Annotated in this window: 57 protein-coding genes and 4 pseudogenes (2 of these 61 cut by a window edge); 33 read left to right on the plus strand and 28 right to left on the minus strand. The window is 68.0% G+C overall.

Going from position 1 to position 55,305, the window contains the following annotated elements:
- The 5 genes and pseudogenes from fxlM to QSK17_RS11530 all read right to left on the minus strand — a co-directional run.
- Positions 1–389 carry the 5' portion of a methyltransferase, FxLD system gene (gene fxlM, locus QSK17_RS11510; RefSeq protein ID WP_285704636.1) on the minus strand. Its footprint begins 823 nt before the window's first position, so only the first 389 of its 1,212 coding nucleotides appear in the window; it begins with the start codon at positions 387–389; its stop codon lies off the left edge, out of view.
- A 55-nt stretch (positions 390–444) separates the two neighbouring features.
- Complete coding sequence (locus tag QSK17_RS11515) at positions 445–1,023, minus strand: helix-turn-helix domain-containing protein (protein WP_285704638.1); 579 nt, start codon at positions 1,021–1,023, stop codon at positions 445–447.
- 204 nt (positions 1,024–1,227) lie between these two features.
- A complete protein-coding gene (locus QSK17_RS11520; protein ID WP_285704639.1) occupies positions 1,228–1,512 on the minus strand; it encodes a hypothetical protein in 285 nt (94 codons plus the stop codon).
- Positions 1,513–1,567: 55 nt separating this feature from the next.
- Entirely contained in the window at positions 1,568–1,906 is a 339-nt protein-coding gene (locus QSK17_RS11525; RefSeq protein WP_352231787.1) for an SAM-dependent methyltransferase, read from the minus strand.
- A gap of 67 nt (positions 1,907–1,973) precedes the next feature.
- Positions 1,974–2,474 (minus strand): annotated as a pseudogene (locus QSK17_RS11530) (SAM-dependent methyltransferase); the annotation flags it as partial.
- A 718-nt stretch (positions 2,475–3,192) separates the two neighbouring features.
- Between QSK17_RS11530 and QSK17_RS11535 the strand changes: the two are divergent.
- Positions 3,193–3,443, plus strand: a pseudogene (locus QSK17_RS11535) (IS481 family transposase); the annotation flags it as partial.
- Between the two features lie 16 nt (positions 3,444–3,459).
- Here the strand turns inward: QSK17_RS11535 and QSK17_RS11540 are convergent.
- Positions 3,460–4,218 (minus strand): TetR/AcrR family transcriptional regulator, encoded by a 759-nt coding sequence (locus QSK17_RS11540; RefSeq protein WP_285704641.1) that lies wholly within the window; start codon positions 4,216–4,218, stop codon positions 3,460–3,462.
- A 110-nt stretch (positions 4,219–4,328) separates the two neighbouring features.
- Between QSK17_RS11540 and QSK17_RS11545 the strand changes: the two genes are divergently transcribed.
- The 19 genes from QSK17_RS11545 (at position 4,329) to QSK17_RS11635 (ending at position 22,133) form a co-directional block, all read left to right on the plus strand.
- Positions 4,329–5,393, plus strand: coding sequence for an ABC transporter substrate-binding protein (locus tag QSK17_RS11545; protein WP_285704642.1), 1,065 nt, complete (start codon positions 4,329–4,331; stop codon positions 5,391–5,393).
- Positions 5,394–5,490: 97 nt separating this feature from the next.
- The gene (locus tag QSK17_RS11550; protein ID WP_285704643.1) at positions 5,491–6,285 is read left to right on the plus strand and encodes an ABC transporter permease; all 795 of its coding nucleotides are present in this window, start codon (positions 5,491–5,493) and stop codon (positions 6,283–6,285) included.
- Positions 6,285–7,085 (plus strand): ABC transporter permease, encoded by an 801-nt coding sequence (locus QSK17_RS11555; protein ID WP_285704644.1) that lies wholly within the window; start codon positions 6,285–6,287, stop codon positions 7,083–7,085. Before QSK17_RS11550 ends, QSK17_RS11555 begins: the two co-directional genes overlap by 1 nt.
- Positions 7,082–8,191 (plus strand): ABC transporter ATP-binding protein, encoded by a 1,110-nt coding sequence (locus QSK17_RS11560; RefSeq protein ID WP_285704645.1) that lies wholly within the window; start codon positions 7,082–7,084, stop codon positions 8,189–8,191. Before QSK17_RS11555 ends, QSK17_RS11560 begins: the two co-directional genes overlap by 4 nt.
- Positions 8,192–8,387: 196 nt before the next feature.
- Positions 8,388–8,807 (plus strand): cupin domain-containing protein, encoded by a 420-nt coding sequence (locus QSK17_RS11565; protein WP_285704646.1) that lies wholly within the window; start codon positions 8,388–8,390, stop codon positions 8,805–8,807.
- 2 nt (positions 8,808–8,809) lie between these two features.
- Positions 8,810–9,913 carry a class II histone deacetylase gene (locus QSK17_RS11570; RefSeq protein WP_285704647.1) on the plus strand — a complete coding sequence of 368 codons (1,104 nt, stop codon included), beginning with the start codon at positions 8,810–8,812 and terminating at the stop codon, positions 9,911–9,913.
- Positions 9,914–9,929: 16 nt separating this feature from the next.
- Positions 9,930–11,081 carry a M24 family metallopeptidase gene (locus QSK17_RS11575; RefSeq protein WP_285704648.1) on the plus strand — a complete coding sequence of 384 codons (1,152 nt, stop codon included), beginning with the start codon at positions 9,930–9,932 and terminating at the stop codon, positions 11,079–11,081.
- Between the two features lie 2 nt (positions 11,082–11,083).
- Positions 11,084–12,493 (plus strand): NAD(P)/FAD-dependent oxidoreductase, encoded by a 1,410-nt coding sequence (locus tag QSK17_RS11580; RefSeq protein ID WP_285704649.1) that lies wholly within the window; start codon positions 11,084–11,086, stop codon positions 12,491–12,493.
- 1,089 nt (positions 12,494–13,582) lie between these two features.
- Entirely contained in the window at positions 13,583–14,317 is a 735-nt protein-coding gene (locus tag QSK17_RS11585) for a hypothetical protein (protein WP_285704650.1), read from the plus strand.
- A 578-nt stretch (positions 14,318–14,895) separates the two neighbouring features.
- Positions 14,896–15,237 (plus strand): hypothetical protein, encoded by a 342-nt coding sequence (locus tag QSK17_RS11590; RefSeq protein ID WP_285704651.1) that lies wholly within the window; start codon positions 14,896–14,898, stop codon positions 15,235–15,237.
- A 122-nt stretch (positions 15,238–15,359) separates the two neighbouring features.
- Entirely contained in the window at positions 15,360–15,758 is a 399-nt protein-coding gene (locus QSK17_RS11595; protein ID WP_285704652.1) for a hypothetical protein, read from the plus strand.
- 29 nt (positions 15,759–15,787) lie between these two features.
- Positions 15,788–16,213 (plus strand): hypothetical protein, encoded by a 426-nt coding sequence (locus tag QSK17_RS11600; protein ID WP_285704653.1) that lies wholly within the window; start codon positions 15,788–15,790, stop codon positions 16,211–16,213.
- Positions 16,214–16,313: 100 nt separating this feature from the next.
- Entirely contained in the window at positions 16,314–16,613 is a 300-nt protein-coding gene (locus QSK17_RS11605; RefSeq protein ID WP_285704654.1) for a hypothetical protein, read from the plus strand.
- A 67-nt stretch (positions 16,614–16,680) separates the two neighbouring features.
- The gene (locus QSK17_RS11610; protein WP_285704655.1) at positions 16,681–17,733 is read left to right on the plus strand and encodes a DUF4192 domain-containing protein; all 1,053 of its coding nucleotides are present in this window, start codon (positions 16,681–16,683) and stop codon (positions 17,731–17,733) included.
- A gap of 6 nt (positions 17,734–17,739) precedes the next feature.
- Positions 17,740–19,230, plus strand: coding sequence for an ATP-binding protein (locus tag QSK17_RS11615; protein ID WP_285704656.1), 1,491 nt, complete (start codon positions 17,740–17,742; stop codon positions 19,228–19,230).
- Positions 19,214–19,519 (plus strand): tudor domain-containing protein, encoded by a 306-nt coding sequence (locus tag QSK17_RS11620; protein ID WP_285704657.1) that lies wholly within the window; start codon positions 19,214–19,216, stop codon positions 19,517–19,519. Before QSK17_RS11615 ends, QSK17_RS11620 begins: the two co-directional genes overlap by 17 nt.
- 29 nt (positions 19,520–19,548) lie before the next feature.
- Positions 19,549–20,112, plus strand: a complete 564-nt coding sequence (locus QSK17_RS11625) for a hypothetical protein (RefSeq protein ID WP_285704658.1) — start codon at positions 19,549–19,551, stop codon at positions 20,110–20,112.
- A 204-nt stretch (positions 20,113–20,316) separates the two neighbouring features.
- Positions 20,317–20,868 (plus strand): hypothetical protein, encoded by a 552-nt coding sequence (locus QSK17_RS11630; protein WP_285704659.1) that lies wholly within the window; start codon positions 20,317–20,319, stop codon positions 20,866–20,868.
- 239 nt (positions 20,869–21,107) lie between these two features.
- On the plus strand, positions 21,108–22,133 hold the full coding sequence (locus tag QSK17_RS11635; protein ID WP_285704660.1) for a DUF932 domain-containing protein: 1,026 nt from the start codon (positions 21,108–21,110) through the stop codon (positions 22,131–22,133).
- 209 nt (positions 22,134–22,342) lie between these two features.
- On the opposite strand, the gene QSK17_RS11640 is transcribed toward QSK17_RS11635, so the two are convergent.
- Positions 22,343–22,801 carry a transposase gene (locus tag QSK17_RS11640; RefSeq protein ID WP_285704661.1) on the minus strand — a complete coding sequence of 153 codons (459 nt, stop codon included), beginning with the start codon at positions 22,799–22,801 and terminating at the stop codon, positions 22,343–22,345.
- A gap of 150 nt (positions 22,802–22,951) precedes the next feature.
- Complete coding sequence (locus tag QSK17_RS11645) at positions 22,952–24,727, minus strand: hypothetical protein (protein ID WP_285704662.1); 1,776 nt, start codon at positions 24,725–24,727, stop codon at positions 22,952–22,954.
- Positions 24,728–24,941: 214 nt separating this feature from the next.
- On the opposite strand from QSK17_RS11645, the gene QSK17_RS11650 reads away from it, so the two are divergent.
- The 3 genes and pseudogenes from QSK17_RS11650 (at position 24,942) to QSK17_RS11660 (ending at position 27,153) form a co-directional block, all read left to right on the plus strand.
- Complete coding sequence (locus tag QSK17_RS11650; RefSeq protein ID WP_285704663.1) at positions 24,942–25,541, plus strand: hypothetical protein; 600 nt, start codon at positions 24,942–24,944, stop codon at positions 25,539–25,541.
- A 116-nt stretch (positions 25,542–25,657) separates the two neighbouring features.
- Positions 25,658–25,834, plus strand: a pseudogene (locus tag QSK17_RS11655) (helix-turn-helix domain-containing protein); the annotation flags it as partial.
- A 173-nt stretch (positions 25,835–26,007) separates the two neighbouring features.
- Positions 26,008–27,153 carry an NsdA family TPR-like regulatory protein gene (locus tag QSK17_RS11660; RefSeq protein ID WP_285704664.1) on the plus strand — a complete coding sequence of 382 codons (1,146 nt, stop codon included), beginning with the start codon at positions 26,008–26,010 and terminating at the stop codon, positions 27,151–27,153.
- Here QSK17_RS11660 and QSK17_RS11665 read toward each other — a convergent pair.
- Positions 27,147–27,863, minus strand: a complete 717-nt coding sequence (locus QSK17_RS11665) for an HAD family hydrolase (RefSeq protein WP_285704665.1) — start codon at positions 27,861–27,863, stop codon at positions 27,147–27,149. The genes QSK17_RS11660 and QSK17_RS11665 overlap by 7 nt on opposite strands.
- Positions 27,864–28,018: 155 nt before the next feature.
- Here QSK17_RS11665 and QSK17_RS11670 point away from each other — a divergent pair, with 155 nt between their 5' ends.
- On the plus strand, positions 28,019–28,504 hold the full coding sequence (locus tag QSK17_RS11670; protein WP_285704666.1) for a hypothetical protein: 486 nt from the start codon (positions 28,019–28,021) through the stop codon (positions 28,502–28,504).
- A 166-nt stretch (positions 28,505–28,670) separates the two neighbouring features.
- Here the strand turns inward: QSK17_RS11670 and QSK17_RS11675 are convergent, their stop codons facing one another.
- The 8 genes from QSK17_RS11675 to QSK17_RS11710 form a co-directional block, all read right to left on the minus strand.
- Positions 28,671–29,021 (minus strand): hypothetical protein, encoded by a 351-nt coding sequence (locus tag QSK17_RS11675; protein WP_285704667.1) that lies wholly within the window; start codon positions 29,019–29,021, stop codon positions 28,671–28,673.
- Positions 29,022–29,171: 150 nt separating this feature from the next.
- Positions 29,172–30,029, minus strand: a complete 858-nt coding sequence (locus tag QSK17_RS11680; protein WP_285704668.1) for a C40 family peptidase — start codon at positions 30,027–30,029, stop codon at positions 29,172–29,174.
- Complete coding sequence (locus tag QSK17_RS11685) at positions 30,020–30,871, minus strand: replication-relaxation family protein (protein ID WP_285704669.1); 852 nt, start codon at positions 30,869–30,871, stop codon at positions 30,020–30,022. Before QSK17_RS11685 ends, QSK17_RS11680 begins: the two co-directional genes overlap by 10 nt.
- Positions 30,868–33,237, minus strand: a complete 2,370-nt coding sequence (locus QSK17_RS11690; protein ID WP_285704670.1) for a type IV secretory system conjugative DNA transfer family protein — start codon at positions 33,235–33,237, stop codon at positions 30,868–30,870. Before QSK17_RS11690 ends, QSK17_RS11685 begins: the two co-directional genes overlap by 4 nt.
- Positions 33,237–34,985 (minus strand): VirB4 family type IV secretion system protein, encoded by a 1,749-nt coding sequence (locus QSK17_RS11695; RefSeq protein ID WP_285704671.1) that lies wholly within the window; start codon positions 34,983–34,985, stop codon positions 33,237–33,239. Before QSK17_RS11695 ends, QSK17_RS11690 begins: the two co-directional genes overlap by 1 nt.
- Entirely contained in the window at positions 34,982–35,920 is a 939-nt protein-coding gene (locus QSK17_RS11700) for a PrgI family protein (RefSeq protein ID WP_285704672.1), read from the minus strand. The genes QSK17_RS11695 and QSK17_RS11700 overlap by 4 nt, the downstream gene beginning before the upstream one ends.
- The gene (locus tag QSK17_RS11705) at positions 35,917–37,464 is read right to left on the minus strand and encodes a conjugal transfer protein TrbL family protein (RefSeq protein WP_285704673.1); all 1,548 of its coding nucleotides are present in this window, start codon (positions 37,462–37,464) and stop codon (positions 35,917–35,919) included. Before QSK17_RS11705 ends, QSK17_RS11700 begins: the two co-directional genes overlap by 4 nt.
- Positions 37,465–37,712: 248 nt before the next feature.
- The gene (locus QSK17_RS11710) at positions 37,713–39,005 is read right to left on the minus strand and encodes a hypothetical protein (protein WP_285704674.1); all 1,293 of its coding nucleotides are present in this window, start codon (positions 39,003–39,005) and stop codon (positions 37,713–37,715) included.
- Between the two features lie 281 nt (positions 39,006–39,286).
- Here QSK17_RS11710 and QSK17_RS11715 point away from each other — a divergent pair, with 281 nt between their 5' ends.
- The 6 genes and pseudogenes from QSK17_RS11715 to QSK17_RS11740 all read left to right on the plus strand — a co-directional run bounded on the left by QSK17_RS11715 (position 39,287) and on the right by QSK17_RS11740 (position 42,559).
- Complete coding sequence (locus tag QSK17_RS11715; RefSeq protein WP_285704675.1) at positions 39,287–39,808, plus strand: XF1762 family protein; 522 nt, start codon at positions 39,287–39,289, stop codon at positions 39,806–39,808.
- On the plus strand, positions 39,805–40,335 hold the full coding sequence (locus QSK17_RS11720; RefSeq protein ID WP_285704676.1) for a DNA-methyltransferase: 531 nt from the start codon (positions 39,805–39,807) through the stop codon (positions 40,333–40,335). Before QSK17_RS11715 ends, QSK17_RS11720 begins: the two co-directional genes overlap by 4 nt.
- Positions 40,332–40,541 (plus strand): helix-turn-helix domain-containing protein, encoded by a 210-nt coding sequence (locus tag QSK17_RS11725; RefSeq protein ID WP_285704677.1) that lies wholly within the window; start codon positions 40,332–40,334, stop codon positions 40,539–40,541. Before QSK17_RS11720 ends, QSK17_RS11725 begins: the two co-directional genes overlap by 4 nt.
- Positions 40,542–40,620: 79 nt before the next feature.
- Positions 40,621–40,992, plus strand: a complete 372-nt coding sequence (locus QSK17_RS11730) for a hypothetical protein (RefSeq protein WP_352231788.1) — start codon at positions 40,621–40,623, stop codon at positions 40,990–40,992.
- Positions 40,976–41,471: pseudogene (locus tag QSK17_RS11735) on the plus strand (TetR/AcrR family transcriptional regulator); the annotation flags it as partial. The gene QSK17_RS11730 and the pseudogene QSK17_RS11735, both read left to right, overlap by 17 nt.
- 671 nt (positions 41,472–42,142) lie before the next feature.
- On the plus strand, positions 42,143–42,559 hold the full coding sequence (locus QSK17_RS11740) for a DUF5753 domain-containing protein (protein WP_285704678.1): 417 nt from the start codon (positions 42,143–42,145) through the stop codon (positions 42,557–42,559).
- A gap of 554 nt (positions 42,560–43,113) precedes the next feature.
- On the opposite strand, the gene QSK17_RS11745 is transcribed toward QSK17_RS11740, so the two are convergent.
- Genes QSK17_RS11745 through QSK17_RS11760 form a run of 4 tightly spaced genes read right to left on the minus strand, consistent with a single transcriptional unit; the run spans position 43,114 to position 47,138 of the window.
- Positions 43,114–43,914, minus strand: a complete 801-nt coding sequence (locus QSK17_RS11745) for an SDR family NAD(P)-dependent oxidoreductase (RefSeq protein ID WP_285704679.1) — start codon at positions 43,912–43,914, stop codon at positions 43,114–43,116.
- A gap of 19 nt (positions 43,915–43,933) precedes the next feature.
- Positions 43,934–44,773, minus strand: coding sequence for a 5-deoxy-glucuronate isomerase (iolB, locus tag QSK17_RS11750; protein WP_285704680.1), 840 nt, complete (start codon positions 44,771–44,773; stop codon positions 43,934–43,936).
- Complete coding sequence (locus QSK17_RS11755; RefSeq protein ID WP_285704681.1) at positions 44,770–46,275, minus strand: flavin-containing monooxygenase; 1,506 nt, start codon at positions 46,273–46,275, stop codon at positions 44,770–44,772. Before QSK17_RS11755 ends, iolB begins: the two co-directional genes overlap by 4 nt.
- 20 nt (positions 46,276–46,295) lie before the next feature.
- On the minus strand, positions 46,296–47,138 hold the full coding sequence (locus QSK17_RS11760; protein WP_285704682.1) for an alpha/beta fold hydrolase: 843 nt from the start codon (positions 47,136–47,138) through the stop codon (positions 46,296–46,298).
- Here QSK17_RS11760 and QSK17_RS11765 point away from each other — a divergent pair.
- Positions 47,025–48,353 (plus strand): alcohol dehydrogenase catalytic domain-containing protein, encoded by a 1,329-nt coding sequence (locus tag QSK17_RS11765; protein ID WP_285704683.1) that lies wholly within the window; start codon positions 47,025–47,027, stop codon positions 48,351–48,353. The two genes, QSK17_RS11760 and QSK17_RS11765, sit on opposite strands and share 114 nt — an antisense overlap.
- Positions 48,354–48,370: 17 nt before the next feature.
- Here the strand turns inward: QSK17_RS11765 and QSK17_RS11770 are convergent, their stop codons facing one another.
- Complete coding sequence (locus QSK17_RS11770; RefSeq protein ID WP_285704808.1) at positions 48,371–48,934, minus strand: IS110 family transposase; 564 nt, start codon at positions 48,932–48,934, stop codon at positions 48,371–48,373.
- A gap of 194 nt (positions 48,935–49,128) precedes the next feature.
- On the opposite strand from QSK17_RS11770, the gene QSK17_RS11775 reads away from it, so the two are divergent.
- A complete protein-coding gene (locus tag QSK17_RS11775) occupies positions 49,129–49,668 on the plus strand; it encodes a GNAT family N-acetyltransferase (protein WP_285704684.1) in 540 nt (179 codons plus the stop codon).
- A 276-nt stretch (positions 49,669–49,944) separates the two neighbouring features.
- Here QSK17_RS11775 and QSK17_RS11780 read toward each other — a convergent pair whose 3' ends face one another.
- The 6 genes from QSK17_RS11780 to QSK17_RS11805 all read right to left on the minus strand — a co-directional run bounded on the left by QSK17_RS11780 (position 49,945) and on the right by QSK17_RS11805 (position 54,776).
- Positions 49,945–50,637, minus strand: coding sequence for a TetR/AcrR family transcriptional regulator (locus tag QSK17_RS11780; protein WP_285704685.1), 693 nt, complete (start codon positions 50,635–50,637; stop codon positions 49,945–49,947).
- A 78-nt stretch (positions 50,638–50,715) separates the two neighbouring features.
- Positions 50,716–51,270, minus strand: a complete 555-nt coding sequence (locus QSK17_RS11785; RefSeq protein WP_285704686.1) for a carboxymuconolactone decarboxylase family protein — start codon at positions 51,268–51,270, stop codon at positions 50,716–50,718.
- Position 51,271: 1 nt separating this feature from the next.
- Entirely contained in the window at positions 51,272–52,258 is a 987-nt protein-coding gene (locus QSK17_RS11790; RefSeq protein ID WP_285704687.1) for a DUF6282 family protein, read from the minus strand.
- The gene (locus QSK17_RS11795) at positions 52,255–53,046 is read right to left on the minus strand and encodes an SDR family NAD(P)-dependent oxidoreductase (RefSeq protein ID WP_285704688.1); all 792 of its coding nucleotides are present in this window, start codon (positions 53,044–53,046) and stop codon (positions 52,255–52,257) included. Before QSK17_RS11795 ends, QSK17_RS11790 begins: the two co-directional genes overlap by 4 nt.
- 62 nt (positions 53,047–53,108) lie before the next feature.
- Positions 53,109–53,918, minus strand: a complete 810-nt coding sequence (locus QSK17_RS11800) for an SDR family NAD(P)-dependent oxidoreductase (protein ID WP_285704689.1) — start codon at positions 53,916–53,918, stop codon at positions 53,109–53,111.
- A gap of 54 nt (positions 53,919–53,972) precedes the next feature.
- Positions 53,973–54,776, minus strand: a complete 804-nt coding sequence (locus tag QSK17_RS11805; protein ID WP_352231789.1) for an IclR family transcriptional regulator — start codon at positions 54,774–54,776, stop codon at positions 53,973–53,975.
- A gap of 60 nt (positions 54,777–54,836) precedes the next feature.
- Here QSK17_RS11805 and QSK17_RS11810 point away from each other — a divergent pair, with 60 nt between their 5' ends.
- Positions 54,837–55,305, plus strand: the 5' portion of a protein-coding gene (locus tag QSK17_RS11810) for an IclR family transcriptional regulator (protein ID WP_285704690.1). 341 nt of this gene lie beyond the right edge of the window; 469 of the gene's 810 nt are visible here — the first part of the coding sequence; the start codon lies at positions 54,837–54,839; its stop codon lies off the right edge, out of view.

Here is a 55,305-nt window from a genome sequence, read left to right on the forward strand (position 1 = left end):
GCTGCCTCCCGCGCGACCTGCGCGTCGATGTCGATGCTGGTCACCGTCCCCGCCGGCCCGGTCATCTCGGCGAGCAGTGCGGCGTTGTATCCGGTTCCTGCGCCGATCTCCAGGATGCGGTGGCCTGGCTGGACGTCCAGCTGTTGCAGCATGACCGCGACGATGCCTGCCTCTGACACGGAGCTGGTGGCTACTCCTTGCTCGTCCCGATGGGTGACGACTGACTCGCCGGTGTAGGCCCGCTGAAAATGGGCCTGCGGAATGAATAGATGCCGAGGAACGCGACGCATCGCGTCCTCAACTCGCGTGTCCGTGATGATCCCGGACTCACGCAGCCGATCGACCATCGCGTTGCGGAGTTCAAGGGTATTAGTCGTATCGATGTTCATATCCGCAGACTACGCCTTAATGGCACGGCTAACTGGAAGAATAATTGAAATCGGTCTACTTGTTTGGTGGTTCAGATCTGAAATCTATACTTCGCCTCCCCGCATGCTTTCTGCCCGTAAAGTGGCACGGAAACGAATGTTCATTTCGGGGCTGGAGTGCTTGGTCTGGCAGACCTCCGGGACCAACCTCGGGTGGGATGGTCGGTTCGGGGGCCTCAACCGGAGGCCTGCCAGAGATCAGGAGGGCCAGCCGGTAACCAAGGGCGCTCAGTTGGCGATCAATAGTTCCAAGGAACGGCGAGTGGGCAGCCCGCTCGTGGTAGGCGACGACGTGGACCGACATACCGGAACGCTCAGCCACCTCACCCTTGACCAGCCCAGCCCGTTCTCGCAGCGCGCGAAGCTGTCCAGGGATCTTCTCACCTTCCGCGACGACGTCGCCGGCCTCATCGACTGCGGCCAAGCGCCGCTCGATGTACGCCGCCCAGGCGAGGGCGTTGCTGTAGGACAGCCCGACAGAGCCGCATCTCCACCTGGAGACGGTCCCTGGGTGGACACCTACCGCCCCGGCCAACGTGACGTCCTTGATCCCGAGCTGCTTGGTGACAGTGATGAGCTCGGCGACGATGGACATGGTGGGCCTCATTGTTCTCCAGGGTGCTCATGGGATGGCCGACCAGGTCTGGGTCGAGGAAGCTGCGCATCCGCGTAGGCGTCTCGTAACCATCCATCAGGCGGATGGACCGTCGATGAGCCCCTGCCCTTGGTCCCACCAGCGTGGGATGAGCAGTTGGCGTGGAATGCCCGACAACGTGTCCGCCGGTGGGCCTGCTCGAGACTAACGGTCCACTTCGGCGAGGACACGTTCGATCCGGTCGGCGGCGGCGCGGATGTCGTGGACGGGGGCAATGAGCTGGGGCCAGGGGAAGTGGAAGGCCCAGGTTCCGTCGGAGTCGGGAGCAGCGAGAACCTTCTCCGTCAGTACAGGGGCGGCGGTGTTGATCACGTTCAGGTGGGGCGCGCGGTCTCGGGGAGCATGCATCCGTACGGCGAAGCGACGGTTCTCCAGCTCCATCGCGAGCTTCTCAAGGTGCTCGACGGCCCGCTCGAGGTTGATCGTCATCAGATGAGAACTCCAGGGTTCAGGGGTCCATTCACGGGACGTGGTGCTGGTCTTTTCACACCACGAAAGGCTGCTGTGTCAGATATGTGAAACCTGAGCAAGGGCCATGGCCTGCGGCGGGCATGATCAGGTGTGCACAAGCTTCACTGGTCATGAGCCGGGCGACTCCGCCGGTGAAGTGCCCGCCGTGCGGAGGCGCTTCTCGGTAGTCGTTCTCCGGCCGCCACTCGGAGACGGGTACGACCCCGTCCGGGGAGAGTTGGAATCCCTCGAATAGGCTCGTGATCTGCTCCACAGAGCGCATGGTGATCTGCATGTTCGCCCGCTCGTAGACCGCGAGCCCTTCCCGCTGAGCTTCCTGGTTCATGTCGCCGGGGGCGGCGTGACTGATCACCAGGAAGCTCCCCCGAAGGAAACCAGTCGCGGATCGTGCCCACGATCCGGCGCGCCTCGTCACCGGGGAGGAAGTGCAGCAGCGCGATCATGACGACCGTGATGGGGTGTCCGTGGTCGAACAGGCCGACGATGTCAGGATGGCTCAGCAGCGCTGCAGTGTCGCGTATGTCCGCATGCACCATGCGTACCGGGCCGTCGGCGGGGCCGGCCATGAGCGCGCGGCCGTGTACGACGGCGATCTCGTCGCTGTCCACGTAGGCGACTCGGCCGTCCGGTGTGAAGCGGTTGACGATCTGGTGGACGTTGTCTGGGGTGGGGAGCCCGGAGCCGATATCGAGGAACTGGCGCACGCCTTCCTCGGTGGCCAGGTGACGTACGGTGCGGGCGAGGAACTCCCGATTCTCGCGGGCTCGCTCGCGGAGCCCCGGCACGATCCGGACCAGGGCCTCGGCCGCCTCGCGGTCGGCGGCGAAGGTGTCCTTACCGCCGATCAGGTAGTCGTAGATGCGGGCGGCGTTGGGAACCCGCGGATCGATCCCCTGAGCTGGTGCATCGTTCGTTGACACGGTTGCGGCCTCTGTCGGCTTAGGTCGGGGACTGGGCCCGACGGGGCATCGTGATCAGAAATCGGTCACGCTGGACAGAACCCTCACAAGACCAGGTGCCAGCCGGCCCTCGGTACGTGCTTGGGATTGCACACCCCTATTTGACTGATCACGAGCAGGCAGTGAACAGATGACAGATAAGGACACGAACGGACACGAACGGATAGCCTCGCCTGCCCGGAGGTGTGTCGATGGTCGCCGAGCGTGCCCCCGCATGGGCTGAACGACTGCGTACTGAGCGGCGTAACCGGATGTGGAGCCAACCCGATCTGGCTCGGAGAATCGTCGAAGCGGCGGACGAGCACATAGTCGCCGCGATCACCAACGCCAAGGCTGGGGCGTGGGCAGCCTACTTCGGGCGATTCAGCCCGGCAGCGGCAGCCAACGTGCTCTTCCATATCGACCGGTATCCGCCAGGCGCAAGTACAAGCATCTACGCCAGGCCTCTGGACAGGCATACCGGACTCTGGCCGGGATCAAGGAGTCCCACCCGGGGCTCCTTGCCCACTGGAGATGGGACACCCAGCGGAGATCAGCAACGGCCCGGGCCGGATGACAGGAGCCGGATAAGCCGAGAGGTTTACGTCCGGATCTGTGGGAGCCGGAGGGTGAGACTCCCTCCGGCCACCCGACACCATTGTGTGATCACCTGTGGTAGCCCGTCCCACCGGGCGTGTGGGTGTGCCTGGTCTTCGCCCAAGCGCTGCGGACATTCGGGGCGCCGGATGGGGGGCTCACCCACAACGGCAAGCAGCTCACTGAGCGGTTCGGAAAGGGCGGGGAGGTACGGCTCGATCGCACCTGCCGCGACAACGGCATCACCCACCGGCTGACCGAACCACGATCTCCGACCGCGACCGGGAAGGTGAGCGGTTCCACCAGATGCTGCGCCGCGAACAGTTGGACGACGCGGTGCTGTTCGAGAACATCTACGGCCGATCACGTGTCAGATCAGGCCGATCAGAGGGGACCAGTCGATGTCTTCGGACTCGATGGGCTCGTTGGGGTAGTTGTGGCTTATCACCTGCGGCAGGGCGGCCAGCGCGGTATCCCGCACCGGCTCCTCAATCCGCAGCAGCGCGCAGGCGGTCTCCACGAGCAGCGCATACATGCCCTCCTCGTCGAGCGACTCCGGCTCGTACAGCACGCGGACCGCGGTGCCGTCGGCCAGTGACATGAGCAGGACGACCAGGCGGTCGATCGGGAACACCGGACGGAAAGCGCCCAGCTTCGCGCCCTCGTCGATCGTGGAGCGGAACGGCTCGCCCCATCGCTGGTAGACGTCGCGGGCGTGGCCTCCGAGTTTGGCGTCGCGGTGCGCGACGGCCCAGAACTCCATCCAGAATGCCCAGCGTTTCTCGAACGGCGCCCACCCGGCGACCTGGAAGCGCAGCAGCGCGAACAGCCTGCGCACGGGGTCGGGCTCGTGACTTTGCACCGAGCGCCAGGTGGCGAGGGTGAGTTCGAGCATCGCGCTGATCGTCTCGTCGATCAGCGCCTCGCGGTGCCGGAAGTAGTGCTGGAGCATCCCGAGCGAGACTCCGGCCTCGTCCGCGATGTCCTTCAACCGCGCCCCGTCGACGCCGCGCCGGCAGATGACCTCGCTCGCCGCAGAGATGATCTGGAGTCTGCGCCGCGCGGCGAGTGTGTCGACTCCCTCGCCTGACCTGCGGTTACCGCTGGTGTCCGACGAGTTTTCGGGCATGCCTGTCCTGCCTTAGGTGCTGGAGGGCCAAGTGGGTAGAGGCTATTGCGTTCTACGCCTACGTTCCCATAATAAGACCTTATTGTTGAGTCCAGTGGACGGAGATCCCCATGCTCGTGACGTCTCGTGGACGGTTGTTGGCGGCGGCTGGCGCAGCCCTCACTCTGCTCACAGCGGCTTGCGGCGGTTCTGACGGGTCGGAGGGGTCCGGCGCCTCCGCAGACAAGAAGCTGACCTTCACCTCCTACGGAAGCGGCTACCAGCAGGCCCAGGCCGACAGCTGGCTGACCCCGTGGGCCAAGCGGGAAGGCGTCACCACCGTCCAGGACCAGCCGACCGACTACGCAAAGATCAAGACGATGGTCGACGCCGGCCGGGTGACCTGGGATGTCGTCGACACCGAGCCGTACTTCCCGGTCGGCGTCTGCGGCACGTACGCGGAGAAGCTCGACTTCACCAAGATCGACAAGTCGAAGTTCCCGCCTGGTACGGTCAGCGACTGCGCTGTCCCCGACGCGATGTACTCGCTTGTCCTCGTCTACAACAAGGACAAATACGGTGCGAACCCTCCGACCTCTACAGCCGACTTCTTCGACACCGCCAAGTTTCCCGGCAAGCGCCTGGCCCCCGGATTCGCCTCCGGCGGCGCGATCGAGGCGGCACTGATCGGTGACGGCGTGGCCAAGGACCAGCTCTACCCACTGGACTACGACCGGGCGTTCCGCAAGCTCGACTCCATCAAGAAAGACCTCACCTTCTGGGATACCTCGGCGCAGAGCCAGCAGGCACTGGAGTCCAAGCAGGCCGACATGGCGCTCATCTGGTCCGGCCGCGCGTACATGGCCGCCAAGAACGGCGCACCCTACAAGGCCGCATGGAAGGACAACATGCTGGCCTACGCCGTGCTAATGGTGCCCAAGGGGGCGCCGCACAAGGACCTAGCCATGAGTTTCATCGCCTACGCGACCGGCGCCGAGCCGCAGGCCACGTTCGCCGAGAAGCAACCGTACGCGCCGATCAACATCGACGCCAAGCCGCAGTTGGACGACCTCGCGGAGGAGTGGAACACCGCCCGCGACGACATCCAGCAGGCCGGCTACTTCCAGGACGCGGCTTGGTGGGGTGCCAACATGGACGAGGCCACCAAGCGCTGGACCGCCTGGACCACGGGCTGATCGCGGCGCCATGACCACCACTACGCCACTCACCCCAGTAGCCGGCACCATCGTGGCGGCAACGCGCCGAGGGCGTCGCCCCCGCGGCCTGCTCCTGTTGGCCCCCGCACTGGTGATGCTGCTCGTGTTCTTCGCATACCCGGTGGCCGACATCGTGTGGCGGGCGTTCAGCGAGCCGCACCTCGGTCTGCAGAACCTGCGCGACGTGTTCGCCGACCCGGTGACGCTGCGTGTGCTGACCCGGACGGTGGTCACAGCGTTCGGCGTCGCGACTTTGACCCTGGTTCTCGCTTATCCGTACGCGCATCTGATGACGGTCGTGTCGCTCCGCTGGAGGGCGGTGCTGATGGCGCTGGTGCTGCTTCCGTTCTGGACCAGTCTGATGGCCCGGAACTTCGCGTGGATCGTCCTGCTGCAGGACGGCGGTCCACTGGCGAAGCTGACCGGCCTGGGGGAGAAGCCGCTGCTGGGCACGGCCGTCGGAGTCGCGCTCGGCATGGTGCAGGTGCTGCTGCCGTACATGGTGCTGCCGCTCTACAGCGCGATGAGCGGTATCGACCGCAGGCTGCTGTCCGCGGCGGCGAGCCTCGGCGCTCCGCGGCGCACCGTGTTCGGCCGGATCTATCTGCCGCTGTCCATGCCGGGCGTGGTGGCGGGTTACACGCTGGTGTTCGTCCTCGCGCTCGGCTTCTACATCACGCCGCGCCTGTTGGGCTCACCGCAGCAGTCCCTGATCGCCCAGGTCATCGGGACCAAGGTGGAGAAGCTGCTCGACTTCGGCGGCGCCGGCGCGCTGTCCCTGGTACTGCTCGCGCTGACCGGACTACTGCTGCTCGCCGTGTCCCGGGTGGCCCGCCCCACCTCGATGCTCGGCCTGAAGGAAGAGGACTGATGGGCGAGAACGAACTGCGGGGTGGCGTCGGCCTCCGAATGTGGGGCGCCCTGGTCGGCGCGGTGCTGATCGCGCCCACCCTGATCGTGATCCCCCTGTCCTTCACCGGCAAGGCGAGCTTCACATTCCCGCCGGAGAGCTGGTCGCTGCGTTGGTACCAGAACTTCTTCACCGACCCCGGATGGCGGGACGCGCTGCTCACCTCAGTGCGCATCGCGCTGCTGGTGGCTGTGCTGGCGTCCGCCCTCGGCACCGCCGCGGCGCTCGCCCTGGACTCGGGACGGGTCCCCGGCAAGGGACTGATCAACGGGCTGCTGCTGTCCCCGATGATCGTGCCGCAGATCGTCGCCGCGATCGGCGTGTACGCGGTGTTCCTGAAATGGGGACTGGCCGGCACCACGCTCGGCTTCGTGCTCGCGCACACCGCGCTGGCGATCCCGTTCGTGATCGTCGCGGTGTCGGCCGTGCTGCGCGGGTACGACCGGCGGCTGGAGCAAGCGGCCGCCTCGCTCGGGGCGGGCCCGCTCACCACGTTCTTCCAGGTCACGCTGCCGCTGATCCTGCCGGGAGTGCTGTCGGGCGCGGTCTTCGCCTTCGTCACCTCGCTGGACGAGGTCGTGATCGCGCTGTACCTGCAGAGCCCAGAGCTGCACACCCTGCCGGTGCAGATGTTCTCCAGCGTGACGGTAGAGACCGACCCGACGATCGCGGCCGCGTCCACGCTCGTGCTAGTCGTCACGACCATGCTTATCCTGCTGCCGCAGTTGCTGCGGCGGCGCTCCCCGGAGGAGACCCGATGACCAGGACCGCGAACGATAAGGGCGGTGCCGCCGTCCACCTGACCGAGCTGACCAAACGCTACGGCAACGCGCCCGCGGCCGTCGATGCGGTCAACCTGGAGATCGCGGCCGGAGAGTTCATGACGCTGCTCGGCCCGTCCGGATCCGGCAAGACCACCACGCTCAGCATGATCGCCGGATTCACCCGGGCCACCTCAGGCAGGATCGAGGTCGGCGGGCACGACGTGGCCGGGCTCCCGCCGTACAAGCGGGACCTTGGCGTGGTCTTCCAGCACTACGCCTTGTTTCCCCACATGACGGCGGCGCAGAACATCGCGTTCCCGCTCAAGCAGCGCAAGGTCGGCAAGGCGGAGATCGCCACTCGGGTCGCTGATGCGCTGGACCTGGTCCATCTCGGCGGGATGGGGGACCGGCTGCCCCGGCAGTTGTCCGGCGGGCAGCAGCAGCGGGTGGCGCTGGCCCGGGCCGTGGTGTTCAGCCCGCGGGTGCTGCTGATGGACGAACCGCTGGGCGCCCTGGACAAGAAGCTCCGCGAGCAACTGCAGGGCGAGATCGCCAGGATGCACCGGGACCTCGGCATCACGTTCGTCTTCGTCACGCATGACCAGGAGGAGGCGCTGGCACTGTCCGACCGGATCGCGGTGTTCAACGAGGGCCGGATCGAGCAGGTCGGCACCGCCGCGGACCTCTACGAGCGGCCCGAGACGCTGTTCGTCGCGCGCTTCCTCGGCGAGTCGAATGTGTTGACCGGCACGATGACCGACCCGTCCACACTGGAGGGCCGCGGGTTCCGCGTCGCCGTGCCGCGCGCCGGTGTCTCCGGCGGGCCGTCCGGCCCGACGTCCCGCACCGCTTCCGTAGTGATCAGGCCCGAGCGGCTCACCGTGCTGCCCGGGGACGCGCAGGTCCCGGCCGGTCACAACGCGCTCCGCGGCACCGTGTCCGGTCTGACCTACCTGGGTGCGCACAGCACCGTCACGGTCGAGTTGGACTGCGGCGAGCTGGCCACGGTACGCGAGCCCGCCGCGGCGCGGAGCGAGATCTCCGCCGGCGCACCAGTCCAGCTCACCTGGCCCATCGAGCACGGCGTACTCGTGTCAAGTTGACGCCTCCCCGTCCGAAGTGCCTCATCCCCTGGGGAGCCACTGCTTCTCCTCCCGAGTCACCCCCTTCATCCACCAGATCCGCGGTCACCTGCTCCGCCCCCGCGTCTCTTCCGCTGACCGCGGTTTCCGCTCGAACCGACGTCTTTCCCCGGTCGCCCGGATCCCCGGGCGTACCCCTTCCCATTGGAGGTCTCCGTTGTCCACTGACATGTCGCCTGATGTACGGCCCGTGCCGCGGGTGATCCCGCTCGCGGACATCCCGGTCACCCCCGCCGCGGAGGCCGTCACCAAGGTCCGCATCTCTCGTGTGATCACCAAAGAACGCTGCGGCTCCAACCTGCTGCTCGGTGCCTCCTGGATGGACCCGGGCGAACAGACCAACACCTGGTCCTCCCGCGCCGCGAACGACATGGCCGAAGGCGACCACTGGTACGGCGCGGTCGACGAGACGTACTTCATCATCACCGGGCATCTGCGTCTGACCTGGGACGAGGGGGTGCTGGAGCTGAATCCGAACGACTGCGTCTACCTCGCCCCGGGCTGGACGTACCACCTGGAGAACGTCGGCACCGAATCCGCGTTCTTCGTCTACTCGATGACCCCCTCGCCGGAGTGATCATGGCTGACGTGCATGTGTTCTGGGACGCGCGCGTCCTCGACCACGACACCGGGTCGGGGTTCTGGGAGGCCGCGCCGTCCGGCCTGCTCGCCGAGCAGGAACTCCACCCGGAGAGCGCGCCGCGGATCCGGAATATGAAGGCTGTGCTGGAGCGGGGCCCGGTCGCCTCGCTCCTCACCTGGCGGCCCGGGCGCCTCGCGACCGAGGAGGAGCTGCGCACCGTCCACGACGCGGACTACATCGCCGGGATCAAGGAGGTGTGCGCGGCGGGCGGTGGACATCTCACCTCCACCACTCTGCTCTCCGCAGGTTCCTGGGAGCCGACCCTGGCGGCGGCCGGGACCTGCTTGGCCGCCACCGACGCGGTGCTCGCCGGCGAGTGCGACATCGCGTACGCGTTGGTCCGGCCGCCCGGGCACCACGCCCAGCCGGATCGGGCCGACGGCTATTGTGTCTTCTCCCACGCCGCCCTGGCCGCACAGCGCGCCCGTGACGCCGGACTTCGCCGGGTGGCGATCGTCGACTGGGATGTGCACCACGGCAACGGCACCCAGGAGTGCTTCTACTCCCGCGACGACGTGCTGACGTTCTCCATCCACATGAAGCACGGCGCCTGGGGACCGTCCCACCCGCAGACCGGGGCACCGGACGAGCTGGGCATCGGCGACGGCGCCGGCTTCAACGTGAACATCGAACTGCCGGTCGGCGCGGGCGACCGCGCGTACGCCGATGCGATCGAACGGATCGTGGCGCCGGTGATGCGACGGTACCGGCCGGAGCTGATCATCGCCGCGTCCGGCCAGGACGCAGCGACGTTCGACGCCAACGGGCTGCACAACGTGACGATGGCCGGATTCCACCGCATCGGCACGCTACTTGGTGAGCTCGCCAGGGAATTGACCGGCGGCCGGCTCGTCTGCACCCAGGAGGGTGGCTACGCGCGCAGCTACGCCGCGTACTGCCTGCACTCGACGATCGAGGGCCTGCTCGGGCGCGAGCAGAGCCTTCCCGACCCGATCGCCTACGTCCCCGACGACGTGACCCGGGGCGACACCGCGCTCGATGCCGTGACCGCCGCGCTCGCCCCTTACTGGAACCTCTGATCCCCGAAAGGACACCATGGAGCTCCCCTTCCCCATCTCGACCTACCACGAGCGGATGTCCCGGGTGCGCGCCCGGATGACCGAGCAGGGACTCGACGGCCTGATGCTGTCCATGCCCGACGTCGTGCACTGGCTGACCGGCGTCAACTCGGTCGGCTACCTCTGGCCGCAGGCGCTCATCGTCGACAGCTCGGCGGGCGAGCCCACCTACATCACCCGGACGACCGAGGCGCCGGGCGTCGCCTTCTGCTCCTGGCTGACCACGCCCCGGGTCTACGACATCGCGGTGGAGAACTCGGTCGAGGTGATCGCCGAGGTGATCAGAACACGCGGCCTCGACCAGGCGCGGGTCGGCGTCGAGCTGGACGCCTTCACGCTTTTGCCGGGCAACTGGGACCGGCTGCGCGCGGCGCTGCCCGGGGTTACCTGGGTGGACGCCTCCAACCTGGTGCCCGAGGAGCGCCTGGTGAAGTCGATGGCCGAGATCGCCTACCAGCGGCAGGCGGCGGAGATGGCCGACTACGCGATGGAGCGGGTGTTCGAGGCGATCCGGCCGGGCATGGCCGAGACCGAGGTGGCGGGGATCGCGGCCAAGGCGCTCGGCGAGGCGGGCAGCGAGTTCGCCGCGATCCCGCCGATGGTCGTGTCCGGTGAGCGCAGCGCGCTGGTGCACGCCCTGGCCTCCCGCCGCACGTTGTCGCGCGGCGACGTGGTCTGCGTCGAGATCGCCGGTGTGGTGCACCGCTACCACGCGGTGCTGATGCGTACCGCGGTGATCGGCGAGCCGTCGGCCCGTGTCCGCGAGGTCGCCGACTGCGCGGGACGCGCCACCGAGGCCGCCATCGCCGCGGCGAAGCCGGGCGCCCCCGCGGCGGCGCCCGAGGAGGCGTGCAACGCCGTGCTGAACGAGCTTGGCCTGTTGCCCAACCGGTGCCACCGGGTCGGCTACAGCCTCGGCGTCGCCTTTCCGCCCGGCTGGCTGGAGCCGATGACGCTGGTCAAGGGAGACCCGCACGTGCTCGGCCCGGACATGTCGTTCACGATCGAACCGAACCTCAGCCTGGCCGACGAGGGGTTTGGGATCAAGATGGGCGACACCGCGCTGTGCACACCGGACGGGTCGGTCAGCCTGTCCAGGCTCGACCACTCGCTGCGCGTGGTCGGCTGACCATGAGGGACTCGATCGCCCGCGCGGTCGCGGCGGCGGCACCCCGGCCCCTCTGGCTCGACCTCGCCGCCACGACCGGGCGGGCACCCGAGAGCTCGCCCGCCCTGGCCGGGGACACCACCTGCGACCTGGCGGTCGTCGGGGGCGGCTTCTCCGGCCTGTGGACGGCGCTGCTGGCCAAGGAACGCGACCCCGGACGCGACGTCGTGCTGATCGAGGCGAAAGCCGTCGGCTGGGCCGCGTCTGGCCGCAACGGCGGCTTCGTCTCCTCCAGCCTTACCCACGGCCTGGCCAATGGAGCCGACCGCTGGCCGAGCGAGATCGCCACGCTGGAACGGCTCGGCCTGGCCAACCTGGACGAGCTGGAGCAGACGATCGCCCGCTACGGCATCGACTGCTCCTTCCAACGCAAGGGCAAGATGTGGGCGGCCACCCGCCCGCACGAGACCCGCGCGCTGGAGCACATGTGCGAACTGGCCGCCAGGCACGGCAGGGAGATCACGCCGCTCTCCGGTGACCAGGCCCGCGCCCGGGTGGGCTCCCCCACCTACCTGTCCGGCGCACTGGACACCGAGGGGTACGCGCTGGTCGACCCGGCCGCCCTCGCGTACGGACTGCGCGCCGTGTGCGAGCGGCTCGGCGTGCGCGTCTTCGAGCGCACCCAGGTGACGGGTCTGACCGCCACGCCGAAGGGGATCGTGCTGGCCACACCGTACGGACGGGTCGGGGCCGACCGGGTGGCGCTGGCCACGAACGTGTTCCCTTCACTGCTGCGGCGGCTACGCCTGTTCACCGTCCCGGTGTACGACTACGTGCTGGCCACCGAGCCGCTCTCGGCCGGGCAACTCGCGTCGATCGGCTGGGACGGCGGTGAGGGCGTCAGTGACTGCGGCAACCAGTTCCACTACTACCGCCGCACTCCAGACGACCGGATCCTGTGGGGTGGCTACGACGCGGTCTACCACTACGGCAGCGGTCTTCGGCCGGAGCTGGACCAGCGGCCGGAGACGTTCCTGAAGCTGGCCGAGCATTTCTACCGGACGTTCCCGCAGCTGGAGGGGGTGCGCTTCAGCCACTGCTGGGGCGGCGCGATCGACACCTGCACCCGCTTCACCGCGTTCTACGGAACGGCGAAGGCGAACCGGGTCGCCTACGCGCTGGGCTTCACCGGCCTCGGCGTCGCGTCGACCCGGTTCGGCGCCAACGTGATGCTCGACCTGCTCTCCGGCACGCCGACGGAGCGGACGGAACTGGAGATGGTCCGTTCCCGGCCGATCCCCTTCCCCCCGGAGCCGCTGCGCTACACCGGCGTGGAGCTGACCCGCCGCTCGATGGCGGCCGCCGACGACATCGGCAGGCGCAACCTATGGCTGCGCACACTGGACCGATTCGGCGTTGGCTTCGACTCCTGACATCCGGGCTCCGGCCAGCCTGATCGGCCAACGCGAACGCGGTCCTGCCGTCGGGACCGCGTTCGTCCTTTCATTGGAACACGTACCTAATGGGGGCGGCGCAGGCTGTGGTGGCTACCTGGGTGGCCGAAACTCGCGGATCCTTCGGGGGGTACGGCGGCACTGACGTGTCCGCGTGTGACCGTCATTGTCGCCCTGCGCCGCTCTGTACGCATGTCTTCTACTGAAAGTGACTCTCGGTTTGTGACCTGCGCTTTCAGGAGTTGTACGTGGCCCTCCCCGAGCCGTTCCATGGCCCGCATGTCGAGCCGCTCGCCGCGGAGCGTCTTGCTATCGAGTGGAGGAGGCCGACGCCCAGGTGTGCCCGGATCCGGGTGAAGGAGCACACCTGCGAGTGTCAGGGGACGCTCTATGAGCTGTGCCAGGCGGGTGGTCTGCGGTTCATCCGCCGGTCGATCCGAAAGGGGCGGCGCGCGATGGTGAGCGAGACGATCTGGATGCCATCCGCCAAGACAGAGCGCCTGTGGAGGCTCCTTCTCGCCGGCGGGGTGGCTGACAGCGGGCTCCGGCGAGAGAACTCTGGCCGATCGGATGACCGGCCGTCAGCCGATAGGTGGCCGGTTGAGAGTGGCCGAGGCGATAGTTCGAAGGTCGCAGGTCAGCCCACGGTATCCCCGGCCGGTCGCCGACCCGACTGACAGGCGGACGCCGCGTGATCACGGGACGGGAGGCTTGGTTTGTGTGCGTTTCCCGGCCCCTCAATTAGTTAAATCCATCAAGTTTCATTGTTTCAGATAATCCGACGTTTGTCTTTGGCGTTTACGGGCTGCCTATTGTCGTGTTGGGTGCTTTTTGGCATGGCGTCAATCTGGTCATTTGACCTGGGGAAACACTGTAAAGGCATGCCGAATATCGTTGATTCGATCGCCGTCCTGATGTTCAATTGAAGTGACCAAAGAAAGGCGCGGCACGCATAGTGCGCCGTGTGGGATCGGATCAGGGAGAGCGATCGTGTCGAATGGAATTCCTGGAAAGTGTGTTCCCGCGAATGTTCCGGGAGAGAAGCTCACGCCGGAGGACATGGCGCGCGTGACTTCGGACGACTGGGCGGAGATTCGGAAACTGGCGCGCGGCTACTGCCGCACGGTCGACGCCACGCGGTCCCGTAAGCGCATGGACGGAAGCGCAACCGTCGTCAAGCAGGGACACGCACCGTACGGCACCGACGACGTGTCGGACGACGTCACGCAGGATGCCGTTCTTCTGTTCGCGCAGCGACTGCGGGACATCACCACGTCATGCCGGGCGGCATCCGAGAGTACGGCCACCGAACCCGCGTGGGTCTATGTCCGGCGCGATGGTGGCGAGATGACGATTACGCGTACGACGCTACGGCGGTGGGCGGTGCGGGACGCCGCCGCGCGGAACGGCTACCGGATCGACATTCCGCCGGGAGAGATCGACGCCACGCCCGGCGCTCAGCTCATGCGCGGCCTGCCGCACGCTGAGAACGTCACGCGCGCGGCTGTGGCGTTCTGCGTGGCGCAGAACAGCGCGGCCATCTTCCGTCAGGCGTTCGGTGACGGTCGGGACTTCCCGGTCATCGCTCAGGCCATGGACATGGCGTCTCAGGCGGACGACTTGGGACGCGCGGGGATCCTTAGCCGGATCGCTCAGACGCGGTACGGGGGCGCGTACGGTTCACGCCGTAACGTGATCCGGGTGCGCGACGCCGCCCGGGCGGAGTGGCGGGAACTGTCGGAGCGCCTCGACGACGCCAGAAGCGCGGTGGCTCACAGCGGTAACGAAACCATGGGCGACTGACGAAAGGTCGCGAGAAAGGGCCTCAGAGACCGCTCTGGGGCCCTTTCTCTATGGCCCATTCCTGTGGGGCGTTGCGCACTCTCGTGAGAAATCAAGCGGTGAAGAATCTTGGAAGTCGCCGGACGGTTGGGCGGTCGTGCGGCCCGTATTTATATGAGAGTGAAATTCGCCGGTACGCGCGCGACGCGGACGGCGCTGCAACGCTCCAAAATGCTGTTATCCGGCCTCACTCACTTACGCCGTGAACAGCTATGGTGGCCGGAACGGCGACCGTTCGCCCGGGTGCTCGAAACGAAAGGAAATCTCACCGAGCGCGGACGGTCGGGCCGTTCCGGTCACCGTATTTAAATGAGAGCGGTTCGCGTCGCTGAAGCGCCGCGAACGCTTCAACCCGCCGTGCGCGGAAGCTTTCGCGGATTTCCACGCGCGGAAGCGCGTACGCGCATATCGATACCGGTCGCCGATCGCGCAGCCGCGTTCGGTGCCGGTGCCTGCTCCTGTGGACGGCGCAAGAGGACACGCGCCATGGATGTGGCCCGGGCATCAGGCCGGGGCCGTGCCGCACACAGGGAGTCCGGATGGACATCAGCCAGGCATTGACCAACATGATCAAGCTGGAGATCGCTCGTAAGGAGTTCTCCACAGGATCCAGGGGATTCCACGGCACCGGCAAGATCATCGTTGATGGGGTCAGGTACCAGGCTCAGGCTCAGGCCGTACTGCTCGGCTCGAAGGACGACCCGCATCTGAAGGTGGACGCGTCGACCGATGAGATGGCTGCCGCGCTCACGGCTCTGGTCGCGGACGGCCTTCAGGCCCGCACGTTCAGGACGGGCCGGACCGGCTTCCGGGCTGACGGGAAGGTCGAGGCACGCGGCCAGCGATTCCAGGCCAGCGTTCAGGCCGTCCGGCTGACCTGACTGACCCCAGCATCCCAGCGCGCCGGGATCTCGCGTGTCCCCCGGCGCACGTCCGCGATCCCGTCCGGGGCGGTACGGCAGGCCGCCCGGGACGGACCACCCACTGTGAGAGGAGCGTTTCTATGGAGGTGAATCCTGCCGCCGATCCGGGATGGGCCGTGGGGGACCTGACCGTGTTCACCGGCGGCCGGGTGATGCGGGTGACCGCGATCGGCGCGGTGCGGGCGGACAGCGCCACGCTGGTTCCCGCCGCCGACCCGTCCGGAGAACCCGAGTACGGGGTGACGGCCACGCTCACGCCGATGCCCAAGGATGCCGAGACGATTACCTGTCTCGGCTGCCTGTGGAACACCCATCTCTGGATCGACGCCACGCACACCAACCGGTCATCCGGGGCGCGCATGCGGTTGATCCGCTGTTCCCGCTGCTTCGTTGACGCCCTGTATGTCCGGGACTGCGAGATCCACGCGACCAGTACCACCGTACGGCCGCATCATCTGGAGCGCCGTCGCGACTGGTGACGGGCTCCGATCACACCTTTGGAGTCGCCATGGCGATGACGCATGCCCTCGCCCTGCCCGCCGGGTGGATCATCAGCTCCCGGTTGATGCCCGCCTGGCTGATCGACGCCGATCACGTGCTGGAACTGGAAGCCGTCGGACGGACCGATGAGGGCCGGATCCGCTGGCGGTACCGGCTGTCACGATGCGGCCGAACGATCTTCGCCGCGTCCGACATCTGCTCGGCTGTCGGAGCGGACCTGACCACTCAGGAACTGGTCAGCGCGGCCCGCACAGTGCTGTGCTTCCTCACCGCACGCGAGGGCGACACCGACGCCGAATACTTCGCTGTCTACACCCGCGCGCAACGCGCGTGGCGCGATCGGTACGCCGAGGAACTGTCGGTGTACGCCATGGACGGCTGGTGCGGCTACTGCGGTGGAAACCACCTGTCGCCCGGCTGCTCCTCCCTTTGACGCTCCTTCTGCCACGGGCCGGTCAGGGAGCGCGCCGTACGGCTCTGCTCCCGGCGTGTACGGCGCGCTCCCTGACCGGCTCATCGAAGGGAGAAAGATCATGGGGGTCTGGTTCGGGTTCTGGCACGGCGGTACCGGATACAGCCCGCCGGAGCCCGTTGATCTGGAGGAGTTCTCCTCCCTGGCCTATGCCCAGGCCAAGCTGTCCGATCGGCACCGGCACGGCTACTGGCGCCGTTCCCGCTTCGCGTTCATCGCCCGGGAGCCTGCCGAGGTGCTCACGCCCTGCGTGGGCGACGACTGCGAGATCACCCTGTACGGCTCTCGCGACGCGCTCGACTGCCCCGACCGGCGGATCTTCCTGGGCCCGCGCGGCGGTGTGCGGGTCGAGCGCTGCTGAACCCCTGTCCTCTCCTTACCGGCCCTCGGCGTCCCGCCGAGGGCTTCGTCATGTCTGGAGGTTTCCCATGACCACTGTCCCGACCGTACGGCTGGCCTCACCGGCCGATCTCATCGCCGTGGTGCCCTACCTTCTCGGCTTCCACCCGGAATCGAGCCTGGTGGTGACCGTGCTCGACACCGAAAACCGCACCGTCGGCGGAGTGGTCCGCTACGACCTGCCCTCCGACCCGACCGATGCGCCGGGCCTGGTCGGGCACCTGACCAGCGTCCTCACCGGCAACGCGGCACGGCAGGTGATGTTGCTTGGATACGGCACCGGTGCCCAGGTCACGCCCGTCATCGACGCCGCCACCGAGGCACTCAACACGGCTGGAATCGAGATCATGGACGCGTTGCGCGCTGATGAGGGCCGGTACTGGTCCTACACGTGCACCGTGGCGGGATGCTGCCCGCCGGAGGGCGTCCCGTACGAGCCGACCGCCAGTGCAGCCGCCGCGACCGCCGTGTTCGCAGGATTCGTCGCACGCCCAGACCGCGCGGCGCTGGCCGCCACGCTGGCCCCGGCCGAGGGGCCGGACCGGGAGCGGGCGGACGCCGCGACCCGCGCCGCCTGCGCCCATGTCCGAACACTGGCCGGGACCGATCACGACTGGTACCGCGAGGGAACCGACCAGATCGCCGCGGCTCTGGAGCACGCGCAGGCGGAGGAGGAGTTGGACGCCGATGAGGTCGCCTGGCTCGGCGTCCGCCTGACCGGGATCTTCGTCCGTGACGCCGCGATGACCTTCATCGGGCGGTACGACGAGGAGACGCATGTCCGGCTGTGGAGCGAGGTCGCCCGCAGGGTGCCGCCGGAATTCGCCGCCGCCCCGCTCTCGCTGCTGGCGTTCGTCGCCCTCGGCACTGGGGATGGTTCGCTGGCGCGTGTCGCGATCGAACGGGCGTTGTCGATCGATCCGGGCTACCGGCTCGCGCATCTGATCGGCATGGCCCTGGATCATGGGCTTCCCCCGTCGATCACCTCCGCAGTGAACTGCGCTGACATGGCCGGGGAGATCGAGGCTCAGGCCCGGCGCCACCCGCAGGGCGCGCGCCCGGTCCTCCCCGAGGGGTGGTGAGGCTGGATGGGACGCGCGTTCACGCGCTCGGCCGCCCTGATCGGCGTCACCGGACACATCCTGGACATCGAAGCCGATGCCGGAGCGGGACCGCCGGAACTTCACCTCATCGGCCTTCCGGAACGCTCGGTGTGGCCGGCCCGCGACCGGATCCGCGCCGCGATCCTCAACAGCGGCATCGCCTGGCCGGACGCTCGGGTCACGCTGAGCGTCTGCCCCGACGCCATGCCGGTCTACGACAGCGCCGCCGATCTCGCGCTGGCGGTCGCGTTCCTGGCCGCCACCGGGCACGTCCCACCGGAGCGTCTCGCCGGGACGGTGTTCCTCGGTGAGCTGGGGCTGAACGGCGGGATCCGGCCGGTCCGAGGCGTCCTGCTCGCCATCCGCGCCGCCGCAGCGGCCAGGCTCAACACAGTCGTGGTCCCGGCCTTCTTCACGGAGATCACCGCCCAGGTCCCCGACGCTGCGGTGATCCCTGCTGCCCGCCTCTCGGATGTGATCGCCTGGCTGAGGGACGGCACAACCCACGGAGATGCCGTCGAGGCGGAACCTGTCGTGGTGACGCCTCCTGCGGTGGACCTGGCGGACGTTCCGGGGAACCGCACCGCCCGCCGCGCGCTGGAGGTGTGCGCGGCTGGAGGGCACCACCTGCTCCTGCGAGGGGAGGGCCCGGGCACCATGCTGGCCGAACGCCTCCCCGGGCTCCTCCCGCTCCTGGACGGCACCGCAGCCCAGGAAGTGGCCGACATCTACTCGCTGGCCGGGCGGCATGACAGGATGCCGGGTTCGATGCCGCCGCTGTGCGCGCCGCACCACACCTCCACCCCTGCGGCGATCTTCGGCAGCGTGGCCGCCAACCGGCCCGGTGCCGTCTCACTCGCACATCGAGGCGTGCTGCATCTCGCAGACGCACCCGAGTTCCCGGGCGTGATCCTGGACGGGCTGTGCCGCCCGATGGACAGCGGGGAGATCCTCCTGGCAGGGATGGGCCGCAGCGTCCGCTACCCCGCTCGGTTCCTGCTCGTTGTCGACGCGAGTGACTGTCCATGCGCGGACCGGCGGTCCTGCTCGTGTTCACCTGGGGTGCGTCGCCGCTACCTGGGCCGCCTGACGGCACTGATGCCACGGATCGAGGTCCGCGCCCGGACCGAGCCCATCGCCCGGCCTGCCCAGCCGGGTGAATCCACCTTGGTGGTGGCGGCGCGGGTGCGAGAAGCGCGGGAACGGGCCGCCGCGCGGCTGGCGGGAACGCCATGGCGGACCAACGCCGAGATTCCCGCGCTCGAACTGCGCACCCGCTTCCCGTCGGAGCCGGAGGCCGTCGAGCTGCTCCGCTCCGCCGTACACACCGGAGTGCTGACCGATGCGGCGCTGCCCAGGCTGCTGCGCGTGGCATGGACGATCGCCGACCTACGCGGCGTCGACCGCCCGGCCGAGCATGACGCCGCCGGTGCGCTGGACCTGTGGAAAGGGGCGATTAATGGTGAGGGTCGGTGACCGCGTGCTGGTCCGGCCGATCTTCCGCATCCCGGTACGCCCGTGGTGGGCCGAGTCCTATCAGTCGCCCTTCTACTACCCGGGCACCGTCGCCGAGATCGTCGGTGACGGGCGTGTCCGGGTGAAGCTCGACGAACCACAGCACCCGGCTCCGTGGGAGAGCCCGCTTCAGATCTTCCACGCCGCCGAGGTCCACCGGTACGGCTGCCGCTGCGCCGAATGCGGCACGCCCGGCCGTGACATCTACCGGTTCCTCGCCGATCAGGCGCAACTCGCCCAAGACAAGTGATCCCGACATCGCGAAAAGGAGGCTTCGCCGTGGAGGCTGCCGACATCGACAATCTCGTGACTCAGGTCGCCGAGCACCTGGACGGGTTCAGGCCGCTGATCCGGCCCGGCCATCCCGCCTACCTGATCGGCCCGGACGAGACCCGGCTCGTCGTCTACCCGCTATGGAGACAGGCGGGACGAGTCATCGTGCTCGGGGTTTACCCGGACGGGAGTGGCGGCCTGTTCCCGGACCTGCGACGGCATCAGGTCACCGTGACATCGAGTCGAGGCGCCGAGTACGTTGCCAGAAAGATCGCCCGTCGGCTGCTCCCCGGCTACTTGCGGGATCTGGCCGCCTGCCGGGAACGGCTACGCGGCCGGACGACCGAGAACGCCGCACGGGATGATCTCGTCGAGACCCTGCGAACCCTGCTCCCCGGGGCGACGGTCAACGAGAAGCAGCGGGAGACCGTTGTGCGATGGCGGCTCGGCGCGGCTTCCGGATCGTTCGCGGTGTACGGCGAGGGCGCCAGCACCTCGATCGAGGTCCGGATGGCCGATCGCGAGCTGACCGAACGCGTCGCCTACGCCATCCACGAGCGTTTCTCCTGACCGCCGGAAACATGGAGCAGATGCCACCCTTCGCCTCGTTGGCGAGGGGTTTTCGCTTTTCAGGACCTTCCCGGCCCCGCGCACTCGCCGGGCCGGGGAGCTGCACGCCGCGCGGTTGCTCAACGCGGGAACGGGGTCGCCTCCCTTCCTGGCTGCGCGGCGGCTCTTTTCCACGGACACCCATTCGAAGAAAGGACGTGCGCGGTGAACAGGCAGGAGATGGAGGAGTTCGCTATCAAACTCGCGCCCGTGCTGGACGGTTTCACCGCCGAGATCGCCGACGATCGGCCGGTGTATCTGGTTCGTCCAGACGGCGCATGCCTGGTCGTCCACCGGGTGTGGAAGCGCCCGGAACATGTGAAGATCATCGCGGGTTATCTGGGCGGAGACGCCGGATACGGCCTGCCCCGCCACGAGATCACCGTTGCCGTCGCGCGTGGCCCGGAGCGGATCGCCGCGGACATCAGGCGGCGACTGCTCCCTGCCTACGAACGAGACCTCGCCATCGTCCGGGAACGCATGACCAAGACCGCCGTAGAGGACGCTCAGCGCGCCCGGTTCCTCGGCCGACTGCGCCGCCTCATCCCTACTGGGGATGTCGTGGAGGAGGGACGGCGACTGGTCGCCCGATGGCATGTCGGGACCGCCGGGTGCGTGCTGACCGCATCGGGGGAGGCGTCCACCTGCCGCATCGAGATCGACGGAGCTGACCACGATCTCGTCGCACGCATGGCCCGCGCCCTCACTTCCGAGTGATGACCCAGAGGGGCACCGATCAGAGTTTCTGTTCAGCACGAAGCTCCTGAGGCCGTTCACAGGCGCGCCTCCGGTCGGGGAGCCCGCCCGCATCCATGCGTTCCACGTGCGCAGTCCGAGCGCCGTGCTGCATCTGCCCCTCGGCCATGGAGCTATCCCTGCCAGCTAACCCTCACGCACCCCCTTAGGCACCGGCCCCCGGCCGGTGCTTCTCCATTTCGACTGATACGGAGGAGAACATGTCCAGGGAGTCTCTGGAGTGGCTGAACGCCAACACCCTGATCGGCTTCACCGGCAAGCGCGGAACCGCCTGGCACTACCGCGCCAGCATGCAGGGCGAGGAGCCGAACCACTACGTGGGCCCGATCCCGGTCGACGACGTCAAGCGGCGGCTGTTCGGCTGGCAGGCCCTCTCGCGACCGATCTACGTGGAGGATCCGCGTGGCGGGCTCGCCCAGGTACCCGACCGGCAGGCGATCCTGCGCAGCGACAACGGGCACGTCATGGGGATTTTCTCCGACGGCTACGAGCCACATCCCTACGTCGAGTGGTTGATCAACAACGTCTCCCGGCTGCTGGACGCCGATCTGTCGATCGGATCGGCCGGTCTGCTCAAGGGCGGGGCGGTCGCCTGGGTGTCGGTCGAGGTGCCCGACAACATCGTGACGCCGGAAGGTGTCGAGTTCCGGCCGCATCTTTTCGCGGCGACGTCGTTCGATGGCTCGTTGGCCACGACGTTCAAGCGGGCGGTGACCAACATCGTGTGCGACAACACCATGGCCGCCGGGCTCGCCGAACGCGGCCAGCAGGTCAAGATCAAGCACTCCCGGCACTCGAAGCTCAGGCTTGCCGAGGCCCGCGACGCGCTGAACATCGTCTACGCCCTGGCCGACGAGTTCTCGGCGGCGGTCCGCGACCTGTGCCGGGTGGAGGTCACCGGCCGGCAATGGCTGAAGTTTCTGGACGCCCACACGCCGATGCCAGATCAGCGAGGCCGCAGCCGCACCATGGCCGAGAACAAGCGCGACACCCTGACCAAACTCTGGAACCACGATCTGCGAGTGGCGCCATGGAGGGGCACGGCTTGGGGCGTGGTCCAGGCGATCAATACCTTCACCCATCACGAGCAGAACATCCGCGGTGCCGTACGAGCCGAACGCAACATGCTCCGCGCGGTGACCGGCGGCATCGACGAGCTCGATCAGGGCACCCTGCGCACCCTGTCCACGGTGCTGGATCGCCCACTCACCGCCGTCGCCGCCTGAACTGAACCCCGCAGCCCACCGTACGGCTCCCGGCCACAGCGGGCGGGAGCCGTACCAGCCCGGAGAGAACTGACCATGATCGAAAGGTGTGCCATGTCGCTCCACCCAGGCCGTGCGCAGGTGAAACGAAGCATGCCCCGACCGCGAGAGTGGCGTCCGAGGAAGAAGACCGAGCGGAGATCTCCCCGCCGGATTCGGGCTCTTCGAAGTTAAGCGGAATTGAGGGATCCACGGCTCTTGCGAGCGGTGGCGCAGCGGGTGCGTAACCGCTGGTTCTCGGGGTTGCGGAAGCCGTACGCGTCCCGCCCGATCGTCTTGATCACCCGGTTGGTGCCCTCGGGGCCTGCGTTGGTGATCCCGGTGCGGATGAACGCGCAGATCTCCGGCCACCAGGTCTGCACCGTCGTGGCCAGCCGCTCCAGTTCGGGCAGGCCCGAGGCGGCGCACCGGTCGTAGAACCGAAGCCGGTTGCGTAGTTCCCACTCCCGGTTGCCCTCGCGCCCCCGCCGGCTGCGGACCTGCACCGTCACCCGGCGGCGCACCTCGGTCACCGTGGCGTTGGCCAGCTGCACCAGATGGAAGTGATCGACCACCAGCACCGCGTGCGGCAGCGCGGCCCGCACCGCCGCTTTGAAGATCGTGCACATGTCGATAGCGACGTAGGTCACCTGGTCTTTCCACACCGCACCGAGCGTCCAGCCAGTCGACCACCGTCCGGGAGGTGCGGCCCTCGACCTGACCGAGCAGGCCCTGTCCTGGTGGCTATCTTCGGCCGCTCATAGAAGGGCGACGGAGAAGAGTGTGCGCCCTGCTACCACTCACGGCTTCAGCTTAAGCCTCTTCCTTGACGCGCCCGGGAACACGACGACCAGGTGCTCCTCTCCTGCATCGTTGACCCGCACGTAGACACGGAGCCGGTAGCGGCCCTTCCCCGTGATCGCCAGGTTCGGCATCGGGGCACCCGCGCCCACGTCTCCGCCCTCGCCCATCTCCGGCACGGTGAGCTGGCCGCTGCGGCTGACGATCGACACCTCGTTGACCTGCTCCCACCCAGCCGTCCGCTGTGGCGGCGGGGTGCGGAAGGCCTTCACTGTAAGGCACAGATCAACGACGTCTTCGAAATGCCCGATGAGCACCGCGCCGCTGGCCACCCCGATGAGGGTGCTGTCGTCGTAGACCTTGTCCATCGCCTGCTCCGCCGCCTCGTCGGCTGCTTCGTCTTCGGGGTCGTGGACCAGATAGCCGGGATCGCCGTCGGCGAACAGGAAGTATTTGGCCGTGGCCTGGACGACACCCTTCGTCCGGGGCCACGGGTCGCGGCACTTCGCGTTCTCCTCGGCGATGTAGGCGGCGTTCGCCGCCTCCGTCTCCGTGGTCGACCGCAGCAGCTCGGGACGGGTTGCGCCGACGATCTCCGGGCAGACGTAGACGAGGTCCCACGGGTCCGCGCCCCAGGCGGGCCGCGCGCTCCCGGCCCGCGTCAGAATCGCCTCCTGCTCGTCGCGGTCCTTTGTACGGCACAGCGCCCGCCCATACGCGAGGATCTCCTGGTCCGACAGGCTGTCCGGGAACATGGGCGGGACTCCGCCCTCTGTGCTCCGCGCTCGGCACAGGAACGCGGCGTGGCGTTCCGCAGGTTTCAGGTCGCCGAAGCTGGGCCCGTCATAGCAGTCCATCGACCAGCCGGTGTAGGTGAGGTGCGGGGTCTGCTCCGGGTGGATCAGTGCGGTGATCGGCAGTACGGCCACGGCCGCCACCGCGACGCGGATCATGCGCCGCCGCGCGGGCGGAAGGTCCGCCGGGTGCCCCTCGGCGGGCAGTTCACGGGCGGTCGCCGCGATCCACACGGTGCTGACGAGCCCCACCGCGTCCATCATGACCAGCATCGCCAGATGGCCGCTGGAGATCCTTCCGAAGAGAACGTTGAGCGGGATCACCAGCGCGTAGACGCCCACCGACAACCACCCGGCGGCCTGCGTGCCGCGGCTCCACCGGCCGTCGCGCCGCTGCCCGACGACCGTGATGATGGTCGCCGCCAATCCGCCCAGTATCAAGCCCAGTTCGACGATGCCGCCCGATCCAAGCTCTGGGAGGTCGAGTTCGTCGAGCAGTTCGTTGGCCATCCCGACCAGCTCGACCGCGAACATCGCTCCGGCCGCCGCGCGCAGCATGCGGGACCGCCAGCGGATAACGAGCAGGTATAGGACGTCGATCGCGGTCCACAGCGCGAGCTGGAATGCCGCATCGACCGCGTCGGGGAGCAGCGCGATCGGATACCACGGCACGAGGGTGTACACCACCGCCAGATACAGCAGTCGGCGCAGCGCCTTCGCCCGGCGGTCCAGCGGTCCCGGCGCGGGGGCACGCAGGATCAGCCACAGGAGCGCGGCCTTCACCAGGGCGGCCACGAGCAGCGCCACAGCCGTTGGGGTGTCAAACCCGTCGCGCGCGTAGAACTCCGCATAGGCCGGCGGCGACCATTCGACGGCCACCCAGAGCCAGGCGTCGCCGATCACCAGGCCCGCGACCGCCGCCGCAAGAACCAGACCTACTAATCCAATCCTGATAATCCGCCAGGAACTATCCGAAAGCACGGGACGCGATCTTAGTGCGGCACCGCCGTACAGGCGGACACGGCGGAACGAGCGGTCCCGTCCCGCCGATCAGACTCCATGGTCTTCGACGCGATGCGGTTTCGATGATGGTGAGGCGCTGGGTGTCCAGGGTGTTGCAGGCTACGTAGTCGGGGAGGGAGTGGTCCCAGGAGGGATGGACGCTGGGGATTCCAATGGGTCGCCAGGAATATGGATGGCTCAGTTGTCGGTGTCGAGCGATGCTGTACCGGTGTCGTCGTTGCTGACCGCGGTGAAATATGAGCGGACGACTGCCCTATTGCGAGGCAGACGCATCCGAAAAGTCGTCTACTACCCACTGACAGACGGGGAGGACGGCCGCGATGTCGAGGACTGGGACTTCGGACCCTGGCACCAGCCGACCATGGGCGTCGAGCTGTTCACCGACGATGGCGCTTGCTTTTCGGCTGTATGGGGAAGCAGCTTCGAGCACTACGGGCTTGAGCTCTTCCCTGAGCCGATGACCGCTCACCTGCGGCGAATCGGAGAGCCGTGCGGGTCGGCTCCCATCGAAGTGACCAATCACCCGCGCTGGTCGAGTCTGGTAGGTAGGAAACTAACGCGTGTTGAGATTGTCTGGTCCGAAGATGGCGAAGGCGGCATTCGACTGCCGCTCGCGATCCGGCTGTGCTCGCGGGAGAGGACAGTGTGGATCGCCGCCGGCCGACCGGCGGACTGGCCGCCAGGCGAGGTCTACTACCTCGCTACCGATGATGTCATGGTCGTCTTCACCGCCGAGTTTACGGCCAAGCTGGGCATTCCCGTTATCCGCTAACTGGTTCGGCCGAGCGCAATCACGCCACGCTTGAGCGGCCCGTCTTTAGCATGGATTCGTGGCCACGATAGGCGAACGCATCCGCAGTGTGCGCCGGGGCCTGATCCCAGCAGGGCCTCGCCGACCTTGTCGGCGTGTCCGCCTCGCTCATCCGCAAGCTTGAGCAGGACGCGCGGAGAGACGTGCGGCTGGAAACGCTACGCATGATCGCGGTTTCCCTCAAGGTGCCGACGACCTCGCTGACGGATTCGCGGCGTCTCTTCGCGTTGGCTGTACCACCATCATTCGATTAGCGGTACATTCGCGCCGCGCGTCAGACTTTGGCGCTCCGCCGCCATCTCGAATATCGGCGAGTAAAACCCTATACGTTCCGCTGCGGAGTTTCGGAGGTGTTTGTCCGATGGTGTCCTCTTGGTTCGCGCGTATCCGAGCCGAGCGCAAAGCGCGCCTGTGGGATGTGCACGCGATGGCCCGCAAGCTGCGCGAGGCCGCAGGTGGGGACGCGAGTTCCCTGCCGGACCACGAAGCGCTCGTCCGGTCCATCCGTCGCTGGGAATCGGGAAAGATCAGCACTCCCAGCGAGCGCTACAGGCTGCTCTTCAGCAGGGCTCTGCAAATAGAAGAGAAAGCGCTTTTTGGGGAATTGCCCGAAGACGAGGAGATCGTTTCCCTGCTGGTACTTCCACCCGCAGGCGCCGGGGTGCTGCCTCCAGGGTTCACCGTCGAATCGGTCGAAGCGCTGCTCAGTCGGCTCTACCGCCTGGACGCGGAATTCGGCGGGAACGAGCTGTGCCAGGTTGTGGCAGGTCAGGCACAGGCGGCGGCCGGCCTGTTCGGCTCGCCCGGCCTGCGAGCGGACGACACGCGTCGCCTGTACCTGGCCATGGCGGGCCTCACCCAGATCGCGGGCTGGCTGTCCATCGACGCGAGCAGGCACGCGGAGGCCAGCCGGTACCTCACCGCCACGATTTACGCGGCACACGAGGCCGACGACCCCTCCCTGGCCGGGCACGCCCTCGGCTACATGAGCCTGCACGCCCTCTACCGCGACCAACCGGACAAGGCGCTCGCACTGGCACGCACCGCGATCGGCCTCACCAGCGCGGGAGTATCCCCACGCGCCCGCGCGACAGCGCACAACCGCGCCGCACGTGCCCATGCCCGGCTCGGAGAGGCTGACGCATGCAAGCGCAGCCTGGATCTGGCGCAGGCCGTGTACGCCGAAACGGCGGATGAGGAGGAGCCTCGCTGGGTCGGATACGTCGGCGAGATAGAGCTCTCCGCCCAGCGCGGCGCCTGTTTCCTGGACCTGGGACAGGCCGACGACGCGATCTCGGAAATCGAAGACACCATCTCGCTCGTACGGTCGAGGACACCGGAGCACGCCAGAGACCTGGCGCATTACACGATCCGGTTGGCCGCCGCCTATCTCAGCAAGGGGGAGGTCGCCCACGCGGCCGCCATCGGCGGGAACGCGCACCGGATGTCCTCCGCCATCGGCTCGGCACGGGTGCGAGAGCGCTTCACCGAGTTCATGGACGACCTGTCGGCTTACAAGAAGGTGCCGCAGGTGCGTGACCTGGCAGAAGAGGTGCGGGCGTCGTCCTACTGAGCCCCGTCCGTCACGCCGAGGATGGCGCGGATGACAGCCGGGGTGTCGCTGAGATCGGTGAGAACGAGTTCGGCGCCTGCCTCGCGCAAGGCGTCCGCGCCACACGAGCCGGTGGCGACGGCGACCACCCTCGCGCCGCCGAGGTGCCCGGCGAGGACGTCGTTGGGTGTGTCTCCGATCAGGACCGTGTTGTCGGCGGTGAACGCGGATCCGTACTTGGCGGTCGCGCGTTGCTGCGCCAGCCGTACCAGTTCGGGGCGCTCCTCGTGGTCCATCCCGTACGCGCCCGCGTCGAAGTCCACGAACCGATCCAGGTCGAACGCCTTGAGCTTGCCGATCGCGATCGGCTCCATGTTCCCTGTGAGTACGGACTGGACGACGTCCGGACGGTCGGCGAGTCTGGAGAGCACCTCGGTTGCTCCGCCCAGTACCCGCCCGCGTTTCCTGATCGCGTCCTCGTAGGTGAGGAAGGAATCGGCCAAGGCGAGACCGAAGGAGTGGAGGAGGCGGTCAGATGCCTCGATGTGGTGCAGACGCAGGGTGTCCGCCGCGATCGCCCGTTCAGTACGGCCGGTCATGTCGGCGAGTTGTCGCATGACCTGGCCGGTCGCGGACCGGAAAGCGTCGGCGTAGATGTCGTGGCTGAGGCCACCGATGGTGATCAGCGTGTGGTCGATGTCCCACAGGACCAAGGTTCGCCCGGCGCTCACCGTACGAGCCTAGCGATTGCGGCTGTGGGCATTCCGGGGATCGGCAAGCCCGATCGGCTTCCGCTGTGAACTCCGCCGCGCCGACCCCGGAACACGTTAGCGTTCACTGCCCGGGCACCGCGCGTGGACGGGGACGGCGCAGATGGGAAGGCCAGATGAACGCTGAGACATTGGACCTGCTCTTCGACGTGGTACGGCGCCTGGAGAAGAACATCGTGGCTCGGGAATGCCCAGCGATCGCCGCGATCGAAGGCGAGCGCAAGCTCGTGCTGAGTGATTACGACTATCTGCGCGACACGACGACGGCGGCGGCGTTCGAGGACAGAGTGGCGGGGAAGGCACGAGAGATCGCTGCCGCTCGCTGGGTGCTGGCCGTCCCCCAGGTGTGGATATTCCAACCGCCGAGCACGATCGCCCTACGAGCTGTGTCGAACCATCCGCTCCAGGAGGGCGAGCAGGAAGCCATCACATGGATGAGCTTCGACCTGGGCGATGGTGTCGACTACGGCCGAGTCGCCTACGCGCGCCGCCCCAGCGGGGAGCCCGTCTTCGAGGAACCGGAGATCTTCGATGTGGGGATCCGCCCAAGGGAGGCGATGCCCGGGTTCCTCCTGCTTCAGCGATGCCTGGGCGACGAGTGAGGGCCGGCTCGTGAAGAACCGGCCCTCTGACCAACTTCAACTCTCTGACCAAAGAAAGGCTGAGATCGGTCACTACGAGCCTACGGCCTCCCCTCGCGCCGCCGCCAGAACTCCCGGGCAGCCGCCGCGATCCTCACGGAATGCGGGGTCAGGACAAGTCGGCGGTCTACCGCTTGATCCAGATGGACGGGTTGCACTCCTTGAACCCGTTGCGGCGGATGCAGAGCTTGAACACGGTGATGTATCCGAAGAAGACGCTGTCTTCCTCGCAGTCGACGTCACCGCCCTTCTCGTCCTTGACGGTGTGCATGAGCAGGAAGGACGTCGCGTATTCCGCCCAGACCTCGACGCTGTCGGCCCTTGTGTCACACACCGTGATGTGCCTGCGGTCTGAGCTGACCTTCACCGAGCCGTACGAGTAGCGGTCGTCGTGCCAGCCCTTGCCGTCGGCCGAGGCGGCAGGGGCCATCGCGATCAGGAAGAGAAGCGCGGTCAGGACGGTGGCGAGCTTTCGCATGAGTAACTCCATTCGTGTGTTGGGCGTGGTGTGACCGCACTTCGGCCCATAGGGGGCCGAGCGCTGGGAGAAGAGATCAGGAGTGACGCGAGCAGCGCCGTGCAGGGGATCCCGGGGTGGGCTCCACCGCGATGTGGCCCGTAGTGGGCGTCACGTGGGCCGGATGATGCCGACGAGCGCGCGTTCTCGGCTGGGCACGCCGGCCCAGGTGTCGACGCGTATGGTGCTGCCGGTGAACGGCGCGTGCACCATGCGAGTGGCGTCGATCGCGATGCCGACGTGGTCGGGACCGGGAATGGACGAATTGGTCTCGTAGAAGATCAGATCGCCCGGCTGAATCTGAGAGCGTGGGACGCGAACTCCTGCCCGCCACTGTTCGTAGGTTGTGGTGCCGATCCGCACGCCTGCCCTTGCCCAGGCGTATTCGGCCAGCCCGGAGCAGTCGAAACCCTTGGTCCGGGCGCCGCGGCCGATGCCGTAGCTTGGGCCGCTCGGCCCGCCGCCGCCCCAGGAGTAGGGGATGCCGCGCATGGCGAGCGCCGCCTGTAGGGCGACCATGCCACGGCTCGCCCCTGCCACGGCATCAACGGGAAGGCTTTCAGTTGGCAGTTCGGCACACAGCTCGGCGGCGACCGAGGTGACGACCTGCTCGGCCTGCTTTCTGATCCGGGCGGGATCGGTTCCTGGCATCTCATCGGCAAGAGCCGTGAAGACGTCGTCGACGATCGCGTCACGCGGGATGCCGAGTGCTGCGGCGGTCTTGATGCCGCCGCGCACCTCTGCGCGTATGGCGGGAGACAGGTCGGACATGGTCGGTTCGCTGTCTGCCATGCTCGGGAGCCCTGCGGTCTCGGCGTAGCCACACACGGTGTCGGAGATCCCGATACTGGCGGCCGTGGCCGCGTACCTGGCACCTCCGGCCAAGCTGCCGACCAGGACGATGCCGGAGATTAAGGTTCCGCCCGCTGCGAGGACCTTCGCGAGCCCCGTCTCGACGATCAACGGCATCCCTCCTCGCTGGAGGTCGTCGGCTGGGGCCAGTGATCGGCGAGTTCGGCGAGGCGGAGTCGGACGTCTCGGCGGTCGTGCGGTAGCCAGATCGAGCTTTCCGGTCCGTCGGGCCCGGCAACGGCGATGGCGCAGGGGACGGCCATCTGGGCCGCGCGGAGCTGGAGCCGGCTGTGCAGGCCGCTCTCCCTGCGTTTGGATGCGGTCAGGAACAGGACGGGGGTGGTGATCCCGGTGGCCGCCGCGAGGGCGGCGTAGCCGGACAGCTTCGCCAGGACCCGGTCGAAGGTCTCGGTGCCGGTGTCGTATTCGAGGAAGAAGTCGAGCGTGCGGCCGTTCTCCGTCCACCTGCCGTAGGCGTCGGGGCGTATGTGCTTGCCCCACTGCACGGCGCAGTGTGTCTCGGTCCACCACGTTTCCAGGTGGCATCCGCTCGTCTGGCGGGCGGTGCCGTACAGGCGGGCGAAGACCTCATTGGTTCCGATGGTGTGGGCGAGCCGCTGGCTGTAGGCGATCGACAGGGCCCGGTCGCGGCGGTAGCCGAACTCGGGCAGGTCGATGCCGTCCTCGGTTGCCAGTACTGCCGCGCCGGGCTCGCCGAGAACGTAGTGCCAGGGCGCGGACCCGGTCGGCGGCTTGGGCCGGAAGCGGTCCAGGACACCGAGGCGGTGCAGCTTGACCAGGCGGTGCCGCGCGGTGGTCGGGTCGTTGAAGGCGATGTGCGCGATCTGGTGGCAGGTCAGCACCTTGTGGGTCCAGACCATGCGGATCAGGTGGCGGTCGCGGCCGGTCAGCCGGGTGGCGAGCGAGGCCAGGACGCCGGGGGTGTAGTGCTCGTTCATTCGATTTCTCCCTTTCTGGGTTGCTGCCGCGGGTCATTGCTCGGCAGGGCTTCGGGGCAGGCGCGTGTACGGCCATGGGCCTGTGCGGCGGCGGCTCGTACGCGTCCCGCGAGCTCCGCGTCAGGCGCGGGAAGGGGCCGAGTGCGCAGCGTGAACGGCGCAGTCTCGGCGGAGCGGACGACCAGGCGGGCGGCGGCCTGGAAGGCGCCCAGGTTGGCCAGGTCGTGCCGGGTCAGATAGGGGCTGAAGTGGTGCTCGTTCTCGCGTGCGTCCTCGGGCGAGAGCGAGAAGTAGACCTTGTTGCGGGCGTCGGAACTGATCGCCTGCCGCAAGTCGCGCGGGAGCTGCGCCAGGTGCTGGTGGGCGAGCACCAGCGACAGCCGGTAGGCGCGGGCCTCGGCGAGCATGTCCGACAGAGCATGCGGAAGGTTCAGGAAGTTCTGCGTCTCGTCCACATAGAGCGCGGCCGGGGCCCGGGTACGGCCGAGCCGGGCGCGATGGGAGGCGGCCTGCCAGACCTGGGCCAGCAGCAGCGAGCCGAGCAGGCGAACGGTGTCGTCGCCGATGACACCCTTGGGCAGCCGGGCGAGCAGGATCCCGCCGTCGAGCATGTCGCCCACGTCGAAGGTGGACCGCGCCGAGCCGAGGATGTCGCGGACGAACGGGCGGAGCATGAACGCTCGGAGCTTGTTCATGATGGGTGCGGTGACGTGCGCCTGGGCCTGCTCTGACAGGTGCTCGTACCAGTTCCAGAACCCCAGCAGGAAGCTGTCGTTCACCTGGTCGACGAGCTGCCGTCGGTAGACGGGATCGGTGAGCAGCGCGGGGATGTCGGCGAGCGTGCCGCCGTTGCGGGAGAGGGTGAGGGCGCAGCCGCGCAGGATGTCGTCGCTGCGCGGGCCCCAGGAGTCGGCGTAGATCTTGTGGAAGATGCCGACGATGTTGTCCACGAGCGTCTCCCGGTCGGCTCCGTCCAGAACGTTGAGCGCGGGCCTGGGATGGCGGTCGTCGGGGTCGATCAGCGCGATGCGCTGCCCGGCCTCTTCGGGTATGAGTCCGAGGAGATCGGTGATGAGGTCGCCTTTGGCGTCGATGACCGCGACGCCGCGCCCGGCCTGGATGTCGGAGAGGATCATGTGGGCGAGCAGGGTGCTCTTGCCGGTGCCGTTCGGTCCGAGGATGTGCATGTGATGGCAGGAGTCGATGACCCGCAGCGCGACCGGCCGTTCGTGTCCTGTGTCGGCGAACCCGAGTACCTTCCCGCGCTGAGCGATCTGGGGTGAGGGCGCGACCGTGTTCGCGCCCGCCCGCTGAAGCCCGGGTACGGCGGAGTCCATCGGCAGGTGCGCGAGCGCGGCCAGCTCAGGCACCGAAAGCAGGAACCCGCGCCCGAAGCGCCGCGAGGCGAGCCGATGTGCGGGCAGCGGCAGGCGGTGCCGTTCGAGCCGGTTGTGCCCAGAGAACAGGGCGAAGGCGGAGGCGGTGGCATGCGCACGGCCCCGGATGGCGCTGCGCCGCACTTTCGCCACGCCGCCCTCGTCGGCCTGCACGGCGTAGCGGACGGCGACCTCATATCGAGGTTGGAGTGCCTTGTCCCTGATGGCGCGGGCTTCGGCGTACTGCTCCAGCCGTACGGCGTGGTCCTGTCCTCGGTAGTCCGCATGGTGGCGGTCGCGGGCACAGCCTGGCGAGAGGAGATCAAGGGCTGCCCGCAGCAGGACCGCTGGGATGCCGGCGGTGCCATGGGAGAGTCTGCGGCCGGTGGCGGGCCGGGCGAGGACCTGCACGGAGGCGTGCTGCCAGACGGGCATGCCTACCCCGGCCCCGAGCAGGGCGCGGAGCGGGTCGTGGTCGTGAGCGTGCCGAAGCGGGAGCCGGTCACTGCGGGCGATCCTGAGCTGCCCGCCGGTTGCCTGCCCGGTCAGCGGGACGGGCGGAGCGGCCTCCTGTACGGCAGTGCGCGCGGACGGCCACGCGGCCTCGATCGCGTGCTCGACCAGGTGCTGAGGGACGTTCCCGGGAACCCACAGCCGGATCCGGACGCCGCCCGCGCCGAAGATGTACTCGAAGGCCAGGTGCGGCTGGCCGAACAGAGCGCGTTTCCAGGCCGGGCGGAGCAGGCCGATCAGGTTGCTCCACAGCGCCTCGGCGCCGGACAGGTCGGCCTCAGGCGGGGCCAGGATCTCCACGCATCGCGCGCCCTCGGTCATGGCGCGGTGGCGGAGCCGTACGAGCAGGGAGGCGAGCAGCTCGATCAAGATCGCGGCGGTCGGCAGCAGGATGGCGAGCTGCCAGGCGTGCGCGTCCAGCCAGGCCAGCAGCAGATCGAGGAAGGCGTCCGGGTCGTAGAGAAGATCGCGCAGCATCAGAGCTCGTACTCCTCGTACTCGGCCAGTTCCTGGGGTGAGGAAGTGACAAGCCGGTGTTCCTGCTCGCTCGCCAGCACACGGAAGGCCACCCGAGCGGCTCCCGAATCAGCCGCCAGGAGGCCGAAACCGCGATCCGCTGACAGCAGCAACTGCCGCTCCCCGTCGGACAGGCGGAAGGCGTCGGCGACCGTGTCGATTGCCTGTGGTGCCTGGCGGAGCAGGATCTGCGTGGCGGAGTTGGCGATGATCGCCTGCCCGACGTCGGAGCCGAGCAGGTCGGCGGCGTCCTGGGTGACCACCGACAGGCCCGCCCAGTGCTTGCGCGCGGCCTTGGCCATCCGCAGCAGGAACTTCGCGCCCTCCGGGTCCTTCATGAGCAGCCACGCTTCGTCGACCACGACCAGCCGCGGGCGTCGGCTGTGCGGGTTGGAGACCCGCCGCCAGACCGCGTCCAGGGTGAGCAGCGTGCCGACGGCCTTCAGCTCCTCGGGCAGGTCCCGGAGCGAGAAGACGATCAGATGAGAGTCGGGCCGGGTGGTGGTGTGCCCGTCGAAGAGCTGCCGGTGACTTCCCGTCACGTACGGAGCGAGCCCAGCCGCCACCTCTGCCGCCTTGGGATCGCCATCTTCGGTAAGCGCGCTTACCAGATCGCGCATCAGGGGCGGGCGCTTCTTCCAGGTGCGCTGGTCGAAGGTGATCCCCGCCTGCTTGTACGCAGCGAGGATCGCCCGGTCCAGCGCGGCCTTGCTCGCCCTATCGAGGGGACCGCCGAGCATGACCGCGACCAGCGTGTGCAGGAACAGCGACCGCCGGGTCAGCGGATCACCATCCCTGCGGTTCTCCTGGGGAAGGTCGAAAGGGTTGAGCCGGACCTTCGGCGCGCCCAGGTGGAGGTAGGCACCGCCGACAGCCGCGCACAGCCGCGCGTACTCGTCCTCCGGGTCGATGACCGCGACCTCGACCCCGGCGTACAGCGACCGCAGCGCCTCCAACTTGGCCAGGTAGGACTTGCCGGCTCCGCTGCTGGCGATGATCGCCGAGTTGTGGTTGGGCTGAGCGAACCGGTCCCAGGCCACCAGGGAGGCGCTAGCGGCGTTCGCGCCGTACAGCACCGCCGTCGGGCCGAGTTCGGCGGTGAGGTCAGGGCTGGTGAACGGGAACGCCGCCGCGAGCGCGGGAGTGTCGAACGTACGACCCATGGCCAGGTTGTCGAAGGCCAGCGGCAGCGAGGACACCCAGCCCTGGAGCTGGCGGAAGGCAACCTGCCGGGCGTCCAGCAGGAGAGAGGCGGCCAGCGCCCGCACCTGGGCACACGCCTCAGCGAGGTCGTCCTGGCTGCCCGCGTGGACAGTCAGATAGATGGAGGCGCGGAACAGCTTGGCCTGCCCGCGCGCGATTCGGGAGGCGAGGTCCTGGGCGTCCTCGGCGGCGACCTCCGTCCCGGGATCCAGGAGCCGGCCGTGCTGGGAGTCGCTGCGCAGACCGGACTCCAGGCGTGCGAGTTGCCTGCGCAGCCGGTCCGAGGCGACCAGCGAGGGAACAGGGTCGATGTGCAGCGACACGTCCAGGCGGCCGGGAAAGGTGAGCAGCGGTTCCAGCCAGCCGGGCGTGACCTCGCGCGGATAGCCGCTAATCGCCAGGGTCGCGCACAGGCCGCCCCCGACTCGCAGTTCCCTGGGCGCGATCTGGATCGCGTCCGGGCCGAACCCGATACTGGAAGTCGTACGTCTGCGGGAGAGTCTCACCAGCGGTCTCCTCTCGTGATGACCTCGCCCGGCGCGGCAAACTCGCCGTCGGGCAGGGGCGGGGCGGTCGGGTCGAAGCAGGAGGCCAGCAGCGCGCTCGTGGCCGCTGCGTCCAGAAGGCGTACGGTGAGCCCGCACGCCGACAGCAGCCGGGCGGCCTCCTCCAGGCGTCGCAGGGCGCGGGCCGCCGCCGCGTCACGACCGCTGGCCCCGGTGGATGGTTCGCGGATGACCAGCAGCACCTGGCGGCGCAGCAGGTCGTGCCGGGCGGAGATGTCGGAGAGGAAGGCCGCGTGCTCGTGCGCCGCGGCGGTCAGCGCGGGGTGGGGGAGCCCGCGGGCGTTCTCCACCAAGGTGGCGACGGTTTCGGTGAGGTCCACCCGTTCGGCGCGGACCAGGATCTGGGCCGGGCCGGACAGCGAGTTGAGCCAGCGCCCGAACACCGCCACGAGCGCGTCCTGCTCGTCCGCCGTCCGGAGCGCGAAGCTGACCGTGGAGACCTCCGCGACGGCCGCGACGCCATCTGGGCCCAGATCGATGAGGCCGTCACCGGCCACGCCGCGCGCGGGGAGGCGGAGCGGCGCGGGCCGCCGACCGGAGCGGGCGGCCACCCACGAAGGGGCCGGCGAGATGTCAGTCGGCGTGCACACCAGGGCCTTCGGGGAACGCTGGTGACAGATGGCGGCCAGCAGGTAGCGGTCCAGCGGGACGCCGTCACGCCATCCGATGGCCAGCAGTACACCGAGCACCCCGACCGGGAGGGCCACCGCGGCACACACCGCCAGGGGCACACGGTCGCCGACGATCAGGTATGCGGCGTAGAGCAGGCCCCCGGTGCCGCCGAGGATGGCCACCTGCCGGGCGGTGAACCCACCAACGATCCGATCCTCCTGCTCCACATCAGCAGGGATGCGGACCGGCTGCACCCAGCTCATCGGCCGTCACCTCCCGGCTTGTGATGCGGCTTTCCGGGCGGGGTGCGGCGGTCGCTGGGACTGTCGGGCCAGTCGGCAGGACTCGTGGGAAGAACCGGTGGCCGGAACACGACCGGCGGGACCGGAGGCCGCGCCGCTCGTGGCATGGAGGGGCTGTTCTGGGTGCGGAGCCGGTACATCTGAGCCAGCCCGGCGGGGCCGTTGGCGTAGTAGGTCTCGCGCGGGTACCCGTACACCGGCGTGGATCGGGGCACCGGAGGCGACGCCTGCGGCGCGGGACGGTACTTGCCCCGCACCGGCGGAGCAGACGGGGCGTGCTTGGCCGGGGCGGCTTCCCAGTCCTGCGCGCGGACGGGGCGTCGGGCGGCGGTCGGCGCGTGTTTCACCGGGCCGGTGCCGCCCAGGGCAGCGGACACGGCGGACGTGGCTGTCGCCGCAGTGGCGGTAGCCGCACCGGCAGGACCGGTGGCGATCGCCGGTAGAACCCTGCCTGTCATGGCGGAGGCGACCGTGCGCGCGGCGGTACCGGAGGTCCTGCTACCTCGTCCGCCCCGGCCGAGGTGGAGGGCGTTCAGGACGGGAGAGGTGAGCTTGTACGCCAGGGCGTACTTGACGATCCGGATGACTGCCGAACCGCGCCCGGCCGCCTGCGCGAAGATCCTCCGCGAGATCCACGTCGGGATGCGGATCAGGATGATCAGCAGGCAGAGGGTGAGCACCAGGTTGACGAGTTGCCCTGTGGGGGCGACTCCGAGGAGGAGACGGCCGTCCTGGTTGAAGAACACCCGCACCGCAAGGATCAGCGTGAGTGACTGGGTGACCTGGATGAGCAGGAGCCCGGTGAAGGCGCGCCACCAGAATCGGGCCAGCCCGTCGGTGTAGGGCAGGGCGAGGCAGGCCAGCGCGAGTGGCGCGGCGACCACCAGCAGCAGGACCAGGGCGGCCCGCATGACAAACGCGATCAGCAGGACGACGAGCAGGACGACCGTGACCAGGGCGAGCAGGATGAAGAAGATCTGCTGCTGTCCTGGGTTGATCATGTGGACGAGGAAGGTCGTCGCGGCCCGCCGTCCGTCGAAGTCCTGCCCGAGCAGCGCCCGCGACAGGGCGTTGGCCAGATCGATGACCTTGCCGCAGATCGTGAAGCTGGTGTTCGCCGCCAGAGCCGCGACGAACAGGCGGGGCAGGACCTCCTTGACCGCGTAGCGGGTCTGCACGGTCTCATGTCCCATCGCGGCGATCGCGCCGATGGTGGCGAGCAGGACGAAGGCCGCGTTGGCGATCACGGCGTTCGCCTTCCACAGGTCGAACACCCTGCCGCTGCTGGACACATCGGGAGTCGCGAGCAGAGTCGCGGCCAGCAGGTCGAGCAGCGGCTTGATCGCCAGCGCCACTAGGTTCGCGAACCAGGAGTTGATCTGGTCGTTGATCCAGTCACCAATCCCGAACCCGAACCCCGGGCTGTCCGGAAGCGGGACCGAGCCCAGATCTGAGGGAGACGGCGAAGGGGACGGCGTGGGGGCGGCGGCTGCCGTCGTGACCATAGCGGCAGAAGCGCCGATAGCCACGACGGCAGCGATCCCCACCCGCATCGCCGTACGCAGAGACGCGGCCCGAAAATTTGCCGCTCCCGGCAGCACATACCGCGCCGTTGCCGTTGGAGCCGCTGCGGGCGGAGCGGTTGCCGCCCGAGCGGCAAGGCGGGTGGTGGGGGCGGCAACGGCAGGGCGGCTGCCATCACGGACACCGGTCCGGTCAACCAGGAAGGGGTGGGGGAGAGCGGCCATTGCGCTCACCCGCCCACGACGCGCTTGAGGATGCTCACGAACAGCGGAGCCAGTACGGCGAGCGCATAGCCGAACGCCGCAGCCTTCAACGCACCCTTCGCCTTCTGGACCTCGCCGGGGTCGCCGCCGGCCACCAGGTAGCGCAGCCCGCCGATGGTCAGCATCAGCGTGGCCAACGTGGCCAGCAGGCCGATCAGCCAGCCCCGCAGGTTGTTGAAGACCGCGTTCAGATCCGACGGAGCAGCAGCCGCCGCAGAGGCGGCGAACGCGCCCGTTGCCACGGCGGCAACCACCAGGAAGGCGACTGCCGCTATGGCAAGGCTCCAGAGGATGAGGTAACCCAGCGCGGGTCTGATGCGCCGGGAACAGCGGCCCTTCAGGTGGCGTGCCGGGCCCTGCCGTCCACCGCAGCGGAGGCGGGCCGCGACGGACGGGTGATTGGGAGAGATCCGCGCGGAGCCAGGGGTAGTGCCCCTGCCTCCCTTCGGGTCGGTTGCCGTTTCTGCATCCGGAGTTCCCTGGCTCCGCGCGGAAGCCATATGCACTGCTCCGTCCACATCTGTGGATGAAGGAGAGATCGAGGGGGAGGTCGGGGGTTCGGTTTCCAGCCACCACAGGCCGCCGGCCAGCGTCACGTCACGGCGGTGCCGTGGCTTGCGGACCGGCCCGAGCGTCCGCAATGGCTCGTCCTCCAGCCGTGACAGGCTGATCAGCTCGGCGTCCAGCTCGCTCAGCACGCCCTCGGCCACCGCGTCGATCAGCACCAGGTCCGGGTGGAACCATGGGCGTGACGGTGGAGGCGGCTCGCCCGCTGGCCTCTGTCGCTTGGCCTTGGCGGTGATGTAGCGCAGGGTGTGTTCACCCGCGTGCCGGGCCGCCTCACACAGACGAGGGCGGATGTCGGGCAGGTCGAGATCCACGCGGTGAAGCGCCCGCAGGTAGCCCGCCAGAATCGCAATGTCGATGTCGACGGGGTCTCCGCAGGACATCTCACGAGTCAGCGAGAGCGCAATCGTGCGGAGTGCGGGGATCGCCATTCCCACGGCCGCGACGGTCCACGTGGATCGGGACTGACGGGCGCGGGCGACCAGCTCCCGCCAGACGGCGTCCCGGGCGTCGTCGGTGACGTGCCGGCTGGTGAGCAGCACCCGCAACTCCAGCAGGACAACCGGGCCTCGCGGCAGATCGGGGGCGAGCGTGGCGCAGTCCAGGGACAGGCTGCCGGGGCCTGTCGTCAGCAGCCGGAACGAGGTCTCCGCGGTGTCCAGGGGCGATTCGGTGACGTGGTGGGCGCTCATTTCGTGCTCCGGATCGAGAGAGGTTCGTGGTCTCGAAACCGGTGTACGCACCGCCTCAGAAACGGCTCAGAGGAAATCGGACGTGATCGCTCAGGAATTTCTCAGAACCTCAGAGACAAGCGCTATCTGAGCGCCGCAGCGGCTTCCGAGTATCGCCCTCTGAGCTCAGTGCGGCGGCATCTGAGCAAGCTCTGAGCCCGCTGCTTCCCTGGTCACACGCACTCAGAGTCGCGCAGTCGGCTCCGGGGCGTACATCCGGAGAAACGTGTCCCGACAAAACAATGGAGAACTGGAATGAGACCCAGGAAAACGCCTACGGCGGCCGGCTGAACAACCCGGAGCAGCGGGAGAATCCGCGGCTGGTGATTTCACCGGTCACGATCCGGACCGCACGCGCATTCGTCGCCTGGACCCACCGCTACCTGGCCCCGCCGGTCGACGCTGAGTTCATCACCAGCGTCCAGACCGGCAGCGGAACCCTTGTTGGCGTCGTGTTCGTTGATCGGCCCACTGAATGGGTCTTCGACGACGGCGGCACTGCCGAGGTCATCTGCCTGGCCACCGATGGCACGCCCAACGCCTGCTCCGCACTGCTGGGCGCCGCCTGGCGGGCCGCCCGCGGCATGGGCTACCGGCGGCTGATCGCCCACACCCGCATCGACGAGCCCGGCACCAGCGTGCGTGCCGCCGGGTTCCGTCTCGTCCCTCGCCCGCTCACGTGGCAGGACCGCTCCCGCAGCCCCCAAGGCTCCGACGGCGTGGCCCGCGTGCTGTGGGAGATCTGCACCGGGTGCCGCCGATGACCGCGCCGCGCGAGCCGCACTGGAGCGACGAGCACGCGACCATCTACAACGGCGACGCCCGTGAGGTGCTGGCCGAGTTGGGCGAGTCGATCACCAGGAGTGCACGAGCCGGCGGCAACGAGCCGAACAGCATCACGACGGCATGGCCGCCCCCAGGCAAGTACGGCACGGCCGGTGAGGACTCCGCCGGTGTACGGCATGGAGCGGCAATGCGGCCGACGGGGGAGCGGCACAGCGCAGCTCACCCCAACGGCAAGAACCCCGGGGACGTCTGGCCGATCTCCACCCGGCCACTACGGGCGGCGCACTTCGCGGCCTTCCCGATCGACATCCCACGGAAAGCGATCGCCGCTGGCTGCCGTCCCGGCGGGACCGTCCTGGACCCGTTTGCCGGCAGCGGCACGACCGGCATAGCCGCGCGGCAACTCGACCGGAAGTTCCCCGGCATCGAGCTGAACGAGCCGTTTATCCGGCTTGCTGTCGCGAGAATCCGCGAGGCGGGAGCGGCGTCGGGAGGCATTGCATGAAGCCGATGACCTTCCGCGATCTGCAGGACCTGCCGCCCACTATTGGTCTGATGACCGCTGCCCGTGCCCTCGGCATCGGCCGGTCCAAGGCGTACCAACTCGCCCGTGACGGAGAGTTTCCCGTTCGCATCATCCGCATCGGAGACCTCTACCGTGTCAGCACCGCCGACCTCATGAAGGTTCTCGGGGTGGGCTCGGGCGAGTGATTTGAAGTCGGGTCGCGTCCATGGCGACGGGTATGGACGCGACCCGCGAGGATCGTGACCGCATTCGCGCGGTTGCGAAGTGGTGGTCGGGACATGTCCGACCCCGGCCGTTGCCCGACGCGAACTCACCGTTGTCGGCGCCCGCGAGGGCCTGGCCGCCACCCGCACCCAGGGCTGCGTCGGCGGCGGCTACTCGGGCCGGAGCTACGTCCACTACGGCCTGGGCAACTTCGTCTTCTACAACTGGGGTCCCGAGACCGGGAAGACCGGCGTGCTCACCCTCACGATCAACGGCAGGAAGGTGCTCAAGGACCGCTGGACCCCGGCCCGCATCGACGGCGGCGTGCCCATCCCGGTGACCGGCGAGGCCGGCAAGCAGGCCCTGGCCGAGTACGCGTCGCTGCGCCAGCGCACAGGGCTGACCGCCCGGAGGGATGTCCACTCAGCTTGAAGAGGACGCCGACCCCGCCAATCCCGACCCACTCCGCCGTCGGCCGTTCCAGCGCCGCAGCGCCCGGCGCGTCGAACGGATGCTTGACGCGTGCGCCGAGCTGCTGGACGAGATCGGCTACGAGGCGCTCACCACGACCCGAATCGCCGAGCGCGCCGGTGTCGCGATCGGCTCGGTCTACCAGTTCTTCCCGGACAAGCGGGCGATCACCCAGGCGTTGACCCAGCGCCACGTCGAGCTCTTCGTCGCCCGCGTGGGCCGCCGGTTCATCACGGAGGACTACATCGGCTGGTGGGACGCTGTAGACGCCATCATCGAGGAGTACGTCGAGATGCATCGGAGCGTTCCGGGGTTCCGATCGCTGCATTTCGGCGACATCGCGGATCTCAACCTCCTCGACTCGGTCGCGGATACAAACGGTGATCGCCGGACGGCTCCGAGCGCTGCTGCTCAAGGAGTTCGGCCTCGCCGACAGCGACGGCGGACGCCACCGGCAACCGGTATGCGATCCATGGTTACGTCTCCACCGCCGTCAAACATGGCCGGAACGCGGTCACCGTCATCTACGACGCTTTCCTCGGCCGCGCCTGGCTTCCACCGGTCACCGCGACAGCTTGACCGGCAAGACGCGTCGGCGTTGCCGCGCGCCCGACCTCCGCCACACAAACGCGATCATCCGAAATCGGAATGCAGAGGGGCTGATTGCTTACAAACCATGATCAACTTAGACTGAGTGGCATCGGGTTTGATCGTGACGCCGGAGCGATTTCCTTTTAATACTCAACGTAAGGAAACTTGCAACAATATTCCGCAGGCGTGTCGCGCGTATCGGTGAAAATTGCACTACATTTGCCCGAGTAGGGCGTCCGCCCTTCTTTGCCTTAAGGATCTGAAAGGTCCGATAAGGGGAGGTGGGTCTCGTGGGTCGATCGCAGCGGGGCAGCCACATAGCGGGCTGGCCGAGCGATGGCGGGGCGCCGGACGGCTGGCCACGGCAGCTCCCGCTGGGGCGACGTGGTTCCTGCATTCGACGTTGGCCGCCGTACTGGTCGCGGTCGCGATCCTGGCCGTAGTCGCCACCCTGACCGAGGACTACGCTCTCGAGGTCGTCAGGGCGGTCCAGCCGATCACGCGGTTCGCGTAAGGGGGTGTGCGCAGCCGGGTCGAGGCGAGGACGGCCCGGCAGCAGATCATCATGCGCGAGGACGAGCCGCTCACCCTGTGGGTGGTCATGGACGAGTCCGTCCTCTTGCGAGGCTTCGGGAGCGCCGCGGTGATGCGGGGCCAGCTCGGCCGGCTGGTGACCGTTTCCCGGCAGCCCAACATCCGGATTCAAGTGCTTCCGCTCGACGCCGGACATCCGGTCCACACCGGGTCTTTTCTTCACCTGAAGTTGCCGGAGTTTCACGACGTCGTGTACCTGGAGTCCCTTTTCGATGCACGCTTCGTCGAAGAAGAGGAGACCGTGTACGGCTATGAGATCGCCTTCGACCGGCTGCAGGCCGAGGCCCTCGACGTCGACGCCAGTCGGGAGCTGATCCGACAAACAATCGAACGCTGGAAGTGAATCGCTTCCCTACATCGCCTCAGTACATCGTCTGAGGGGAAAAGACCATAAATGTATCCGATCGATCTCTCCGGTGGCGCAGGCAATGAGGCTGTGGGAGTGACCCAAGGAACGGGCCCGAGGTCTTCGACACTCTTGGGAGACGTCCGTGGCAGATAAGCAGTCGAATCGACGGCGGAGCACCGCACCGTCCCGCGGGTGGGTCACCGTATTGGGGCGGTCCCTAAGCGTTGGTGCCGCCAGCCTCGGAGGGCCCGTCGTGGGCTGGTCGACACACCCCGTGATGGGTCTCGCCGTCGCTCTCTTCGAGCTCATGGCCGTGGCCTCGGTCGTGTGGGCGGCCCTTTTCGGCTCGGAGACGGTGCACGAGCGAGCGTTCCGGCTGCTGCGATGGGTGGGCAACCGCCCGGAGCCTCGCGGACCGCGGAGCCACCCTCCACACCACGATGTAGAAGCCAAGCAGCCCGCTGACCAGTAGCTCAGCGCTTCACCACGACTGGGCGGCCTGCCCGTACGGGGCCGCACGGCATCTCCCTGAACATCACCCGCAGTGGTCAGCGCGGGGCCTCGTGGGATTCTGTTGTCGGAGGCACGATTCCCGTGATCATGAAGCCGGCATCGACGCGGATGGATTCACCGGAGATGAACGAGGCCGCCTCCGACGCCAGGAAGTACGCGAGAGCCGCGACGTCAGCCGGTTCCCCGAAGCGGCCGAGCGGAATTCTCTTCAGTCGCTCCCGGCGGCCGTCTTCGGTTACGGACTGCAGGTTCAACGGGGTCATGATCGTTCCAGGCGCGATGGCGTTCACTCGGATGCCGAGAGGCCCCAGGTCCACGGCCATCGTCCGTACCAGGGCCTCGATCCCCGATTTACTCGCGGAGTACGCGGCCTGACTGCCGTGAGCGATGTGCGCGGACGTCGAGGACATCATCACCACGCTTCCGCGCTTGTGCTCGACCATCAGCCGGGCGGCCTCCTGACCGATCACGAAAGCGCTCGTGAGATTGACGTCAAGGCACGTCCGCCACTCCTCATCCGTCACGTTGAGGAAGTGACGGACGGGGGCGATTCCGATCAGATCGATCACGGATGCCAGCCGCCCGAATGCGGCGCTCGCCTGCTCCAGCATCGATCGGACGGCGCTGCGGTCGCGCGCATCGAAGCCCCACGGTGACACCGGGACCCCGAACTCGTTCGCGAGCTCGGTCGCGAGTTCTCGGACCTGATCGAGGTCCCGGTCCGCGAGGGCGAGCTGCCAACCTTGCGCGGCGAACTCGCGTGCGACTGCTCGTCCGATTCCGCCCACCGCACCGAAGACGGCGACGTATTGGCCGGCTGTGTTGCGATCTGTCATGGTTTCTCCTCCTCGAGACTCAGCTGCTCGGCGGCATCACCATCGGTACTCGCTCGTCCGTCGTCATACTCGGCCAGGAGTCCTTGAAGGGCGCGAGCCGGGGGTCGATCGAGTTCCGGAGTTGTCGCGCTGGCGACGGGCCTGCGAGGACGCAGAGGTAGTAGAGATCGTGCCCGGGCGCGGCGACCGTGGTGTGGTAGCCCCACGGCATCAGACTGATATCCCCGTCGCTAACGACGGATGAGAGATCGAAGTTCCGTTCCGGGCTGTAGATGCGCTGGATTGCCCAGCCGGCGTCGGGGTCCCTGGTGCGGTAGTAGTAGAGCTCTTCGAGTTGCGCTTCAGTGTCCGTGTCGCGTTCGTGCTTATGCGGCGGATAGCCGGACCAGTTGCCACCGGGCGTCCAGACCTCGACGAGAAGCAGGCGGTCGGCGGCCGCTGATGACGACAGCAGGTTTCCGACCTGGCGCGTGGCGACTCCCGCCCCGCGCACTTCGACATCCACCATGTCCGGGGTGACCAGATGCGGCTCGCGTCGCTCACGCGCCGGGGCCGAGGCGATGGCGACCTGACCGCCTCGGTCGCTGCGCACAGCGCCGCGCATCTCTCTCGGAGCGTAGAGACAGCTGCCGGTCGCCGCGAACACCCCGCCCGGCCGGCCGAAACGGAACCCGCCGTTCCCAACGACCGCCTCGAACTCACCCTCGATCGGAACGAGAGCGCGCTCGTGATGGTCCGCTCGCCACGCAAATTCACGGCCCGGAGGAAGGGTGACGACCTCGAAAGAGACGAACGTCCAGCCCGCGAGCTCCGGAGTGATCCGTTGCCAGCCCCGGCGAAGGACCTGCGGCCGGTTCACGGAAGCGCCAGCTGGTCGACCTGGTACGGACGAGGGTCGAAGGACCCGTTGACGGCGCGGAAGCTGTGCGCGAAATCCGGCCACAGCGTCGTCAATCGACCGTTCCGCTGATCGACATACCAGCTCCTGCAGCTTCCGTCCAGCCACACGGTTCCTCGCGCGGTGTCCTCGAGCATCTGCATGAAGGTCTCTTCGGCGGCTTCCGTGACTTCGAGCTCGTCGAGACCTGACTCGTCGAGGTAGTCGAGAGCTTCGGCGATGTATGCCATCTGTGATTCGGCGACGTAGACCGCCGAATTGTGTCCGAGTCCCGTGTTCGGTCCGTTGATGATCCACAGATTGGGGAACTCGGGTACCGCCATGGTCGCGTAGGCCTGCATGCCGCCCGACCACCTCTCGCTGAGGCTGACCCCGCCCACGCCGAAGATCTGATGAGCGATCGGGAGGTCCGTCGCCTCGAATCCCGTGCACAGCACCAGGGCGTCGAGGTCGTGCTCGGTGCCCGAGGCGGTCTCGATCCCGCGCGGCGTGACCCTTGCGATCGGGTCCGTCTCGAGCAGCACGTTCGGGCGGTTGAAGGTCGGGTAATAGTCGTCGGACTTGAGCACACGCTTGCATCCGAACGTGTAGTCAGGCGTCAGCTTCCGGGCGATCTCGGGGTCGTCGACCTGCCGACGGAGATGAGCCAGCGCGACGTCCGCGGCGGCCTTGACGAGGCTGGGCGTTCCGCGACGCTGGGCGTAGCGCCCCTCGTTCGCCCAGAAGAATCCTTCGCGTTCCTCCCGCATCGTCTCGGGGAGCCGGGCGAACATGCGCTTCTCGGCATCGGTGTAGGCGCGGTCCGGGCGGGGGGTGATGTAGGGCGCGCTCCGCTGGAACACGACCAATCGAGATGCGACCTTCGCCAACTCCGGGACGACCTGGATGGCGGTGGCACCGGATCCGATGATCCCGATCTGCTTGCCCTCGAGGTCGGCGTCGTGGTTCCATCGCGCGGAGTGGAACTTCGTGTCCTCGAAGGTCTCGACTCCCTCGATCGACGGGAGTCGCGGCTCGGAGAGGTGCCCCACTGCGGAGACAAGCGTCCGGGCTCGATATCGGCCGGCGGAGGTGTCGACGTCCCACACCGACTCCGCCGCGTTCCAGTGGGCCTGGCGCATCTCCGTCTCAAACGAGATGTGGTCGAGGAGGCCCTCCTCGCGTGCCGTCTCACGCAGGTACTCGAGGATCTCCGGCTGGGTCGCGAAGATCCGCGACCAGTCCGGCTTGAGCCGGAAGGAGAACGAGTAGAGGTGCGACGGAACGTCGCAGGCAGCGCCCGGGTAGGTGTTGTACCACCAGGTGCCGCCCACCTCGGCGGCACGCTCCAGGATCACGAAAGACCGGCGGCCCCGCCTGGCTAGGGTCGCTCCCATCCCGATTCCGCCGAATCCGGCGCCGACGATCAGGACGTCGACCTCCGTGACGCCGTCTGCGTCGTCATCGTGCTTCGTGCGAGTCATCGCGATCACCACTCTCTCTTTCAGACCGTTATGGGTTCCAGTACCGTGCCGGGCGGAACCGCGGACGGCGCTGAGACGAAGTCGTCGACCAGCTTGAAGAGGTACGCGGGATTCTCCACGGTGACCGCGTGCCCGGTGGCCACCTCTGCGAATCGGGCGTCGTCGATCGCTCCGAACAACAGCCGACTGTGCCGGATCGGCGCCATCTGGTCATCGACGGCTCCCACGACGAGAGTCGGGGTGACGATGCGACCGACTTCAGCGGAGATGTCGATCCGCCGATTCAGGTCCATCGTCGCCGGCAGGCTCGCCGCCAGCTCGCGAGCGTCGACCAGCGCGCGCACCTCCGCGTCGGTACGCGACGCGAGGAAGGGCGAGCCGTACGACGTGAAGGTCATGTACTCGCGGAGCGCCTCCTGATCCCGCTCGAACAGCTTCCGCCACACCGTGTTCCGAAGACGCTGCTGCGAGTCGGTCCGCATCCAACCCGCGACGAGGGTGAGGCTGCTCAGGAGAGGCGCATGGTCGGCCGCGACGGCGGCCGCGACGACCGCCCCGAGGGAGTAGCCGACAAGCGCGACGGGCTCACCCGCTGCCCGCGCCTCGAGCACGGCCACGACGTCATTGACGAGGTCGCCGACTTCCACGCCGCCGTCTGGCACAGCCAGATCGACGCCGATGACCCGGTGACGCGCGGCGAGCATCGGGAAGAGGGTCCCGAAGTGCGACTTCGTCGTGCCACCCGTTCCGTGGATCAGGAGGACCGTGCTTCGGAAATCGCCCGGACGCCCGGTGTCGTGGTATCGAACGCCGCCGTTAGGGCCGGCGATGACGTCGCTGACCGCGTCTGGATGGAGGTCCACAGTACTTCCTCATTAATTGATAGTTCACTCCGATCGGAGTATGCTTTCATAATAGGCGAAGTCGGGCGCGGGAGACAAGGAAGTTCGATGAAGATCCGTGGAGCCGTCCTCACCGAGATCGGCCAGCAACGGCCGTACGCGGCAAGCCGTCCGCTGACCGTGCGGGAAGTCGAACTCGATTCCCCCGGTCCGGGGGAAGTGCTCGTCCGCATCGAGGCCGCGGGCGTCTGCCACTCGGACCTCTCGGTGGTCGACGGAAACCGAGCCAGGCCCGTGCCCATGCTGCTCGGACATGAGGCGGCCGGCATCGTCGAGCAGGTCGGCGCCGGAGTCACGGACACCGACGTCGGCCAGCGCGTCGTCACTGTCTTCCTGCCGCGGTGCGGAACCTGCGATAACTGCCGCACCGAGGGGCGTCTCCCGTGCAGTGTCGGAAGCGAGGCGAACGGCGCGGGAACTCTTCTCGGCGGGGCGAGGCGACTGCATCTCGACGGCCAGGACGTCAACCATCACCTCGGGGTCTCGGGGTTCGCCACGCACGCCGTCGTCAATCGCCGTTCAATCGTTCCAGTGGGCGAGGACGTCCCGCACGACGTCGCGGCGCTCCTCGGCTGCGCGGTCCTCACTGGCGGCGGAGCCGTCATCAACGCCGGCCGACCCGCTCCGGGCCAGGATGTGATGATCGTCGGACTGGGTGGCGTGGGTATGGCCGCTCTCCTCACCGCCGTCGCGCTGTCTCTGGACTCAACCCCGCGCGGCGCGGTCATCGGCGTCGATTCGAACCCGGACAAGCTCCGGCGAGCGGAGGAGCTCGGAGCGACTCGAGTGCTCTCTCCGGCCGAGGTCGCCGATTCCGGTCTCAAGGCTCCCGTCGTCATCGAGGCTGCGGGTCACCCGCGCGCGTTCGAGACGGCGGTCGCTGCGACCATGCCGGGAGGGACCACCGTCACTGTGGGACTCCCATCGCCCGAGGCGCGGTCGGAGATCTCTCCCCTCGGCCTGACGGCCGAAGCGAGATCGATCGTCGGCTCGTACTTGGGCTCGGCGGTTCCCAGCCGGGACGTCCCTGTGTTCGAGCAGATGTGGCGCGAGGGCCGGCTTCCGGTTGAGCGACTCGTGACCTCGCGGATCCCGCTCGACGAGATCAATATGGCCATGGACGACCTCGCGGACGGCCGCGCCGTGCGTCAGATCATCGATCTGACGCACGTATGACACTCCCTGTGTCACCCTCACGCAGCAACGGGCTCGTTGAGAGCTGCTGCCGCGCCATGTTTGGCGGGGTCGTACAGCACGCCGTCATGCCAGCAGCGCCAGATCACGCGGATCCAGGCGCGGGCGAGCACGCGGATGGCGTGCGGGTGGTCCTTGCCCGACTTGCGGGCGTCGTCGCAGTAGGGCACCGCTACGCGCAGCCGGTGCTGGCGCTGCCGGAGGTACTCGGCGATGACTGCTGCGTCCCCGGTGTCGGACTTCGCGCCGGACAGCACCTCGCCGTCACGCCAGGTCTTAATGGCGTTCGGGGAGACCGGGACGACCGGGTGCCCGGCCTCCAGCAGCAGGTCGACCAGGCGACCGTTGGGGCGTTCGATCCCGATCTGCACATCGGCCGGATCGGCGTGCTTGGCCAGGCGGCGGATCAGCATCGCGATCGCTTCGGCCGAGTGCTTGATCGTGAACCGGTCGGCGATCTTTCCGGTGGCGTCCATGACGCAGACGGCGTGAACCCCTGCGGCCCAGTCGAGGCCGGCGAAGAACTGTGCGGGGGAGCAGTGCGAGAGGCAACGTGACTCCAGGGGGGTGGCAGCGACAGCGGCTCGGCGGCGGCGAGGCCTGCTCCCGGGCGGTCACTAAGAACCTGCTGACAAAGGGTTTGGTCGCTGAGGTTGGGACCAAGGCCCGGGACTCCCAAAGCTACGGCGAGCCGCAAAGTAGCGGTCAAGGCCTTCCTTTCGGATCACTCTCACAAGCGTGCGATAGGTTGCCCGCCATGACCGAGATTGGACCCGTCGCCTGGCCGCCCGCCCCAATCAGGACCGAGCGCCTCGTGCTCCGTGAGACCGAGGCCCGGGACCGTGCGGTGTTCATCGAGCTGCTGGCGTCGCCAGAGGTGCACACCTACCTCGGCGGCCCCCGCCCTCGTGACGAGCTTGAGCGCGAGATGCCCGTGGTGCCCGAGCGGTGGCCCGGGAGTTTCGTCGTTGATCTTGATGGGGCGATGATCGGCCAGATCCTGCTCAGGAGAGCAACGGAGCACCGCCGCCCGGCTGCCGTGGGGAAGGCCGATCTCGGTTACCTGTTCCTGCCGCGGGCGTGGGGATCCGGGTACGCCGCCGAGGCGTGCGCGGCGGCACTCGGCTGGTTCGACGGCGTCCTTCCCGGCGAGCCGGTGGTGCTCACCACCCAGACCGCCAACGTCGGCTCGATGCGCCTCGCGGCAAAGCTGGGGTTCACCGAGGTAGAGCGGTTCCAGGCATGGGACGCCGAGCAGTGGCTCGGCCTGCGGTCCCCGGTCGAGCCGTTCACTTGAGCTCGGCCGTTTCTTTCAGATCGCGTTCATGTCCCAATGGTCTTACTAGGGCTACATCAACAAGATCGGCCCAGCCCTCTACGCTCCCGTCCCCGCGAGCCCTTAAGCCTTTGTCAGCAGGCTCTAACCGGCGCTCTATGGCGCATCTCCCTGTTGCCGGTCCGAAGCCTTGCGAGAGCCGGGGGCGGTGGTGTCATACAGGCCGTCGAGCGGCGACCGCATCAGACCGTCACCCCGGCTTCCGCCGAGTCCCTTCACCATGGTGCCCTAGTGATCTCAACGGCCGGCCAGGACCAGCGGGAGGAGCTGCGCGTCGAGCCGCGTGCGGACCCGCTCCCCCAGACTCTCGAAGGTGAATCCGCGAACTGACCGCCGGAGCACCTCGTGGACGTAGATCCCCTGGCAGTTCTGGGCGACCACCCGCGCATCGACAGCGGCGAAGAGGGCACCGGCCTCCTGCCCCTCTGCGATGATCGACGCGACGAGATCAATGATCCTGTCGCCCTGCGCGCCGTTCTGCGCGCCCAGTTGACTTCCCGCGACGAAGGCGTACTGCAGGTAGCTCGTGACGTTCTCGGGGTCCTGGAGATAGAAGTCCGCCCGAGCGCGATAGACCGCGTGGACGCGCGAGAGGTAGTTATGCGCTCCGCGGTCCCCTGCCTCCACCGCGGACCGGGCGTCGGCTTCGATGATGGCCTCGATGTCGTGGTCCATCTTGTCGCCGATGACCAGGAGCAGAAGTTCATGCTTGCTGGACACGTACCGAAAGAGCGTCGCCTCGCCCACCTCGGCGCGCTGAGCCACCTCGCGCGTCGTGATCTGCTCGTAGCCCTTCTCGGCGAGCAGCTCTACGGCGGCCTTGCGAATCCTGTTCAGAGTCTCCCGACGCGAACGCTCCCGAAGTCCGAGAGGCTTGTTCTCCGTCTCCGAGGCGCCGCCGGACGTCGAGCCGTTGGACGTCACGGTCATGCCTCCCTCACCACCGAGCCGGATCCTGAGTTCCGATGCCACTCACCCTAGCCCAGCGACCGACACCGCCGCAGACGGCTACCGCGTGCTGAGCGGGATCCCCGCGGGAGGCAGACGGTCGTCGGCGTCGAGATCCATTGAGAGCACGACGAGCGAGACCAGCCGGTAGAACCCGACGACCAGCGCGATGTCCACCGCCTGGGCGGCGGGGAAATTGCTCAGCTCGCCGACAGCCGAACGAGGATCCGTGCCCGTGACGGTACGGTCGACGAACCGGAGCGCCTCCGCGGTTGTCCCGCTGAAGTGGGGACTGCTCTGCCAGGTCTCCAGCGAGGCGAGCGCCTCGTCCGGCACGCCGGTAGCGGCGGCGAGCCGGAGGTGCCGCTTCCACTCGTAGTCCACGCCCAGGAGCTGGACGGTGCGCAGGATGATCAGCTCCCGCAGTTGCGGATCGAGCGAGGTGCCCGTGCGCACGTAGCGGGAGAAGGTCTCGTACGCGCTGAGGCCGTCGGGCGAATGAGCCATCAGGCTCATCAGACCGGGCAGGGAGCCGCGCTCGGCGATCACCGACGCGATGACGCGCGCCTGGTCCTCGCTCGCGGCGTCTTCGGTCACGTAGGGCAGGAGCGCCATGTCAGTTCTTCAGCTCGTTCCGGGTAGTCGGCGGACGGTGGTCATCCTGGTCGAGTCGCAACAGGCGTCGCGGATTCTCGACCGCCATCGCGCGTACTTCGTCCCCTGTGAAGCCGCTGGCGAGCAGGAGCGTCGCGAACACGCGCATGCTCTCGATGGGAGATGGCGCGATCTTCATTCCCGAGTCAGACGCCAGGACGTAATGCTCGGGTCCGATCTCCCGCATGGCGGCGAACATCTCCACGGCGGCATCCGTGACCGGGTATCCGAACGCCTTCATCGCCGGTTGCCAGCTGATGGCCGCCTCTTCAATGCAGGCGCCGAGCTCGACGGCGCGCTTCTTCTGGTCGAGGCTCCACCGGACGCCGCCCGAGGAGGCATGCGTGACGACCATCCGGGTGACCCCCGCCGCTCGCGCATGCTCGAGGAACACCAACGCCTCGTCGGGCCCGAGGTGGCTCGTCGCCAGGACCATGTCCTCCTCGGCGATCACATCGAGCACCTCGCGCGCTTGCGGCGTGATCGGCCTGTCGATGTCACCGCCGGGGAAGGGGGAGAGCGCCTTGGCCTGATCCTCCGCGTCGAGTCCGAGAAGCCTCGCCCGGAAGAGCGAGGAGCGTTCGGGCATCCATACGACGCGCCCCGGCCGGAATCCCCGGTCGTAGCCTTCGTGGGCGGCAACGCGGACGGCGTCCGCGTTGATGCCGCCGACCGCAAAGTTGAGCACCACGCCGCCGAGGACCTGGACGCCTCCCGCGTAGCGGTTGGCGAGGAATGCGGCCGGACACGACGAACCGAACCAGTTCTTCAGGACCACCGCGCGCATCCCCGCGTCGGCTGCGGCGCGCGACAACTGGAAGACATCGACGAGGAACATGGAGTCGTCGATGAAGGGCGCCGCATGCACGTGCGTGTCGACGGCTCCCTCTAGAAGCCGGTCGGGCAGAGGCGGCTGAACCGACACGTCGATCGAGTCGATGTCGCTCATGCGCTGACCGGCCGGATCCCGGTGATGAGGAAGCCGGCATCGGCGGCGAGGCCAAGCCCGGTAAGGATCGCGGCGTCGTCGGAGACGAGGAACGCGACGATGCCCGCGATGTCCTCGGGCTCGCCGAAGCGGCCGAGAGGAATCCGCTCGAGCCGCTTGGCGCGATCTGAGTCGGAGAGGGCCGCCCGGTTCATCTCGGTCATGACCGCTCCGGGCGCCACGGCGTTGACCCTGATGCCGTACGGTCCCAAGTCGACGGCCATCGCCCTGACGAGAGCCTCGATTCCCGCCTTGCTCGCGGCGTACGCGGCCTGATTGCCGTGAGCCACCTGGGCGCTCAGTGAGGAAAGATATACGATCCGTCCGCCGCCGGTCTCGGCCATCAGCTTGGCGACCTCCTGACCGAGGACGAAGCCCCCCGTGAGGTTCACCCGGAGCGCCGCATCCCACTCTGCGTCGCTCACCTCGAGGAACGGTGCGATGGGTGCGACTCCGACCAGGTTGACCAGGATGTCGGGAGCCCCGGCCTCCGCGCGGATGCTCTCCACCGCCGTCCGAACGGCCGCTCGATCGCTGATGTCCGCCACCGCCGAGATGGCCGTGGCGCCGCGCTCACGGAGCTCCGCGACGAGGGCATTCAGCTGTTCGCGGTCGATGTCGATGAGCGCGATCGCGGCGCCTTCGTCGGCGAGCCGCTGGGTGACCGCGCGACCGATGCCGCCTGATCCTCCGGCGATGATCGCGACCTGGCCGTCCAGCGGTCGGGGCCGTGGGGCGAGGTTCTGCATGGTGCTTCCTTCTTTTCTGAAACGAGTAGTCCCTCGTGGCCGCGCCACGACCTACGTGCCGGTCAGGCCGCGAGCCACCCGCCGTCGACCGGCAGGCCGACTCCGGTGACGAAGCTCGCGGCATCCGACGCGAGGAACACGGCCGGACCGACGATCTCCGAGGGCTCGCCCGCGCGGTGGCGCATGATCCGTGCCTCCATCCAGGCGCGCGTGTCCGGGTCGTCGACCAGGTTGGCGCGCGAAAGCGGGGTGAGAATCGGACCGGGGACGAGCGCATTCACGCGCACGCCTTTCGTCGCCCATTCGTTCGCCAGAACCCGGGTCAGCGAGAGGACCCCGCCTTTCGAAGCCGCATATGGAGCCTGATTCTGAGCAGGCGCGAACGCGTAGATCGAGCTTATGTTGATGATGGAGCCGGATCCCGCTTGCGTCATCACCGCCCCCTCCGCCCGAGCGCAGGCGTAGACGCCTTCGAGGTTCACGGCGAGGATGCGAGAGAATGCGGCCGAGTCGAGATCGAGCGCGGGACGACGATCGTTGATGCCCGCAAGGTTGACCGCGGTGTCCAGCCCGCCGAGCGACTTCGCGATCTCCGCGATGCGCGACGCGACGTCATCCGTCTTCTGCACGTCCAGCTGCCATGCGGAGACCTCGCCGCCCATGTGGTTGAGCACCGACGCCAAACCCTCGGCCTTCTCGAGATTGACATCGGCAACCGCGACCCGCGCCCCGAGCGTCGAGAATCCGCAAGCCATCGCCTCGCCGAGACCGGAGGCTCCCCCCACGAGGAGCACCCGCTGGCCGCTGACGTCGAAAGCCCGGCTCATCCGCGAAGAGATCTCTTGCAACGCATCATGATCCACAGCGACCATCTGACCTCATCTCCTCGGATGGTTCGGATATGCGCACATGATACGCATATCCGACTATGGCGCGGGAGTGGGAGTCGGTCGATGCGTGGGTTGAATGCCCCCTGATGCATGCGTCAGCAGGCTCGCGAGGTCGTACAGATCGCCGAGGTGGGCGAAAATGTCATCCAGCGGTCGCCCCTTGAGGTTGCTCATCGCGACCGCCGCCACCGCGCGGCCCCGCGCGGCGAAGATCGGGATCCCGACCGCGTAGATCCCCGTCACCGTCGCTTCGTCGTCGATCGAGTATCCGCGCTCCCGGGTGCTCGCGAGCTCCCCCCAAAACGCCGCCTCGCTGGATCCATCGGGGTACGAGGCGCCGTCCAGCGGGTACCGCGCGAGCAGGGTGCTTACCTCGGCCTCCGTCCGGAACGCGAGGATCGCCCGCCCCGTCGCGGTGGTGTAGGCAGGCAAGGTCCAGCCGACGGTCGAGTGCCCGATCGGCGAGGACCCGGCTCGGCGAGCGAGATAGACGCTGCGTACCTCGTCGAGCGTCGCGAGGATCACGGTCGATGTCGGTGGCCAGTCGAACTCGACGTAACGCCGCCGGAACTCTTCCGCGAGATCAAGTTGGCTCGAGTACGCGCGCCCGAGCGACACGAGTCTCGCGCCGAGCTCGTATCTGTCTGCGGCGTTCCGCTCAATTAGATCATTCGCGACGAGCGATGCGCAGATCCCGAACACCGTGCTCTTCGGAAGGGCGAGCGATTTGGTGATCTGCGCGAGCGAGAGCGGCTCGTCGGAGTCGGCGAGCAAGGCGATGACCCGAGCGGCCTTGTCCACTGAGGGAACGGGCGGATCCGGCGTGGCGACCACGGCCACAGTTTACGGTCGCCGGACCGTCGGGCGACCGCAACGCGATCGCACCCGTATTCTGGAGTCATGTCAGGCGCTTCGGGCCGGGTGCCCTCGGTGGATAAGGCCGCCGAGATCGTGGGGCTCCTCTCCGAGAGCGGAGTCCCGCTGCGTCTCAATGACCTCGCCACATCTCTCGGGATCGCCAAGAGCACCGCGCTCGGAATCTGCGCCACCCTGGTCCAGCACGAACTGATCGAGCGGCTCTCCGACGACACCTACCGGCCCGGTGTCGGGCTGCTGCGACTGGGTACGGTCTTCCTCGAACGGCTCCGCGTCCTCAAGCACTTCGAGGACGCGTGCGACGAGATCATGCCCCGCCCGCGGGCGACCGTCGTGTTGGGCATCCTGCGGGAGGATCGCGTGCTCTACGTGGGGCGGCGCGAGGGGCGCAGCCCCATCGGTATCTCGCACGTGGGTGTCACCCTTCCGGCGTGGACGACATCGACCGGACGGGCGATCCTCAGCCGTCGGCCCCCTCAGGAGGTGGCCGACC

The organism is Microtetraspora sp. NBRC 16547, from assembly GCF_030268965.1.
Lineage (GTDB): Bacteria > Actinomycetota > Actinomycetes > Streptosporangiales > Streptosporangiaceae > Microtetraspora.

What these genes read in the sequence shown, in the direction of transcription:
- QSK17_RS11680 (WP_285704668.1), bottom strand. Translation starts at nt 30,029, where the DNA reads ATGCCGTTGATCGTCGAGACGGGGCTCGCGAAGGTCCTCGCAGCGGGC.
- QSK17_RS11570 (WP_285704647.1), top strand. Translation starts at nt 8,810, where the DNA reads ATGGCTGACGTGCATGTGTTCTGGGACGCGCGCGTCCTCGACCACGAC.
- QSK17_RS11600 (WP_285704653.1), top strand. Translation starts at nt 15,788, where the DNA reads ATGGCGATGACGCATGCCCTCGCCCTGCCCGCCGGGTGGATCATCAGC.
- QSK17_RS11520 (WP_285704639.1), bottom strand. Translation starts at nt 1,512, where the DNA reads ATGACGATCAACCTCGAGCGGGCCGTCGAGCACCTTGAGAAGCTCGCG.
- QSK17_RS11720 (WP_285704676.1), top strand. Translation starts at nt 39,805, where the DNA reads ATGACCGCGCCGCGCGAGCCGCACTGGAGCGACGAGCACGCGACCATC.
- QSK17_RS11715 (WP_285704675.1), top strand. Translation starts at nt 39,287, where the DNA reads ATGGAGAACTGGAATGAGACCCAGGAAAACGCCTACGGCGGCCGGCTG.
- QSK17_RS11620 (WP_285704657.1), top strand. Translation starts at nt 19,214, where the DNA reads ATGGTGAGGGTCGGTGACCGCGTGCTGGTCCGGCCGATCTTCCGCATC.
- QSK17_RS11690 (WP_285704670.1), bottom strand. Translation starts at nt 33,237, where the DNA reads ATGCTGCGCGATCTTCTCTACGACCCGGACGCCTTCCTCGATCTGCTG.
- QSK17_RS11660 (WP_285704664.1), top strand. Translation starts at nt 26,008, where the DNA reads ATGGCCCGCAAGCTGCGCGAGGCCGCAGGTGGGGACGCGAGTTCCCTG.
- QSK17_RS11745 (WP_285704679.1), bottom strand. Translation starts at nt 43,914, where the DNA reads ATGACAGATCGCAACACAGCCGGCCAATACGTCGCCGTCTTCGGTGCG.
- QSK17_RS11675 (WP_285704667.1), bottom strand. Translation starts at nt 29,021, where the DNA reads ATGCGAAAGCTCGCCACCGTCCTGACCGCGCTTCTCTTCCTGATCGCG.
- QSK17_RS11725 (WP_285704677.1), top strand. Translation starts at nt 40,332, where the DNA reads ATGAAGCCGATGACCTTCCGCGATCTGCAGGACCTGCCGCCCACTATT.
- QSK17_RS11590 (WP_285704651.1), top strand. Translation starts at nt 14,896, where the DNA reads ATGGACATCAGCCAGGCATTGACCAACATGATCAAGCTGGAGATCGCT.
- QSK17_RS11710 (WP_285704674.1), bottom strand. Translation starts at nt 39,005, where the DNA reads ATGAGCGCCCACCACGTCACCGAATCGCCCCTGGACACCGCGGAGACC.
- QSK17_RS11780 (WP_285704685.1), bottom strand. Translation starts at nt 50,637, where the DNA reads ATGACCGTGACGTCCAACGGCTCGACGTCCGGCGGCGCCTCGGAGACG.
- QSK17_RS11595 (WP_285704652.1), top strand. Translation starts at nt 15,360, where the DNA reads ATGGAGGTGAATCCTGCCGCCGATCCGGGATGGGCCGTGGGGGACCTG.
- QSK17_RS11785 (WP_285704686.1), bottom strand. Translation starts at nt 51,270, where the DNA reads ATGGCGCTCCTGCCCTACGTGACCGAAGACGCCGCGAGCGAGGACCAG.
- QSK17_RS11685 (WP_285704669.1), bottom strand. Translation starts at nt 30,871, where the DNA reads ATGAACGAGCACTACACCCCCGGCGTCCTGGCCTCGCTCGCCACCCGG.
- QSK17_RS11575 (WP_285704648.1), top strand. Translation starts at nt 9,930, where the DNA reads ATGGAGCTCCCCTTCCCCATCTCGACCTACCACGAGCGGATGTCCCGG.
- QSK17_RS11705 (WP_285704673.1), bottom strand. Translation starts at nt 37,464, where the DNA reads ATGGTCACGACGGCAGCCGCCGCCCCCACGCCGTCCCCTTCGCCGTCT.
- QSK17_RS11670 (WP_285704666.1), top strand. Translation starts at nt 28,019, where the DNA reads ATGAACGCTGAGACATTGGACCTGCTCTTCGACGTGGTACGGCGCCTG.
- QSK17_RS11800 (WP_285704689.1), bottom strand. Translation starts at nt 53,918, where the DNA reads ATGGTCGCTGTGGATCATGATGCGTTGCAAGAGATCTCTTCGCGGATG.
- QSK17_RS11610 (WP_285704655.1), top strand. Translation starts at nt 16,681, where the DNA reads ATGACCACTGTCCCGACCGTACGGCTGGCCTCACCGGCCGATCTCATC.
- QSK17_RS11560 (WP_285704645.1), top strand. Translation starts at nt 7,082, where the DNA reads ATGACCAGGACCGCGAACGATAAGGGCGGTGCCGCCGTCCACCTGACC.
- QSK17_RS11755 (WP_285704681.1), bottom strand. Translation starts at nt 46,275, where the DNA reads ATGACTCGCACGAAGCACGATGACGACGCAGACGGCGTCACGGAGGTC.
- QSK17_RS11515 (WP_285704638.1), bottom strand. Translation starts at nt 1,023, where the DNA reads ATGTCCATCGTCGCCGAGCTCATCACTGTCACCAAGCAGCTCGGGATC.
- QSK17_RS11555 (WP_285704644.1), top strand. Translation starts at nt 6,285, where the DNA reads ATGGGCGAGAACGAACTGCGGGGTGGCGTCGGCCTCCGAATGTGGGGC.
- QSK17_RS11650 (WP_285704663.1), top strand. Translation starts at nt 24,942, where the DNA reads ATGGCTCAGTTGTCGGTGTCGAGCGATGCTGTACCGGTGTCGTCGTTG.
- QSK17_RS11635 (WP_285704660.1), top strand. Translation starts at nt 21,108, where the DNA reads ATGTCCAGGGAGTCTCTGGAGTGGCTGAACGCCAACACCCTGATCGGC.
- QSK17_RS11790 (WP_285704687.1), bottom strand. Translation starts at nt 52,258, where the DNA reads ATGAGCGACATCGACTCGATCGACGTGTCGGTTCAGCCGCCTCTGCCC.
- QSK17_RS11580 (WP_285704649.1), top strand. Translation starts at nt 11,084, where the DNA reads ATGAGGGACTCGATCGCCCGCGCGGTCGCGGCGGCGGCACCCCGGCCC.
- QSK17_RS11545 (WP_285704642.1), top strand. Translation starts at nt 4,329, where the DNA reads ATGCTCGTGACGTCTCGTGGACGGTTGTTGGCGGCGGCTGGCGCAGCC.
- QSK17_RS11700 (WP_285704672.1), bottom strand. Translation starts at nt 35,920, where the DNA reads ATGAGCTGGGTGCAGCCGGTCCGCATCCCTGCTGATGTGGAGCAGGAG.
- QSK17_RS11615 (WP_285704656.1), top strand. Translation starts at nt 17,740, where the DNA reads ATGGGACGCGCGTTCACGCGCTCGGCCGCCCTGATCGGCGTCACCGGA.
- QSK17_RS11795 (WP_285704688.1), bottom strand. Translation starts at nt 53,046, where the DNA reads ATGCAGAACCTCGCCCCACGGCCCCGACCGCTGGACGGCCAGGTCGCG.
- QSK17_RS11605 (WP_285704654.1), top strand. Translation starts at nt 16,314, where the DNA reads ATGGGGGTCTGGTTCGGGTTCTGGCACGGCGGTACCGGATACAGCCCG.
- QSK17_RS11540 (WP_285704641.1), bottom strand. Translation starts at nt 4,218, where the DNA reads ATGCCCGAAAACTCGTCGGACACCAGCGGTAACCGCAGGTCAGGCGAG.
- QSK17_RS11775 (WP_285704684.1), top strand. Translation starts at nt 49,129, where the DNA reads ATGACCGAGATTGGACCCGTCGCCTGGCCGCCCGCCCCAATCAGGACC.